Source organism: Geodermatophilus chilensis (assembly GCF_002802985.1).
Classification (GTDB): Bacteria; Actinomycetota; Actinomycetes; order Mycobacteriales; family Geodermatophilaceae; genus Geodermatophilus; species Geodermatophilus chilensis.
The window spans coordinates 1-46,881 of sequence record NZ_NVPT01000017.1; the positions used below are offsets into that span (position 1 = coordinate 1).

Here is a 46,881-nt window from a genome sequence, read left to right on the forward strand (position 1 = left end):
TGATTCTTTATACGTGTGAGTATAGATGGTACTGCATCTAAGGTGTTGTGCTTTGTGTTAACTACTATAGATCACTCCTTTATTTACTTGTTGAACGCGGCGACCACCGCAGTCTCCACGTAAGGAACCGGCGCCAGCGTCAGATCGAGGCGACCCGGAGAACGATCATGGACCTGCGGTGGCGACGCGCCGTCCATCGTGGGTGTGTCGCCACCGCAGCTCCATGATCATCTCCGGGTGCCGGGCACAGCTGGACGCGCCCGGCCCGGTCGGGTCAGCTGCCCGGCGCGGCGTACGGGGTGAGCAGCTGGTCGACCGGCGCGTGGTCGTCGGTGAGCACCTCGGCGTCCCCGACGAACGCCGCCAGCTCCGCGCCGGAGGCCACCCGCCAGTCGAGGTGCTGCTCACCCAGCGCGGTGCCGACCGCGTCGAGCGGCAGCGGCTGCTGCGAGGCCAGGACGACGACGTTGCCGCCGTCCTCCCCGGCCAGGACGGCGTCCCGGGCGAGCAGCGCGACGTGCGGGAAGACCGCCTGCAGCGTGGCGAGCTCGGCGCGCACGAAGCCCAGCGGCGGGTGGTCGATGAGGTTGGCGACGTAGACGCCGTCGTCGGTGAGCGCGCGGTCGACCAGGCCCATCGCCTCCACCGTGGTCAGCTGCCAGGGCACCGAGAGCCCGCCGAACGCGTCGCCGACGACGAGGTCGCGCTCCCCCGGCGGCTCCTGCTCCAGGCCGACGCGGGCGTCAGCGACCTCGACGCGCAGCCCGTCGGTCTCGGTCAGCCCGAGCTGCTCGCGGTCCATCGCGACCACTCCCGGGTCCACCTCGACCACCAGGCTCTCGGTGCCCGGGCGGACGGCGGCGAGGTAGCGCGGCACGGTCGCCCCGCCGCCGCCGAGGTGCAGCGCCGAGAGCGGCTCACCCGCCGGCGCCATCGCGTCGGTGACCGCGGCGATCGCCCGGACGTACTCGAACTCCAGGTACGTGGGGTCGGCCAGGTCGACGTAGGAGTGCCGCAGCGTGTCGAGGACCAGCACCCGGCCGCTGTCCCGCTCGGGGTCGGCGACCACCCGCGCGCAGTGGTAGGCGGTCTCGGCCTGGCAGCGGCTGGGCGCGACCGCGGCGAGCAGCGAGCCCACCACGGCCAGCAGGAGCAGCGCCACGGGCACCCGTCCGGCGACACCGGCGGTCCGCCGCCGCAGCAGCACGCCGACCGCGATCCCCGTCAGCACGGTGACCAGGCCGGTGCCGACGAGGATGCCGCTGGTCGGGAAGACCGCGACCAGCAGGAAGCCGGTGAGGAAGGTCGCGGCGATCCCGCCGAGGGTGCCGATGCCCGACAGCCGGCCGACCACCGACCCGGTCTCGGCGAGGCTGGCCAGCTGCAGCTTGACCACCATCGGCGGCACCGCCGACAGCAGCGCCGCGGGGACGACGACGGCGACCGCGGCCAGCAGCAGCACGCTGCCGGCGTCGGCGCCCGTGAGCACCGACCCGGCGAAGCGCACCAGCGGCAGGACGGCGACCACGAGCGCGCCGCCGGCGACCAGCAGTGGCGCGATCAGCCGGTGCGGATCGGTGCGGTCGGCCAGCGCGCCGCCCATCCACGCCCCGACCGCGATGGCGGCCAGCGCGAAGCCGATGACCGCGGTGTTGGTCTGCAGGGTGATCCCGACGTAGGGCGCGATCAGCCGCAGCCCGGCGATCTCCAGCACCAGCACGGCGCCGGAGGACAGGAAGGTGACGGCAGCGGCCACCCAGTCCGGCAGCGCGTCCGGACGGGTGCGCTCCGCAGCCTCGGGCAGGGCCTCCTCGGTGCCGGCCACCTCAGAAGAGCGCGGGCTGGTCGGCCGGGGCGGCGACCGACTCGACGCGGGCGGTCAGCTCGACGCCGTTGTGCTTGACGCTGTTGACCGCGGGGCTGACCGGGCGCAGCTCCAGCCCCTCCACCAGCTCCGGCGGGGTCGGCTCGGCCACCTCCGCGACGTCCTCCCGCGCCGGGTCGAGCCAGTCGGCCCAGCGCTCCCGCGGGAGCACCAGCGGCATCCGGTCGTGGATCTCGGTGAGCGCGCCGACGGCGGGCGCGGTGACCACGGTGCAGGTGTAGAGCCGGTCGTCGCCCTCGCCCCAGACCTCCCAGAGGCCGGCGAAGGCGAGCGCGGAGCCGTCCCGCGGGGTCATGTAGTACGGCTGCTTGCCGGGCCCGTCCAGCTTCTTGGCCCACTCGTACCAGCCGTCGGCCGGCACCAGGCAGCGGCGGGAGCGGGCCGCGCGGCGGAAGGCCGGCTTCTCGGTGAGCGACTCGACGCGGGCGTTGAGCATCCGGTTGCCCACCGACACGTCCTTGGCCCACGAGGGCACCAGGCCCCAGCGGACGGCGCGCAGCTCCCGGTGCGTGGCCCCGGTGGGCGCGCCCTCCGGGTCGCGCTCCTTCTTGGTGCGCACGACGTAGACGTCCTTGGTCGGGGCGACGTTGTAGTCGGCCGGCAGCGGGGGCTGCCCCTCGGCGGGGACGGCCTCGAACTCCAGGACGAGGTCCTCGGGACGGCGGCTGGCGGCGTAGCGGCCACACACGGTGGTACCTCCCGGTCGAGGGCCGGCTGATGCGGTCCCCTGCGACTCTAGGCCGGGTCGGGGACGGTTCCCGGCGGTGGGAGACGGGCAGGCAGGGTCGACGTCCCGACTCCCGAGAGACGAGGATCACGCCCGTGACCGCGACCCAGAACCCACCCACAGAGCACCCGAAGACCGCCAGCGAGTCCGGCGAGCGCCGCTACGCGACGGTCAACCCCTTCACCGGCCAGACGGAGCAGGAGTTCGACTTCACGCCCACCGAGGCGATCGACGGCATCATCGAGCGCGCGCACGCCGCCTACCAGGAGTGGCGGCAGCGGTCGGTCGAGGACCGCGCCACCGTCGTCCGGCGCGCCGCGGAACTCATGGACGAGCGCCGCGAGGACCTCGCGAAGCTCATCACCACCGAGATGGGCAAGCGGCACGACGAGGCCACGGGCGAGCTCTACCTGTGCTCGATGATCCTCAAGTACTACGCCGACAACGGCCCGGGCTTCCTCGAGCCCCAGCCGATCCAGCCGCTGATGGGCAAGGGTGAGGCGGTCGTCGAGACCCGGCCGATCGGCGTCCTGCTGGCCATCGAGCCGTGGAACTACCCCTTCTACCAGGTGGTCCGCGTGGCCGGCCCGAACCTGGTGCTGGGGAACACCGTCATCCTCAAGCACGCCGAGATCACGCCGCAGTGCGCGGTGGCCATCGAGCAGCTGTTCACCGACGCCGGCGCCCCCGAGGGGGTCTTCACCAACACCTTCCTGCGCATCGCCGACGTCGAGCAGGTCATCGCCGACCCGCGCATCCAGGGCGTGACGCTGACCGGCAGCGAGCGTGCGGGCAGCGCCGTCGGCGCCCTGGCCGGGAAGTACCTGAAGAAGTCGGTGCTCGAGCTGGGCGGCAGTGACCCGTTCATCGTGCTCGACGCCGAGGACATGGCCGCCACGGTCAAGGCCGCGACCATGGGCCGGATGCAGAACACCGGTCAGGCCTGCACCGCGTCCAAGCGGCTGATCGTCCCCGAGGAGCTCTACGAGCCCTTCGTGGAGGGCCTCGAGCAGGCGTTCTCCACCTTCTCCCCCGGCGACCCGGCCGACCCGTCGACGACGCTGGCCCCGCTGTCGAGTGAGCGCGCGGCGCAGGACCTGCACGCGCAGATCCAGGACGCGATCGACAAGGGCGCCACCGTGGTCACCGGCGGGAAGCGCCCCGAGCACGACGGCGCCTTCGTCGAGGCCACGATCCTCACCGACGTCACCCCGGAGATGCGGGCCTACCGCGAGGAGCTGTTCGGCCCCGCGGCCGTCGTCTACAAGGTCAAGGACGCCGAGGAGGCCATCGCGCTGGCCAACGACAGCGACTTCGGCCTGGGCGCCACGGTCATGAGCAGCGACCTCGACCGGGCACGGGCGGTGGCCGAGCGGCTCGAGGCCGGCATGGTGTGGATCAACCAGCCCACCGGCTCCTCCCCCGAGCTGCCCTTCGGCGGGATCAAGCGGTCCGGCTACGGCCGCGAGCTCTCCGAGCTGGCGGTGTTCGAGTTCGCCAACCGGCGACTGGTGCGCACGGTGCCGGCGAAGAAGGCCGCCAAGCCGGTCGGCGGCTGAGCGTGCGCGGTGCGGTGTCCCCGACCGGGCAAGATGGGCGCATGAGCCAGGTCTGGGCGACGCCGCACCGCGCCTCGCCGGTGGACGCCGTCGTGGCCCTGCCCGGGTCGAAGTCGCTGACGGCCCGGGCGCTGGTCCTGGCCGCGCTCGCCGACGGCCCGGGCCGGCTGGTCCGCCCGCTGCGCGCCCGCGACACCGACCTGATGGCTGCGGCACTGCGGGCCCTCGGCGTGCGGGTCGACGACGACGGCGAGGACTGGCTCGTCACCCCCGGCCCGCTGCGCGGCCCGGCCGAGGTGGACGCCGGCCTGGCCGGCACCGTGCTGCGCTTCCTGCCGCCGGTGGCCGCGCTCGCCGACGGCCCGGTGCGGGTGGACGGCGACCCGCGGCTGCGCGAGCGCCCCAACGCCGGGCTGATCGCGGCGCTGCGCGACCTCGGCGTGCAGGTGGACGACGGCGGCCGCGGCCGGGCGCCGTTCACCGTGCACGGCACCGGCCGGGTGCGCGGCGGCGCGGTGACCGTCGACGCGAGCGAGTCCTCGCAGATCGTCTCCGGGCTGCTGCTGGCCGCGGCCCGCTTCGACGAGGGCGTCGACCTGGCGCTCGCCGGCGGGGTGCCGTCGATGCCGCACGTGGAGATGACCGTGGAGTCGCTGCGCGAGCGCGGCGTCGACGTCGTCCGCACCGGGCGCGGGTGGCGGGTGGCCCCCGGCCCCGTCGCCGCGCGCGACGAGGTGCTCGAGCCCGACCTGTCCAACGCGGCCCCCTTCCTCGCGGCCGCGCTGGTGACCGGCGGGCGCGTGACGGTCCGCGACTGGCCCCCGCAGACCACCCAGCCCGGCGGCCGGCTGGGCGAGCTGCTCGGTGCGATGGGTGCCGACGTCGAGCGCACCGACGAGGGCCTCCGGGTCACCGGCACCGGGACGGTCCGGCCGCTGGTCGCCGACCTCGGCGAGGTCGGCGAGCTGACGCCGGTGCTGGCCGCGCTCTGCGCCCTGGCCGACGGGACCTCCCGGCTGACCGGCGTCGGGCACCTGCGCGGCCACGAGACCGACCGGCTGCAGGCGCTTGACGAGGTCCTCACGGCCGTCGGCGCCCGCGTCCAGCAGCTGCCCGACGGCCTGGTGATCGAGCCGGGGCCGCACCGGGCGGCGCGCCTGGACAGCTACGCCGACCACCGGATGGTGCACGCCGCGGCCGTCCTCGGGCTCGCCGTCGAGGGGGTCGAGGTCCGCGACCCGGGCGCCGTGAGCAAGACGCTGCCGGACTTCGTGGACCGGTGGAACGCGATGCTGGGGGGCGAGCGCTGAGTCCCCGCAGGCACGACTCCCGGTCGGACGAGGACGACGTCCGGGTCCGGCCCAGCCGGCGTGGCTCGCGGCCGCGCACCCGCACCCGGCCGACCCACTCCGACGCCGTCCCGGGGCTGGTGGTGGCCGTCGACCGGGGCCGGATGACGGTGCGGGTCGAGGGCCCCGACGGCGGGCCGGTCGAGGTGACCGCGATGCGCGCCCGCGAGCTCGGCCGGCACGGCGTCGTCGTCGGCGACTGGGTGCGGCTGGTCGGCGACACCACCGGCCGGCCGGACACCCTCGCCCGCATCGTCGTCATCGAGGACCGGACGACGTCGCTGCGTCGCACCGCCGACGACACCGACCCCACCGAGCGGGTCGTGGTCGCCAACGCCGACCAGCTGGTCATCGTCACCGCGGTGGCCGACCCCGACCCGGCGCTGGGCTTCCTCGACCGCTGCGTGGTCGCCGCCTACGCCGGGGGGCTGGAGCCGCTGCTCTGCCTCACCAAGACCGACCTGGCCAGCCCCCAGCCGCTGCTCGACCGCTACGCGGGCCTGGACGTCGACGCCGTCCCGATGTCGCGGGAGGCGCCGCTGGAGCCGCTGCTGGAGCGGCTGGACGCGCGCATGAGCGTGCTGGTCGGCCAGTCCGGCGTCGGCAAGTCCACCCTGGTCAACCGGCTGGTGCCCGATGCCTACCGGGCCACCGGCGACGTGAGCAAGGTGGGCAAGGGCCGGCACACGTCGTCCTCCGCGGTGCTGCTCGACCTGCCCGGCGGCGGCACCGTCATCGACACCCCCGGCATCCGCTCGTTCGGCCTGGCGCACGTGACCGCCGAGGACGTCGTCGCGGCGTTCGACGACGTCGCCGAGGCCGCGGTCGACTGCCCGCCGGGCTGCGGACACACCGCCGAGGACCCCGACTGCGCCCTGGACGCCTGGGCCGACGCCGGCCCGCCCGCCCGCCGGGAGCGGCTCGAGAGCCTGCGCCGCCTGCTCGACGCCGTCGGCCAGCTCGGCCCCGGCTACTAGAAGGACCCCGTCCTCCCCACCCTTCGCAGACTCAGGGCGGGGCCCGGGACGGGGCCAGTGGGACCCTGCAGAAGGGCCGCCGTCCTCCCCACCCTTCGCAGGCTCAGGGCGGGGCCCGGGACGGGGCCGGTGGGACCCTGCAGAAGGGCCGCCGTCCTCCCCACCCTTCGCAGACTCAGGGCGGGGCCCCGGACGGGGCCGGTGCGACCCTGCAAAGGGCCGACTGTCCCGCTCTCCGGAGGCGACCGATGGACCAGCAGGTCCACTTCACCACCCTGGCCACCGCCGACCTCGACGCCGCCCGGCGCTTCTACGTCGACGGGCTCGGCTGGCACCCGCTGGTCGACGTCCCCGGCGAGATCGTCTTCTTCCAGATCGCGCCGGGCACGGTGCTGGCGTTCTTCGAGGCGGGGAAGTTCGCCCAGGACCTCGGCCGCGGTCCCGCGCGGCCCGAGGTCTCCGGGGTGACGCTGGCGCACAACGTGGCCGACCGGGACGCCGTCCATGCGGTCGTCGACGCCATGACCGCCGCAGGGGGCACGGTGCTCACCGCGCCGGAGGAGGGCGCCTTCGGCGGGGTCTTCCACGCGCTGGTCGCCGACCCGAACGGCGTCGTCTGGGAGGTCGCGCACAACCCGGGCTGGTCGGTCGACCCCGACGGCACCGTCCGCCTCGGCTAGCGCCCACCCCGACCCCGGTCACCGAGATGCGGACGGTGGCTGTCTCCGGCCCCGTCGAGACGACCGTCGTCGGCATCTCGGCGCTACACCCGGCCGTCGACGAAGAGTGCGTCGTCCATCGGTTCGTCGACCGCCTCGATCCGCAGGTCGTGACCGGTCCCCAGCGCCTCCGGGTCGTCGGCGAGCACGCAGACCCCCGTCTGCACGTCGAGCCGGACCCGCTGCACCTCGGGGTACGGCCCGCGGGTCGACCCGTACTCGGCCTCGTCCACCTCACGGGAACGCAGCAGCGGGCAGCAGCCGCACCGGGGCTCGTAGCGCGGCGTCGTGCGGACGTACGCCTCCCACGCCGGCCGCCCGCCGTGCGAGACCTCGGCGACCGTGTCGACGACGAGCGGGGGCCCGGCCGGCTCGCCCGGTCCGGGGCCGCGGCCGTCGGCGAGTTCGGCCGGGTCGAGCATCGCCACCCAGTGGTAGCTCTGGTACATCGGGTCGTCGTAGCAGCTGTTCCCCGGCCACGGACGCTCGGCGACGAGCCCGTCCGGGCGCCACACCGGCCGGCGGGCGAGTCGATCGGCCGGCGTCTCCAGCCGCAGGCTGTACCCGCCGTCCACCCCGGAGACGCCGACCCGGACGGGCCGTTCGCGAACGACCTGGAGCAGGTCGCCGTCGAGGGTCTCGACCCGCAGCACGTCCGGCCGGCGCAGCCACGCACGCACCGGCTGCTCCCGCCACGGGCCCTCGGCCCAGCGCACGGTGAAACGCAGGGTCGTCCAGCGCCACGGCGAGGACCGGGCGAGGGCACGGAAGACGTCGGCGTCGATCACCGGCCGAGTGTGGGACGTGGCCGCGGCGCGGACCACCGAGTTCTCGGCGGCCCCGCTGCGGGCACCGAATGGCGACCTGTCGTGGTCACAGCGGCCGGGAGACCACGGGAACTCGCCACTCGGCGTGGGGAGCGCGGTCCTCAGACGTCGACCCAGCCGCCGCTGCGCCAGTAGAGGCCGGCCTCGCGGGTCAGCAGCCCCTCGTCGACCAGGTAGCGGCGCAGCGCGGCGGTGTCGGGGTGCCACACCGCCAGCAGCGCGTTGACCTCGCGCTCGGGGTAGCGGACGCCGACGTCGAAGACGCGGACCAGGTGCTCGAGGACGATCCGCCGCTTGCTCTGCTGCGCCGGGATGCACACCAGCCGCCCGTCGCGCACGAACGCCGACAGGACGGCGTCCTCGGCGGGGTCGTCCGACAGCGGCTCGGGCGGCGGAGCGGCCTCGGCGGCGGCGCGGGCCGCGGCGCCGAACTGCTCGGTCAGCAGCTCCAGCTGGTGCCGGTCACGGCGGACGAGACCGGCCCGGCCCAGCCGGCGGGCGGCCAGGACGACGTCCCTGAGCGGCAGCCCGGCCGCCTCCGCGACCTCCTCCAGCGTGCCGGCGCCCAGGGCGAGGGCCGCGACGACCTTGAGCCGGGTGGGGTCGGCCAGCAGCCCGGCGATCGTCGCGGCACGCACTCCCCGACGGTATCCGCGCATCGCCCGTGGTGGACGGGGGTAGCCCGGAGTCATGGTGAGCCCCATCGACATCCAGAAGGCCCTCAAGGGCATGGACTACCCGGCCACGAAGGAGCAGATCCTCGACCACGCCAAGGGCGGCGACAAGGAGGTGCTCGACGCGCTGCAGAAGATCGACGACCGGGAGTACGAGGGCCCCAGCGGGGTCAGTGCCGCGGTCTTCGACTGAGCGCCCGCTAGGTTCGGTGCCCATGACACCGGGCCGGGACTACACGGGGGACATGCACCTGGCGCACGTGCTGGCCGACCAGGCGGACTCGATCAGCCTGGACCGCTTCCGCGCGCTGGACCTGCAGGTCGACACCAAGCCGGACCTCACGCCGGTCACCGACGCCGACCGGGCCGTGGAGGAGCAGCTGCGCATCACGCTCGCCCGCGCCCGCACCCGCGACGCGGTGCTGGGCGAGGAGATGGGCATGACCGGCCACGGCCCACGGCGGTGGGTGCTCGACCCGATCGACGGGACAAAGAACTTCGTACGGGGCGTGCCCGTGTGGGCCACGCTCATCGCGCTGTTCGACGGTGACGAGCCGGTCGTCGGCCTGGTCTCCGCGCCGGCGCTCAACCGTCGGTGGTGGGCGGCCAAAGGCGTCGGCGCCTGGACCGGCCGGCGGCTGGAGTCCGCCACCCGCTGCACGGTCTCGGGGGTCGGCCGGCTGTCCGACGCGAGCCTGTCCTACTCGAGCCTCTCCGGCTGGGAGGAGCGCGGGCTGCTCGACGGCTTCCTCGACCTGACCCGGTCGGTGTGGCGCACCCGCGCCTACGGGGACTTCTGGAGCTACGTGCTGCTGGCCGAGGGGGCGGTGGACGTCGCCTGCGAGCCCGAGGTCTCGGTGTGGGACCTCGCCGCCCTCGACGTCATCGTGCGCGAGGCCGGCGGGACGTTCACCGACCTCTCCGGCGTCCCGGGCCCGGCCGGCGGCAGCGCGCTGGCCACCAACGGCCAGTTGCACGACGCCGCGCTGGGGCTGCTGCGCCGGCCCGACCCGGCCGCCTGAGACCGGACGGACCGGGGGATCGCCTCCCGCGCGCGGAAGGTGATCCCCCGGTCCGGGTGGTCAGCGGCCGCGGCCGCCCTGGAAGCGACGGCGGGCATCGTCGATCTTCGCCCGGGTCTTCGGGTCCTTGGCCAGCTGCTGGGCCTTCTCGGTGGCCTGTGCGATGACCTGCCGGCCCTTCGGCGTGTTCGCGAACTGGGTCAGCTTGCTGAACAGCGACGCCATCCCTGGTCCTCCTCCGCGTCCTCCGGGCGGCCGTTCCGCCCTCCTGTGCCGCTCAACGCGGCACCCGCGGTCCCCGTTCCGCACGCCACCGGTTCCGCGCGGCCGCCAGCTCCGGTACCGGCCGGGGCTCCACCGGCCGGCCCGGCTGCTGCCCCGTGGCGACCTCCGTGCCGGTGCCCCGGGCGGCGAGCAGGGCCGCACCGACCGCCGAGGCGCTGCGGATGGGCAGGAACCGCACGGGGACGGCGAGGACGTCGGCGAGCAACTGCTGGACGACGGCCGCGCGCCCGCCGCCGCCGGTAAGGACGACCGGCCCCTCCCCGCCGAGCAGCTCCGCGGCGGCCGCGACCGCGAACACCACGCCTTCGACCGCGGCACGGGCCAGCTCGGCGCGGGTCGTGCCCGCGGACAACCCCGTCCACCCGCCGCGGTCGGCCGGCCCCGCGACGCCGCCGCGCTCGCCGGTGAGGAACGGGCGGAAGACCACTCCCCCGGCGCCGGGCCGGACCGCCGCCGCGGCGTCGAACAGCTCGGCGGGGGTCAGGCCGAGCACGCCGCACACCCAGGTCCACGCCAGGCCGCCGTTCTGCAGCGCGGCCATCGCGTACCAGCCGCCCTCGACGTCGGCGTAGCCGTGCACCGGCGGGTCGTCGGCGGGCGCCGGCGTCCACCCGGGGAGCAGGACCTGCGCGCCGGTGCCCAGGTTGACCTGCCGGCCGGCGCGCGTGCCCGCGGCCAGCAGGGCCAGGGGGGTGTCTCCGCCGCCGACGACCACGGGCACCTCGCCGACCGGGAGCGCGGTGCAGCCCACGACCTCCGCCGAGGGACGCACCCGCGGCAGCAGCCCCGGGTCGATGCCGGCGGCCGCGGTGGCCCCGGGCGACCAGCCGTCGGCGACGACGTCCCACAGCAGGGTGGCCGAGGCGTCGCTGCGGTCGGTCACCCGCGGGTCGGCGTCCGGCACGAGCGCGGCGCGCAGCGCGTCCTTGGGCAGCAGCACGGTGGCCGCCCGCTCCAGCAGCCCGGGCTCGTGCGCGGCCAGCCAGGCCAGCACGGGGCCGGTCATCCCCGGCACCAGCGGGTTGGCCAGCGCGGCGCGGACGGCGGCCGGCAGGGCGCGCCAGCGGTCCACCTCGGCGGCGGCCCGGCCGTCCGGCCAGAGCACCGCGGGCGCCAGCGGAGCGCCCGCGGCGTCGACGAGCACGGTGCCGTGCATCTGCCCGGACAGGCCGAGCCCGGCGACCCGGCGGCCGGCCAGCGCCGGTGCCACCTGCGCCAGCGCGTCGTCGAGGGCGGCCCGCCACACGGCCGGGTCGGTCTGCGCCCAGCCCGGCCGGGGCCGGTCGACGTCGTAGCCGCACTCCCCCTCGGCGAGGACCGTCCCGGCCCCGTCGAGCGCGAGCAGCTTCAGTCCGCTGGTGCCGACGTCGGCACCGAGCAGGACGTCGCTCACCGCGGGCGGTGCGCGAACCCGCCGCTGCGGCCGTTGCGGTCGGCCAGCAGCCCGGCGAGCGTGCTCAGCGCGATCTCGGCCGGGGTCCGGGAGCCGATGTCCAGCCCGATCGGCCGGTGCACCCGCGCGACCTCCTCCGGCGGCACCCCGAGCGCGGCCAGCGCCGCGACGTGCGGGCCCTCGTGCCGCGGGTTGCCCATCACGCCGATCCAGCGCACCGGCCGGGCGAGCGCGTCGCGCAGCACCTCGCCGAGCTCGGGGCGGTGGTGGTCGGTGACGACGACGGCGGCGTCCGAGAGGTCCTCGACGAGGTCCGCGAGGTCGACCACGCCGGCGCCCCGGGCCGGGTCGGGGTCGAGCAGCACCGTGCGGAAACCCAGCTCCGGGCCCCAGCGCAGCAGCACCTCGGCCACCGGCGAGGCGAAGACGGCGACCAGCACCCGCCCGGTGACCTCGGGGCCCGGGGCGCCGTGCGCGACCCCGCAGGCCGGGTCCGCGGCGGTCACGCCACCTTCTCCGGGCTGTCGCCGTACGCGTAGGAGCTGTCGACGTACCGGCCGCCCTGCGCCACCCCGGGCGGGGCGATCTGCGACAGCCGCGCGAGGTCGTCGTCCGACAGCTCGACGGCGGCGGTCGCGACGTTCTCCTCGAGGTAGCTCCGCCGCTTGGTGCCGGGGATCGGCACGACGTCGTCCCCCTGCGCGAGGACCCACGCCAGCGCCAGCTGACCGGGCGTGACCCCCTCGTCGGCCGCCATCTCCTTCACCGCCTCGACGAGCCGCAGGTTCGCCTGGAAGGCCTCGCCCGTGAACCGCGGGTGGCCGCGGCGGAAGTCGCCCTCGCCGAAGTCCTCCGGGCTGCGGATCGCGCCGGTCAGGAAGCCGCGGCCCAGCGGGCTGAACGGCACGATCCCGATGCCGTGCTCCCGCGCGACGGCGAGCACCTCCGACTCGAGGTCGCGGGTCCACAGCGACCACTCGCTCTGCAGGGCCGCGATGGGGTGGACGGCGACGGCGCGGCGGCTCGACGTGGCCGAGGCCTCCGACAGCCCGAGGTGCCGGACCTTGCCCTGCTGCACGAGCTCGGCCATCGCGCCGACGGTGTCCTCGATCGGCACCTCCGGGTCCACCCGGTGCTGGTAGTAGAGGTCGATCACGTCGACCCGCAGCCGGCGCAAGCTGGCCTCGGCGCAGGCCCGCACGTTCTCCGGTCGGCCGTCGATCCGCCGTCCGGCGTGCGACAGCGAGAACTTGGTCGCCAGCTGGACCTCGTCGCGCCGCCCGGCGATCGCCTCGCCGACGAGCTCCTCGTTGTGCCCGTCGCCGTAGACGTCGGAGGTGTCGAGGAAGGTGACGCCGAGGTCGAGCGCCCGGTGGATCGTCGCGACCGACTCGTCGCGGTCGGCGGCGCCGTACGACTGGCTCATGCCCATGCAGCCGAGGCCCAGGGCGGAGACGACCAGGCCGTCGCGGCCGAGCGTGCGGGTACCGACAGGAGAGGGAGAGGTCACCCCGGCATCCTCACCCCCGGGCTCAGACCTGCGCCAGGCCGTCGATGCGGGCGACCTCGTCGTCGGTGAGCGAGAACCCGCCGATCTCCAGGTTGGCCCGGATCCGCTCCGGGGTGGCCGACTTGGGGATGACGACGACGCCGTGCTCGAGGTGCCAGCGCAGCACCACCTGCGCGGGGGTGACGCCGTGGGCGTCGGCGACCTCGCGCAGCACCGGGTCGCCGAGGTCGGTGTTCTTGAACGGGCTGTAGCCCTCGAGGACGACGCCGCGCTCCCGGTGCCCTGCCTCGACGGCGGGGTCGTACCGCGACGGGGCCCAGCTGACCTGGTTGACCTGCGGGGTCACGCCGGTCGCCGCGGTCAGCTGGTCGACCTGCTCCAGCGAGTAGTTGCTGACGCCGATCGCCCGCGCCCGGCCGGCCTCCCGGGCGGCGACGAAGCGCTCCCAGACGTCCGGCCGCGCGCCGCCGGGTGGCCAGTGGACCAGCCACAGGTCGACGGCGTCGACGCCCAGCGCCTCCAGGGACGCCGTCAGCACCTCGTCGGCCCGGTCCGCGCGGGGCGGCGGCAGCTTGGTGGTCACGAACACCTCGTCGCGGTCGACGCCGGAGTCGCGCAGGGCCCGCCCGACCTCGGGCTCGTTGCGGTAGATCGCCGCCGTGTCGAGGTGCCGGTAGCCGGCGTCCAGGGCGGTGCGGACGGCCTCGTAGCACTCGGCGCCGGTCATCAGCCAGGTGCCGAACCCGAGCAGCGGCATGCTGGGCCCGCCGTCGAGCGGCGCGGTGGGGACGGTCTCGGTCATACCGCATGGTCCCGTCGGGCCGGGAGGGCCGACAACACCCGGCGGAGCCGCCTCCGGTCTGGTGGGATGGCCGTGACGGACGGCGAACGGCCGACCGCCGAGGAGGGCCTGCCGTGCAGTACGCCGAGCACGTCATCGAACTGGTCGGGAACACCCCGCTGGTCCGGCTGACGTCCGTGACCCGCGACCTGGGGCCGGACGCGCCCCTCGTCCTGGCCAAGGTGGAGTACCTCAACCCCGGCGGCTCGGTGAAGGACCGCATCGCCGTCCGGATGGTCGACGAGGCCGAGGCCAGCGGCGCGCTGCGGCCGGGCGGGACGATCGTCGAGCCGACCAGCGGGAACACCGGCATCGGCCTGGCGCTGGTCGCCCAGCAGCGCGGTTACCGGTGCGTCTTCGTCTGCCCCGACAAGGTGGGCAAGGAGAAGATCGACGTGCTCAGGGCCTACGGCGCCGAGGTGCACGTCTGCCCGACCGCCGTCGACCCGGCCGACCCGCGCTCCTACTACTCCGTCTCCGACCGGCTGGCCCGCGAGACCCCCGGCGGCTGGAAGCCCGACCAGTACGCCAACCCGGCCAACCCGCGGTCGCACTACGAGTCGACCGGTCCGGAGATCTGGGCGCAGACCGACGGTCGGGTCACCTGCTTCGTCACCGGCGTCGGCACCGGCGGCACGATCAGCGGCACCGGCCGCTACCTCAAGGAGGTCTCCGGCGGCGGGGTGCGCGTCGTCGGCGTCGACCCGGAGGGCTCGGTCTACTCCGGTGGCACCGGGCGGCCCTACCTGGTCGAGGGCGTCGGTGAGGACTTCTGGCCCGACGCCTACGACCGCACGATCGCCGACGAGATCGTCGCCGTCAGCGACGGCGACTCCTTCGCGATGACCCGGCGGCTGGCCCGCGAGGAGGGCCTGCTGGTCGGCGGCTCGTGCGGCATGGCGGTGGCCGGCGCGCTCCGCGCCGCCGAGCGCCTGACGAAGGACGACGTCCTGGTGGTGCTGCTGCCCGACGGCGGGCGCGGCTACCTCGGGAAGATCTACAACGACGAGTGGATGGCCGACTACGGCTTCCTCGAGCAGGCCACCCAGGGCACCGTCGGCGAGCTGCTCGCCGAGAAGGGCGGGGCGACGCCCGAGCTGGTGCACACCCACCCGAACGAGACGGTGCGCGACGCCATCGACATCCTGCGCGAGTACGGCGTCAGCCAGCTACCGGTGGTGCGTGCCGAGCCCCCGGTGACCGCGGGCGAGGTCGTCGGGTCGGTGGAGGAGAAGACGCTGCTCGACGCGCTCTTCGCCGGGCGGGCCAACCTCTCCGACCGCGTGGAGCGGCACATGTCCCCGCCGCTGCCGATCATCGGCTCCGGCGAGCCGGTCAGCGCCGCGGTCGCGGCCCTGGGGACGGCGGATGCGCTGCTGGTGCACGAGGAGGGCAAGCCCGCGGGCGTCGTCACCCGGCAGGACGTCCTCGGCCACCTCGCGGGCCTGGCTCCTACGGTCGAGGCATGAACGGCTCCCCGGGCTTCAACACCCGCGCCATCCACGCCGGGCAGGACCCGGACCCGGCCACCGGCGACGTCGTCGTCCCGCTGCACCTGGCCACCACCTTCAAGCAGGACGGCGTCGGCGGGCTGCGCGGCGGCTACGAGTACGCGCGCAGCGCCAACCCCACCCGGACGGCGTTGCAGGAGGCGCTGGCCGCCCTCGAGCAGGGCCGCACCGGCCTCGCCTTCGCGTCCGGGCTGGCCGCCGAGGACACCCTGCTGCGGACGGTCTGCGAGCCCGGCAGCCACGTCGTCCTCGGCGGGGACGCCTACGGCGGCACCTTCCGGCTCATCTCGAAGGTCGCGTCGCGCTGGGGCGTCGAGCACACGCCGGCCGACCTCAACGACGTGGACGCGCTGCGCGCGGCGATCCGGCCGAGCACGCGGGTGATCTGGTGCGAGACGCCGACCAACCCGCTGCTCAACATCGCCGACATCGCGCTGCTCGCCGAGGTGGCGCACGACGTCGGGGCGCTGCTGGTCGTCGACAACACCTTCGCCTCGCCCTACCTCCAGCGGCCGCTGACGCTGGGCGCCGACGTCGTCGTCCACTCGACGACGAAGTACCTGGGCGGGCACTCCGACGTCGTCGGGGGCGCGCTGGTGGTCGGGGACGACGACGAGCTGGCCGAGCGCCTGGCGTTCCACCAGAACGCGATGGGGGCGGTGTCCGGCCCGCTCGCCGACTGGCTGGTGCTGCGCGGCATCAAGACCCTCGGCGTCCGGATGGACCGGCACCAGGCCAACGCCGCCGGGGTCGCGGAGTTCCTGCTCGGCCACCCGGCGGTGGCGTCCGTGCGCTACCCGGGCCTGCCCGACCACCCGGGGCACGACATCGCCGCCAAGCAGATGTCCGGCTTCGGCGGGATGCTGTCGTTCCGGCTCGCCGACGGGGAGGACGCCGCGCTGCGGGTGTGCGAGCGGGCGCAGGTGTTCACCCTCGCGGAGTCCCTGGGCGGGGTGGAGTCGCTCATCGAGCACCCCGCGCGGATGACCCACGCCAGCGCGGCCGGCTCGCCCCTGGAGGTGCCGGCCGACCTGGTGCGCCTCTCGGTCGGCATCGAGGATGCCGAAGACCTGATCGCCGACCTCGACCAGGCCCTCGCCTGACCCCGTGAGCGAGTGGGAAGGCAAGCTGACCGCGAGCTACCGAGAACTGGTTGCCGAGCTCGAGGCGCTGCTGTACCGGCACGACCCCATCGGCATCGCGTTCGGCGACAACCCGGACGAGTACGCACCTGAGGCGGGCACGATCGCCGCGCGCCTCCAGGACGTCCGTACGGTCGACGACGTCCGGGCAGTCGTGCACGCGGAGTTCATCCGCTGGTTCGACGAGGACACCGCCGGACCTGCAGAGCGGTACCGATCACTGGCCGAGGAGATCTGGACGCTGCTCGGCCGACAGTGATCGCCGCCCTCGCGCCGCAGTCGCGAGGTCGGTCAGCGCGGCGCGGTCAGGATTCGGGGGCCGTCGTCGGTGACCGCCACCGTGTGCTCGACGTGCGCCGCGCGGCTGCCGTCGGCGCTGTACAGCGTCCAGCCGTCGGCGGCGACCCGGTAGTCGTCGCTGCCACCGGCCAGGAACCAGGGCTCGATCGCGATCACCAGACCGGGGCGCGCGGCAGCCCCCGGCCGGGGCGGCCCTCGTTCGGGACGGACGGCGGCTCGTGCATGCTCCGGCCCACGCCGTGGCCGCCCTGGTCGGTGTTGATGCCACAGCCCCCGGCCCTGCCCACGGCGCCGATCGCGGCCGAGATGTCGCCCACCCGGTTGCCGACGACGGCCGCGGCGATCCCGGCGGCCAGCGCGCGCTCGGTGGTCGCGACCAGCTCCAGGTCCTCCGGGCGCGGCGTGCCCACCGGGAAGGTGACGGCTGCGTCGCCCACCCAGCCGTCGAGGGTGGCGCCGGCGTCGACGCTGAGCAGGTCGCCGTCCTCCAGCTCCTGCGGGGTCGGGATGCCGTGCAGCGCGACGTCGTTGACCGACAGGCAGACGACGCCCGGGAACGGCGGCGTGGTCGACAGCGGCGCGTACCCGAGGAACGGCGAGGAGGCGCCGGCGTCGGCGAGGACGGCGCGGGCCACCTCGTCCAGCTGGGTCAGCCGGACGCCCGGGGCCGCGGCCGCACGGACGGCGGCCAGCATGTCCGCCACGACGGCCCCGGCGGCGCGCATCGCGTCCAGCTCGCCGGGGGTGCGGAGCTCGATCACCGGTCCTCCTCGGGCGGCGAGATCGGATGGCCCCCTCCAGGGCGTCCCGGAGCCTCGGATGGCCCCCTCCAGGGCGTCCCCGAGCCTGCGAGGGGACCGAGGAGGGGGTCCTTCTGCCAGGAGGGGGTCCTTCTCCAGTCGGCCATCTGCTCCTCGAACCAGGCCCGCGCCCGGGCGGTGCCCGCCCGGCCGCGCTCCCCCGCCGCGCGCACCCGCTCGGCCAGCTCACCGGACAGGCAGCGCGCCAGGGCGGCGTCGAGCGCCTCGGCGCCGATCTCCTCGGCGGGGACGACGAGCGGCCACTCCAGCGCCGCGGCCTGGCTGGTGACCTTGGCGCCGCCGGCGATCGGGTCGCAGGCGACGACCGGCCGGCCGTGCTTGAGGCCGAGCACCAGCGCGTGCAGCCGCATGCTGACGACGACGTCGGCCCGGCACACCAGCGCCTCGACCTGCGCCGGACGGCGCGCGTGCGGCTTCTCGTAGAGGTCCATGTCGAGCTCGAACCAGGGCAGCGCGCGGTCGGCGAGCCACTCCTCGATGGCACCGCGGACCCGCTCGGCCTGGCTGCGCTCCCCGTACTCCCCCTGCACCGGCGTGAACGCGACCGCGAGCACCGGCACCTGCGGCTCCGGCCCCTCGACGGCCAGGTCCGGACGGGCCAGCCCCGGGGCGTCGCGTTCCCACACGCGGTCGAACAGCGCCCGTGCGGACTCCTGCACCACCGACACGTTGACCGCCCAGCGCTGCACGCCGGCGAAGGCCTCGGTGAGCTCGCGCAGCAGCGGCCGGTCGGCCAGCGGGCCGCTGACGAAGACCAGGTGCGTGTAGGCGGCCGGGTCGACGTCCCGCCAGTCGACGCCGCGCTCCAGGTACGGCGCCCAGGCGACGTCGTGGTCGATGCCCAGGTCGGTGAGCCACCGGGCCACCACGTCGGCACCCAGTTCGTCGCCGACGGTGGCGATCACCTCGTCGAAGGAGAACCACCCGGCGAGCAGGACACGCATGGCCGCCAGCCTCGCACCCACGGGTGACCGGGATCCGTCGGGGGAACGAGATCCTGGTCGCAGCGGTTGTGCCGACCGTCGGCCGACCCCGAGGAGACCCACCGTGAGCGACACCGCCAGCGACCTGGACCTGTCCGCCATCGAGCAGGAGCGCACCCGGATCCGGGAGACGTACCTCAAGCCCTCGGGCGAGCGGCCCCCGTCCACCGCCCGCGGCCTGCACCACACCGCGCTGATCAGCAGCGACGTCGAGCGGACCGTCCGCTTCTACCAGGCCGTGCTCGGCTTCCCGCTGACCGAGCTGATCGAGAACCGCGACTACCCCGGCTCCTCGCACTTCTTCTTCGACATCGGCAACGGCAACCTCGTCGCCTTCTTCGACTTCCCCGGCCTGGACGTCGGCCCCTACGCCGAGGTGCTCGGCGGGCTGCACCACATGGCCATCAGCGTCGACCCCGAGCGCTGGCAGGAGCTGGTGCAGCGGCTGACCGACGCCGGCGTCGAGCACGAGGTGCACAGCGGCGTCTCGGTGTACTTCCGCGACCCCGACGGCGCGCGCATCGAGCTGATCGCCGACCCGCTGGGCGAGATGTACGGCCACCACGTCCTCTGAAGGACCCCGTCCTCCCCACCTTTCGCAGGCTCAGGGCGGGCCCGGGACGGGGCCGTTTCGGACGCGGCTTCAGCCCTGCTGGTCGACCAGGTCGGCGTAGTCGGGGTGCCGCTCGACCCAGCCGCGGACGAACGAGCACAGCGGCACCACCCGCAGCCCGTGCGCACGGACGTCGTCGAGGGCGCCGCCGACCAGCGTGCTGCCCACGCCGCTGCCCTCGGCGTCGGGGTCGACCTCGGTGTGGGTGAAGACCACCCGGTCGCCCCGCCGCTGGTAGGCGGCCAGGCCCAGCACCCGGTCGCCGGCACGGGCCTCGTAGCGGCCGGCCTCGGGGACGTCGGTGACGGTGAGCTCCATGCCGGCGCCAACCCCGCGGGGGACGACGGTGTTCCGTCAGTCGGCGAGCCCCAGCGCCCCGGTCGGACACTGGGCGGCGGCGTCCCGGACGGCGCCCTCGTCGGCCTGCCCGGGCTGCAGCACGCGGACGACGCCGTCCCCCCCCACCTCGAAGACGTCCGGCGCCAGGAGCTCGCAGGTGCCCGAGCCGACGCAGAGGTCGCGATCGACCTCGACGCGCATCAGCGCACCCCGCCCAGCCGGGCCGGCAGCCGCTTGACGCCGTTGACGAACGACGACCGCAGCCGGTTCGGCTCGCCGGTGACCTCGAGGTCGGGCAGCTGGTCGAACAGCGCCCGGAAGGTGACCGCCAGCTCGCGGCGGGCCAGGTGCGCGCCCAGGCAGAAGTGCGGCCCCTTCGACCCGAACCCGACATGCGGGTTGGGGTCCCGGGCCAGGTCGAGGACCTCCGGGTCCCGGAACACGGCGGGGTCGCGGTTGGCGGCGGCGTAGAGGAGCAGGAACTTGTCGCCGGCCCGGAACCGGTGGCCGTTCACCTCGCCGTCCCGCGTGGCGGTGCGCCGCATCCAGGTGACCGGGCTGGTCCAGCGCACGAGCTCCTCGACGGCCGTGCGGTCCAGGCCTGGGTCGGCCGCCCACCGCGCCCGCTGGTCGGGGTGCTCGTGCAGCGCCAGCACGCCCTGGGAGATGGCGTTCCGGGTGGTCTCGTTGCCGGCGATCAGCAGCAGGATGAAGAACGAGGCGATCTCCTGGGAGGACAGCCGCTCGCCGTCGACCTCGGTGGTGACCAACGCGGTGGTGAGATCCGCCTGCGGGTGTGCCAGCCGCTCGGCGGCCAGCCGCTCCATGAGCCCGGCCAGCTCCATCCCGGCCAGCAGGAAGGCGCTGACCGGGTCGTTCTCGTCCTCGATGAGCTCGGGGTCCCCGCCGGAGAGGATGACGGTCGACTGCGCGAGGACGCCGGCGCGAGCGTCCTCCGGGACGCCCATCATGTCGCAGATGACCCGCAGCGGGATCGGCGCGGCGATGTCGGTGACGACGTCGATGACGCCGTCCTGCGCCTCCGCCGTCCGGCGGGCCCGCGCCAGGACGTCGTCGACGACCGCCCGGACCTGGTCGAGCAGCACGCGCGGGGTGAACGCCTTCGACACGATCCGCCGGATCTTGGCGTGCCGGGGGTCGTCCATGCTGATCAGCGAGCCGTAGAACTCGTTGAGGTCGGCCGGGACGTCGGGGATGGACACCGCGCCGCGGCCCGAGCAGAACAGCGCCGGCTGGGAGCTGATGGCGTCGAGGTCGGCGTAGCGGGTGACGGCCCAGCAGCCCGGCCCGACCGGGATCCCGGGCAGCTCGGGTTCGGCGAAGAAGGCGAAGGGCCGCTCCCGGCGCAGTGCCGCGAAGGCCGCGTACCGGACCGACGGTGGCCCGGCCCACCAGTCCCGGTCCGAGAGGTCGAGCGCGTCCAGGTCGACGGGTGCGGGTGAGGCGGCCTCGACGGTCACGGTTGCCCTCCCTGGCGAGCGGAGCGTCGGTGACCACGACGCTAGGGAGCCGGCCGGTGACGCACAACACCCCACGCAGCCGGTGGCACGACGACGAGGGGCCCGGTCACCGTGGTGACCGGGCCCCTCGTGCGTGGTAGCGGGGACAGGATTCGAACCTGTGACCTCTGGGTTATGAGCCCAGCGAGCTACCGAGCTGCTCCACCCCGCGTCGGTGACACCACCATACACGCCCCGCCCCGCCCTCCGACGGGACCGGTGCCGACGGCCCGCTCGACGACCTGTGCCGGCCGGACGTTCCGCCGCATGCTCTCCTACCGGAGGAGCTCGAAGGCCTGCTCCTCGGTGACGTGCAACCGCTCGATCAGGATGCCGATCGCCATGCCGATGCGGCGGTTGCTCGCCAGCGCCCGCTCGGGGACGTCGGTCCGGTTCTCGGCCGCCTCCGCCCGGGTGTGCAGCTCGGCCAGGGGCGGACCGGCGGTCGGCTGCTCCACCCGGGACGAAATCTCCAGGTACTGCCGCCGCCGCTCCTCCGACTGCGCCCTCAGCCGGACGGCGCGGGCCCGCGCCTCCCACTTCAAGGCCCGCTTGGCGCCGACGTCCACGGCCGCGGGACCGGCACCGGGTGGCGCTGTCGGGCACTCGGTGGTGTCGATGGTCAGTCCCCCCTCTCGCGGGACGGTTCCGTTCGACACGATGGTGCACCACCGAGCGGAGCGCCTCCGTGTGGCGGCGGCCAGCTGCTCTCGACCTCCCCGTCAGCTGGTCGTGCGGGCCGGCTCGCCGGGCCGGGGAGCCGGCACCCCCGCCTCCTCGCGAGGCGGCGTCCGGCGGATGCGGGGGCGCAGACGCGACAGGGCCGTGGGGTGCCCGAACGCCGCCGTCAGCCGGTCGAGGAAGACCGCCAGCAGGACGACGGCGAGCCCACCCTCGAACCCGGAGCCGACGTCGAGCTGGGTCACCGCCCGCACCACCACCGCGCCGAGCCCGGCGGCGCCGAGCAGGCCGGCCGTGACGACCATCGACAGCGCCAGCATGATCACCTGGTTGACGCCGGCCATGATCGACGGCAGCGCGAGCGGCAGCTGGACCTCCCGCAGCACCTGCCCGGGCCGGGCGCCGAAGGCCTGCGCGGCCTCCACCACCTCCCGGTCGACCTGGCGGATGCCGAGCTCGGTCAACCGGACGCCCGGCGGGATGGCGAACAGGATCGTCGCCACGACGCCCGGTACGACCCCGACCCCGAAGAAGAAGACGGCCGGGATCAGGTAGACGAAGACCGGTGTCGTCTGCATGAAGTCCAGCACCGGGCGGACGACGACGCTGACCGCCCGGTTCCGGGCCGCCAGGATCCCGATCGGCACCGCGACCGCCGTGGCGACGACCGCCGCCACGAGGACCAGCGCGAGGGTCTGCATCGTCTCGACCCACAGCTCCAGCGACACCACCAGCAGGAACGCCAGGACCGTGTAGAGCGCCAGCCAGGCTCCTGCGCCCGGTCTCCGGGTGGACGCGGACGACCGGGTGCTCGACCGGGACGAGGGCGCGGATCTCCTCCCGCTCCCACCGGGTTCGCTCCTCGCGCTGGGACGGCGTCAGGCCGGACGGAGCGCCCGCGCACCGCAGCAGGTCGACGTGCCGGCGCTCCACGAGCGCGAACCGCACGATCCCGGCCAGCTGCACAGAAATTGCCGTAGTGGCTGTCCCCGCTCCCTCGTCGGAGGGTCACCCCGTGGCCGCGCCGGCTCGTCCCTGCCGAAGGTGGCCGGACACCTGCGCTCCCCGTCTTGGACCCGTGCGGCAAGTCGCCCGTCGCCGCGCGGGGAGCGGTCAGGCCCTGAGGGCCGCGGGCCGCGTGGCACTTCCTGCCCACGGGGCCGAGGGGGCACCGCGAGAGGAGCAGGTGCGGCTGCACGCACGCCGGGCGGCAGCCGCTGACCGGGCCCCTACGACGAGAGAGGCCCGGCGCACACTGCGCCGGGCCTCTCTCCTGTGGTAGCGGGGGCAGGATTCGAACCTGCGACCTCTGGGTTATGAGCCCAGCGAGCTACCGAGCTGCTCCACCCCGCGTCGGTGAGACCACCATACCCCGCTGCTCCCGCCACGTGCAGCGGGGGCCGGCGTGGGCCCCACCACAGCGGGTGGGGCCCACGCCGGCGCGGCCTCAGCCACCCGGCGTCGCCGCCGGCTGCGCGGCCTGGACCTGCGCGGTCTGGTAGGCGGTGACGGCGGCCTGCAGGTCCTCGAGGGCCTGCCCCTGCCCGGCGAAGTCGCCGTTGCGCTGCGCGGTCTCCAGCGCCGCCAGGGCGTCGTTGATCGCCTCGACCGCCTGCTGCATCTCCGGCGTGCTCGGGGTGTCCGTCCCGCCGTCGGCCGGCGGGACCGGGGTCGCCGGAGCGTCCGGCTGGTCGGCCGGCTCGGAGGCGTCCTCGGTGAGGTCGTCGCTGTCGACGGCGGCCTCCCCCGCCCCGGCGCCGAACACCTGGTCCAGGGCCTCGGCGAGCGTGTCGGCGTAGCCGACCCGGTCGCCGTAGTTGACCAGCACCTTCTGCAGCAGCGGGAAGGAGTTCTCCCCCGTGCCCTCGACGTACAGCGGCTCGACGTAGAGCAGGCCGTTGTCGCCGATCGGCAGGGTGAGCAGGTTGCCGAACACCGCTCGCGACTCGGCGCTGTTGAACAGCGTGAGGTCCGGTCGCACCTGGTTGTTGGTGATGAACGACTGCTGCACCTGCTGCGGACCGCGGAAGGGCGTGTTGCCCGGCAGCGTCAGCACCTGGATCTGCCCGTAGGTCTCCGGTGCGCTGGACGCCGACACGAACGCCGACAGGTTCTCCCGGCGGAACGCGTTGAGCGCGCTGGTCAGCTGGAAGCTCGCCTGCGGGTCACCCGGCCGCTGGGCCAGGATGTAGTACGGCGGCTGCGGCTCCTGGGTGTCCTGCGTCGGGTCGGCCGGGACCGCCCAGCGGTCGTTCTGGCTGTAGAAGTCGCCCGGGTCGCTGACGTGGTAGCGGGTCAGGATGTCCCGCTGCACCTTGAACAGGTCCTCCGGGTAGCGCACGTGGCCCTCCAGCTCCGTCGGCATCGCGTCGCGCGGCTCCACCAGGTCCGGGAAGGCCTTCATGTAGGTCTGCAGGACCGGGTCCCGCTCGTCCCACTCGTAGAGCGTGACCGTGCCGTCGTAGGCGTCGACGGTGGCCTTCACCGAGTTGCGGATGTAGTTGAAGGTCTCGTTCGGCAGCGCCGTCGTCCCCGTGCCGGTCAGCGCGTCGGTGGCCGCCTCGCCCAACTCCATCTGCTCGGAGTAGGGGTAGGAGCCCGAGGTGGTGTAGCCGTCGAGGATCCACACGACGCGGCCGTCGATGACCGCCGGGTACGGGTCGCCGTCCACCGTGAGGAAGGGCGCGGCCTTCTCCACGCGGTCCATCGGGTCGCGGACGTACAGCACCTTGGAGGCCTCGTTGACGGCGCTGGAGAGCAGGAAGTTCCGCTCCCGGTAGAAGATCGCGAAGGTCAGCTGCCGGAAGAAGCTGCCGATCTCGACGCCGCCCTGGCCGCCGTAGGTGTTGTTGATCTGGCCCTCGCCGTCGCTGCCCTCGGGCAGGTCGAACTCGCGCGGCTCGGCACCCTCCGGCGCACCGACGACCGAGTAGTCCTGCATCAGCTCGCCGTAGTAGATGCGCGGCTGCTCGACCTCGATGTCGCCGACCGTCGGCAGGTCCCGGGTGGTGAAGCGCGGCTCGCCACCCTCCTGGCCGGCGACGACCTCGTTGGCCGGCGCGGCCACGAACCCGTTGCCGTGGGTGTAGACGGTGTGCCGGTTGATCCAGGTGTCCTGGTTCTCGCTGAGCCCCTCGCTGTTGAGCTCGCGGACGGCCACCACGTAGTCCTGCGTCTCGCCGCCGATCCTGTAGCGGTCGATGTCGAGCTTCTCGGGGAAGCCGTAGACGTTGCGGATCTGCTGGCGCGCGGTGAACGTGGCCGACAGGACGTTGGGGTCCAGCAGCCGGGCGTTGGGGATCGTCTCGGTGTCGTTGCGCAGCTCGGCCAGGGCCGCGGCCGGGTCGACCTGCTCGCCGGTCTCCTGCTGGGCGTACTGGACGTACTCCACGTCGGTCAGGTCGTAGGCCTCGCGGGTCGACTCGATCGCTCGGGCGATGTAGTCGGCCTCGCGCTGGTCGGCGCTGGGCCGGACGACGAACTGCTGCACGATCGCCGGGTAGGCCACGCCGATCACCAGGCTGGAGATGAGCAGCAGCACCAGCGCCGCGGCCGGCAGCCGGAAGTTGCGGACGACGACGTTGGCGAAGAACGCGACCGCGCAGACGGCCGCGGCGAAGACCAGGATCGTCTTGGCCGGCATTAGCGCGTTGACGTCGGTGTAGCTGGCGCCGGTGAACAGCCCGCCGCGGTCGGAGTAGACCAGCGCGTAGCGGTCCAGCCAGTAGGCGACCGCCTTGAGCGCGACGAACAGCCCGAGCAGCACCGACAGCTGCACCATCGCCGCGCTGGTCAGCTTCTGCCCCGGGGTCTGCAGCCGCAGGCCGCCGAAGACGTAGTGGGTCAGCAGCGAGCCGATCAGCGCGAGGATCACGATCGCGAAGCCGAAGCTCAGCAGCAGCCGGTAGAAGGGGTAGTCGAAGACGAAGAACGAGATGTCCAGGCCGAACTGCGGGTCGGTCTGCCCGAAGTCGGTGCTGTTGCGGAACTGCAGCCAGGTCTCCCAGCTGCCCTGCGCAGTGAAACCGGCGAACAGGCCCAGCACGACGGCGACCGAGGTGAGCACCAGGGTGCGGCGCGGCTCGAACGACTGCCGGTAGCGCTCGAGGTTCTGCTGCTCCAGCGACATCGGCCGGAACGTGGGGCGGAACCGGTAGGCCAGGTAGATCGCCAGCGCGGTGAGCCCGCCGGTGGCCACCCCGGCCACGGCGAAGAGCAGCGCGCGGGTCTGCAGCTCGGTCCAGAAGACCTCGGTGAAGCCGGTCTCGTCGAACCACAGGTAGTCGACGTAGACGTTGGTGAGGGTCCCGATAGCCGTGAACAGCACCAGCAGGACGGCGATGGCCCCGATGACCACCTTCGCGCGCCGCGACAGGGTCGGCACGGACACGGGGGGCCGCATGGCCACGAGGGTCTCCTTCAGTCGCGGTCGTGACGCCAGCGCCACGGACGGTGTCGGCCACGGACGGTCGGGCCGACCCGGCTCGGGCCCCTGGGCACCGATCCGGTCGCCCAGACCAACGATCGGGACCGTGCCGGGTTCCCCGGACGCCCGCTCCGGCCGACAGCTTCCCCCAACCGGCGACGCTCGTGTCGCCGCGGCGACGTCAGCAGGACTGCGGGGTCCGTCCGGCGCGGAGGTCCTCGAGCGCGGCGAGCGCGTCGCCGAGGTCCGACACCCGGGCGAGGGCGAGGCCCGGTTGCGGGGCGGCGAGGGCGTCGGCGCAGTTGTCGGCCGGGACGAGGAAGAGCTCGGCGCCGATCTCCTCCGCCGCGATCATCTTCAGCTGGATGCCGCCGATCGGGCCGACCTGGCCGTTGGCGTCGATTGTCCCGGTACCGGCCACCGTGGCCCCGCCGGTCAGGTCGGTGTCGCCGACCAGGTCGAGGATGCCGAGGGACAGCATCAGCCCGGCCGAGGGGCCGCCGACGTCCTCGACGGCGATGTCGATGTCGAAGGGTGCCGCGGGCTGCTCGCGGACCAGCACGCCGAGCAGCGAGCCCTCCCCGTCCTCCGCGGCCCGCGTGGTGACCGTCGCCGTCCCCTGCTGTCCCAGGCGCGTGTACGCGACCGGCACGGTCGTGCCGCCGGGGACCGAGGCCAGGACGGCGTCCAGCGTGGCGAGGTCGGGCGTCGGGCGGCCGTCGACGCTCTCGATCGCGTCGCCCTCCTGCAGCTGCCCCTCGGCCGGCGAGTCCTCGGAGAGCCCGCGCACGACCACCTTCACCGGGTAGCCGAGCTCGGCCAGCGCCGCGGCCTCCGCCGCCTCCTCGGAGGTGAGGAAGGCCTGCCGGTTGGCGTCGCGGGTCTCCTGCTCGGTGCGCCCCGGCGGGTACACGGTCTCGGTGGGGACGACGCTGACCTCGCTGTCGAACCAGCCCTGCACCGCCTCGACCAGGCTGAGCCCGGCCCGGCTGACGCCGACGGTGGTGAGGGTCAGCTCCCCCTCGGTCTCGTTCCGCTCCCTGCCCTCGACGCTGATGATCGGCTCGCCGTCGATCTCGCCCAGCGTGTTGAAGGTGGGCCCGGGGACCTGCGCGACGTACGGCACCGGCACCGCCGCGCCGAGCACGCCGAAGACCACCAGCAGCACCACACCGACGCTGAGGACGGCCATCCGACGGGTCACGACCGGCGAGCTTAGGAGAAGGACCCCCTGCCCCCCGCCGCTCGCAGGCTCGCGGCGGGGCCCTGCCGGGGACCGCCCGTCCGCTCCCGGCGGCGGGACCCTGCAGGGGGCCGCCCGTCCGCTCCCGGCGGACGAGGGGTCCACGGGGAGATCACGCGTCTACCGTGGGGGCATGAGCGATGTCCCGTTCGGCTTCGGCCTCCCCGACCGCGACCCCGAGCGTCGCGACCAGTCCGGGTCAGGCGCCGGGAACGACCCCTTCGGGCTCGGCGCCCTCTTCGGCGGCGCCGGTGGCGCGGGTGCCGGTACGCCGGAGGAGCTGCTCGCCAAGATGCCGCTGTTCGCCGAGCTGCAGAAGCTGATGACCTGGTCCGGCGGGCCGGTCAACTGGGACCTCGCACGGCAGGGCGCGATCAGCTCGCTGGCCGCCGGGTCGCAGCCGACCTCCGACGCCGAGCGCGCCGCCGTCGCCGACGCCCTGCGCCTGGCCGACCTGTGGCTGGACCAGGTCACCGAACTGCCCTCCGGCGTGGACCGGCCGCTGGCCTGGTCCCGCGTGGAGTGGGTGGAGCAGACGCTGCCCGCCTGGAGCACCCTCATCGACCCGCTCGCCGAGCGCGTCGTCGGCGCGATGACCAGCGCGCTGCCCGCCGAGGCGGCCGCGATGGCCGGCCCGCTGGCCGGGATCATGGGCCGGATGGGCGGCATGATGTTCGGGGCCCAGGTCGGCCAGGCCCTCGGCCGGCTCTCCGGCGAGGTCCTCACCAGCAGCGAGATCGGCATCCCGCTGGCCCCGGCCGGCGCCGGCGTCCTGCTGCCGCAGAACGTCGCCGAGTTCGCCGCCGGCCTCGACCGCCCGGCCGATGAGGTGCGGCTGTTCCTGGCACTGCGCGAGGCGGCCTCCCAGCGGTTGTTCGTGCACGTGCCGTGGCTGCGCCAGCAGCTGCACGACGCCGTGCACGCCTACGCGCGCGGCATCCACGTCGACCGGGAGGCGATCGAGCGCGGCCTCAACGAGGCGATGAGCTCGATGGGCGGGATCGACCCGACCAACCCCGAGGGCATCCAGGCGCTGCTGGGCAGCGGCCTGCTCGAGCCCGAGGAGACCCCCGAGCAGCAGGCGGCCCTGCGCCGGCTGGAGACGCTGCTGGCCCTGGTCGAGGGCTGGGTCGACAGCGTGGTGGCCCAGGCCGCCGGCGACCGGCTGCCCGGGCACGGGGCGCTGGCCGAGACGATGCGCCGCCGTCGGGCCTCCGGCGGTCCGGCCGAGCAGACCTTCGCCACCCTGGTGGGCCTGGAGCTGCGGCCGCGGCGGCTGCGCGACGCGGCGACCGTGTGGGGCGCGATGGCGCAGCGGCACGGCAACGCCGAGCGCGACCGGCTGTGGTCGCACCCCGACCTGCTGCCCACGTCGGACGACCTCGACGAGCCGCTGGACTTCGTCGCCCGCCAGGGTGCCGACGACGAGCTGCGCGCCCTCACCGCCGACGACGCCGAGAAGAAGCCGACGGACGAGGACGACAGCCGGGACGACGACCCGCGCTGAAACCGATCCCGTCCGGCGACTTCGGGGAATTGGCGCTCCGACGCGGCTGTCCGGCCGCATCTTCCCCGGAGTAGCCGGGTGCCGCGGTGGCGTCCGGAGGACGCCGATGTGATCCCTCAGTCGACGAGGTCGTCGGCGTCGGTGCCCGTCGGCGCACCGCTGCTCGCGGCACCCAGCTCGACGCCCTCGAGGAAGCCGCGGGCCCGCTCGGCGCGCGGGTAGCGGGCCACCAGCGACCAGAAGTGCGCGTCGTGACTCGGCTCCACCAGGTGCGCCAGCTCGTGCACCAGCACGTAGTCGACGACGTACGCCGGCATCGCGCGCAGCCGGCTGGACAGCCGGATGGTGCGGTCGGCGGGGGTGCACGACCCCCAGCGGCGGTTCTGGTTGTCCACCCACCGGACGCTGGCCGGCTGCGGCACCCCGTCGAGGTGCGCCGCCGACAGCGCCCGCGCGCGAGCCATCAGCTCGTCGTCCCCACCGAGGGACCGGCGTCGCCGCTCCTCACGGGTCTGCAGCTTGGCGACCATCTGCGCCACCCAGCGCTGCTCCTCGGCCGGGCTGAACGCCGCCGGGATCAGCACGACCGTGCGCCCGGACTCCCGGTAGGCGGTCACCGTCCGCCGGCGCCGGCTGCTGCGCCGCACCTCGACGTCCCCCTCCGCGCCCGCCGTCCGCACCGACCGGCCGGCAGGGACGGCACGGGTGCCCCGCACGTCCGCTCGCGCTGAGGGGTCGGGGTGACGCTGGGTGTCGGGAGGCGTTCCGGGCACGGGGGAACCGTAGTCACCCCCACCCCGGCGCGCTCCGGCAGCCGCACCGACGCGGACGCATGTCGCACGGACGGTGGACACCGGGCCGCCCGGTCCGGGGACGGGCCCGGCGGGTCGTCGTCCACAGGAGCGCAACGGGCGTTCCCGCAGGTGGGAGGGCGCGTCGCCGGGCACCTCCGGGAGGCCGTCCGGAGCGTCGTCCCCCGACCGCGCACAGCGACACGCCGCCGGGTCCCCACGCGCTCCACAGGTCTGTCCACAGGCTGTGGGAAGTGCGCGGGACCGCGGCCGCCGTCCCGCGGGGAACCGCGGTGCGCCCCGGTAGCGTTCGGCAGGACGGCACCCCGCGCGGGGACGCCGAGCGGACCGGAGACGAGGAGGCACCGTGGCGGAGAGCTACAACGGCTACTGCGTGAAGTGCAAGGAGAAGCGCGACTTCGACGGCGAGGTCAAGGTCAGCGAGTCCGGCCGTCGCATGGCGCAGGGCACCTGCCCCGTCTGCGGCACCAAGATGAACCGGATCCTCGGCAAGGCCTGAGAGAGGTCCCTGTCCTCTCCACCCCTCGCCAGCTCGGGGCGGGACCCGGCGAGGGGCCGCGGACGGCGGTGCCCGCACAGCGGGCGCCGCCGTCCGTCGTCTCCGGCGCCTGTGGACGGACGGAGCGCGCCGGGCCCGTGCGCTGGCACCCTGCGCCGGTGGCCGACACCGCACACCCCCTGCTGCCCCCGAGCGTCCCGCTGCTGCGCCTGGCCGGGCCGGACGGCGCCGAGGACGTCCAGATCGGCGGCGCCGACTCCACCGACGGACTGCGCGTCTCCCCCGGCACCGCCGCGCTCACCACCCTGTTGCGCGGCCTCGACGGCCGCCGCACGCAACGCGCCGTCCTCGCCGAGGCGGCAGGCGCCGGCCACGACCCCGCGGCGCTGAGCGCGGTCCTCGACGGCCTGCGGGCCACCGGGCTGCTGGTCGACCTGCACCCCGGCGACCTGCTGGCCTCCGTCGCCGGGCCGGCCGCCGCCGCCCGCGCGCAGACCGAACTTCCCACCGCCACGGACCGGGACTCCGGCTCCCGCTGGCGGACCCGGCGGGCCGCGACGGTCGTCGTCGACGGCGCGACGCGGGTCGGCGTGCCGCTCGCCGCCGTGCTGGCCGCGAGCGGCGTGGGCCGGGTGAGCGTCCGGGACGACGGACTGGTCACGGCCGGGGACGCCGTCGTCGGTGGGCTCGGCGCCGACGACGAGGGCCGCCCGCGCGCGCTGGCCGCCGCCGACGCCGTGCGCCGCGCCAGCCCGCTCACCGACCTGCGCCCCCTCCCGGCCGGCGCACCGGCCGACCTGGTGGTGCTCACCCGGCCCTGGGCGGCGTCCGACCCGCTCGCGGCCGACCTGCAGCGGCGCGGGGTGCCGCACCTGGTGGCGACGGTGCGCGGGGAGACCGGCGTGGTGGGGCCCCTGGTCGTGCCCGGCGCGACCGGCTGCCTGCGCTGCGCGGACCTGCACCGCCGGGACGTCGACCCGCGCTGGCCGGCGCTGGCCGCCCAGCTCACCGCCGGCGAGGCCCCGCCGGGTGGGGCCACGGTGACCTGCCTGGCGACCGTGGTGACGGCGGCCGTGCAGGTCCTGGCGCTGCTCGACGGCACCGGTGCGCCGCTCACCCTCGGGACGACGCTGGAGCTCAGCCCGCCGGACCTGCTCCCCCGCACCCGTCGCTGGCCGGCCCACCCCGACTGCGGGTGCCTGCCGGAGAGCGGTGACGGGGTCTCCTGATCGCTCCCTCGGCGGCACCGCCGCCGATCGGGGGACAATGGTCCGCGAGTGCGCCTCCGGGCCCGGACGGGGCCGGTGCCGCCGCGACCGCGGACGACTGAACGCCGAGGAGGAGTACGTGACCGAGCCTGGTCGGGGGATCCCACGAGGCTCGGTCTCACGGACCGCACGCCTGGCCTCGCTGCCGCTGGGGGCGGCCGGCCGGGCCACCCTGGGCATCGGCAAGCGGTTGTCCGGTCGCCCCGCCGACGCGGTGAACGCGGAGCTGCAGCAGCGCACCGCCGAGCAGCTGTTCGCCGTCCTGGGCCAGCTCAAGGGCGGGGCGATGAAGCTCGGGCAGACCCTCTCGGTGTTCGAGGCGGCCGTGCCCGAGGAGGTCGCCGCCCCGTACCGCGAGGCGCTGGTCAAGCTGCAGGAGGAGGCGCCGCCGATGCCGGCGCGCACCGTCCACGCGGTGCTGGCCCAGCAGCTCGGCGGCACCTGGCGCACCCGCTTCAAGGAGTTCGACGACGCGCCGGCGGCCGCGGCCAGCATCGGGCAGGTGCACCGCGCGACCTGGCGGGACGGCCGGGACGTCGCCGTGAAGATCCAGTACCCGGGTGCGGCCACCGCGTTGATGGCCGACCTCAACCAGCTGGCCCGCTTCGCCCGGCTGTTCGCCGCGCTGTTCCCCGGCATGGACGTCAAGCCGCTGATCACCGAGCTCAAGGCCCGCGTGGTCGAGGAGCTGGACTACGGCCTGGAGGCCGACGCGCAGCGGACCTTCGCCGCCGCCTACGCCGACGACCCGCAGATCGTCGTCCCCCGGGTGGTGGCCAGCGCGCCCAAGGTGATCGTCTCCGAGTGGCTCGAGGGGACGCCGCTGTCGAAGGTGATCGCCTCGGGCAGCCGCGAGGAGCGCGACCGGGCCGGGCATCTGCTCGCCGTGCTGCACTTCTCCGGGCCGCAGCGGGCCGGGCTGCTGCACGCCGACCCCCACCCGGGCAACTTCCGGCTGACCCCCGACGGGCGCTTCGGGGTCATCGACTTCGGCGCCACCGCCCGGCTGCCCGACGGACACCCCGAGCCGATCGGCCGGCTGGTGCGCTGGGCCCTGGAGGGCCGGGCCGAGGACGTGCTGGCCGACCTGCGCACCGAGGGGTTCGTCCGCCCCGGCGTGGAGGTCGACGCGCAGGGGGTGCTCGACTACCTGCGACCGCTGCTGGCCCCCATCGAGAGCCACCACTTCCACTTCACCCGGGCGTGGATGCAGGAGCAGGCCACCCGGATCGCCGATCCCCGGACCGAGGCCAACCGGCTCGGCCGGATGCTCAACCTGCCGCCGGCCTACCTGCTCATCCACCGGGTGACCATCGGGTCGATCGGCGTGCTCTGCCAGCTCGACGCGGCCGACGACTACCGCAGCGTGCTCGAGGAGTGGCTCCCCGGCTTCACCACCTGAGACGGCAGGAGGCCGGGTCCGGACGCACCGGGAGCGTCCGGACCCGGCCTCGGCCGGGCGGCGGCGCGGTCACGCCGCCGCAGGAGGTGCCGTCAGCGGACGGCGGCGCTGGCCCGAGCCGCACGCCGCGCGGCGTACTCGGCGCGGCGGGCCCAGCGGCGGGCGGCACGCAATCGGCGGGCGCGTGCCGCGGCGTCGGCCTCGGCGCGCAGGTCGCGCAACCGGTCGACGGCCAGGTCGTACTCGAAGCTGTACATGTCAGGTCCTCACGTCGTCGTGGGCGGTCTACTCACCGGCGGCCTGTTGCCGGCGACTCGCTCGGCTCGGCCGGCTCCCTGCAGGGGGTCCTTCTCCTTGCGGGGGCGACCGCGCGGGCGCTTGCGCGGGATGACCACACCCCGCTCGAAGATCTCCCCGCCCCAGACGCCCCACGGCTCGCCGCGGCGCAGCGCACCGGCCAGGCAGGCGTCACGCACCGGGCACTCCGCGCAGCGGACCTTGGCCTCCTCCAGCCCGGCCGGGGTCTCGGCGAACCACAGGTCCGGGTCGGTTCGGCACGGCAGGGGGCGCCGCACCGGCGCCGGCGCCGGCGGGGGCGCCGGCCGTCGGGGAAGGGAGCCGCCGGTCCGGGGGAGCCCGGTTCGGCGGTGGGACGTCGGACGGTCGGCCGTCGACTGCACTGCCGCTCCTCCTCGTACTCGTCGTCTGCGACCGGCGGGGGCCCGCCGACCGGGAGTCGGGGCGGGTGCCGCGGCGGAGATGAGAGAGGCCGCGGAACCCGGTTCGGGTTCCGCGGCCTCGAGGAGGTCCTGTCGAGCGCTAGCTCGAGGGTCTGCCCGAGGAGTGGATCCCGAGAGTGGTGCCGTTGTGCTCGGTGGTGCGCTTGGCGGTCTGCCCCGCGTAGCCCGCGGTGCCGAAGAGGCCGGCGGTGCCGAAGACGCCGATCGCCGGGGCGACGGAGACGCCGGTGCCGATCAGGTCGAGACCGGGGACACGGGTGCCGGGACGCTGGGCGACGGGGGTCGCCGGGACGGCGCGCAGGCGCGCGGCGACGGGCGACTCGACGCAGGCAGCCGTGCGCACGGCGAGACCCACCGGGCCACGGGCCCCGGCGGGGGCGAGGGTCCACATCGTGCTGATCACGTCGCCCACCTCCTCCGGGGGTCGGACCGCGGCCGTGCGGCCGGTCTCAGGTCTGGCGCGCTCGAGGTGTCTCCCGAGCGCGATCAGGACAGTAGGGGGCCGCCGCGGAGGCGGTCAACGCAATTAGCCGACCCGGGTCGCGGCGACCTGCAGCGGCCGACCGCCGTGACGCACCGGAACGGCTCAGGAGCCGAGGGTGCTCAGCACGTCCTCGCCGTAGAGCTCCAGCTTGCGGGCACCGATGCCCGGCAGGGCGGCCAGCTCGCGCAGCGAGCCCGGCCGGGTCTCCGCGATGGCCTGCAGCGTCGCGTCGGTGAAGACGACGTAGGCAGGGATCGACGCCGACGCGGCCGTCTCGCTGCGCCAGGCCCGCAGTCGCTCGAACAGCTCGCCCGCCTCCCCCTCGAGCACGACCTTGGCGCGCTTCTGCCGCCGCTGCGGGGGCGCTGCCGTCGGCGTGGACCCGGGGACCAGCCCGTCGAGGAAGCGGCTGCGTGGCCGGGTCCGGCGTCCGCCGGGGTTGCGCGCCAGCGACCACGACAGCGTCAGCTGCTCGCGGGCGCGGGTGACGGCGACGTAGAGCAGCCGCCGCTCCTCCTCCACCGCGTCCGGCCGGGACAGCGACTGGGAGATCGGCAGCACGCCGTCGACCAGCCCGACGACGAAGACGGCGTCCCACTCCAGGCCCTTGGCCGCGTGCATCGAGGCCAGCGTGACCCCCTGCACGGTGGGGGCGTGCTGGGCGTCGGCGCGGGCGGCCAGGTGCTGCACGAAACCGGCGAGGTCCATCGTGGGGTCCTCGGCGACCAGGTCGACGGCGAGGTCGACCAGCGCGGTGAGGGACTGCCAGCGGTCCCGGGCCGCTCCCCCGGGCGGCGGGCGGTGCTCCACCCAGCCGGTGGAGGCGAGCACGTCGCGCACCGTGGGCACCAGCGCGCCGGGGTCGGTGCCGCCGGCCGCGGCGCCGCGCAGCAACAGGATCGCCTCGCGCACCTCCGGCCGCTCGAAGAACCGCTCGCCGCCGCGCAGCACGTAGGGCACGCCCACGGCGGCCAGCGCGTTCTCGTAGACCTCGGACTGCGCGTTGATCCGGAAGAGGACGGCGATCTCCGCGGCCGGCGTCCCTGCCTCCACCAGGGCGCGGCAGGCCTGGGCGACCGCCGCGGCCTCGGTGGGCTCGTCGGGGTGCTCGAAGAAGCGGGGCGCGGGGCCCTCGGCGCGCTGGCCCAGCAGCCGGAGCCCGGGCAGCCCCTTGCGCGGCGGCGCCTGCCCGATCAGCTTGTTGGCCAGAGCCACGACCTGCGGCGTGGAGCGGTAGTCGCGCTCCAGCTTGACCACCTCGGCGTCCGGGTAGCGGTCGGCGAAGCCGAGCAGGTAGTCGGGGTCGGCACCGGTGAACGAGTAGATGGTCTGGTTCGGGTCCCCGACCACGCAGACGTCGGCGCGGCCCCCGAGCCAGGCGTCGAGCAGCCGCTGCTGCAGCGGGTTGACGTCCTGGTACTCGTCGACCACGAAGTGCCGGTACTGCCCGCGCACCTGACGGGCGACGTCCGGGTGCTCCTCGAGGGCGAAGGCGGTGACCAGCAGCAGGTCCTCGAAGTCCAGCGCGCCGTCGCGCTGCTTGGCCGACTCGTAGCCGGCGTAGACCCGCGCCACCACCGCGGGCTCGAACGGCGGCTCGCGGCCGGCGGCCTGGGCACGGGCCGGGTAGTCGTCGGGCGTGGCCAGCGTGGTCTTGGCCCACTCGATCTCGCTGGCGAGGTCGCGCAGGCTGGTGCGGTCGGTGGACAGCCGCGACCGGGAGGCGGCGGCCGCCACCAGACGCAGCTTGTTCTCGACCAGCTGGGGCATCGGCCCGCCGAGCACCCGGGGCGCGAAGTAGCGCAGCTGGCGCATGGCCGCGGCGTGGAAGGTGCGGGCCTGGACGCCGCCCACCCCGAGCCCGGCCAGCCGGGTCCGCAGCTCGCCGGCGGCGCGGGCGGTGAAGGTGACGGCGAGGACCTGTTCGGGCGCGAACGCCCCGGTGTGCACGCCGTAGGCGATCCGGTGGGTGATGGTGCGCGTCTTGCCGGTGCCCGCACCGGCGAGGATGCAGACCGGCCCGGACACCGCCTGGGCCGCGGCGCGCTGCTCGTCGTCCAGCTGCGCGAGCACCGCCTCGGCGCCCTGCACCCGGACGTCCCCGGGCGCACCGGCGATCTGCGACATCGGCCTCCCCGTCTCCCGTCGATGGCCGGGACCCATTCTCCCAGCCACCACCGACAGACGGGGGAAGCATCCCCGGGGGCGCGGCGTTGTCGCCCCGTGACGGCCGGGCACGCGTGCCCGGACCCCGGACCAACCAGGAGGAACGCCTCGATGACCGCCGCTCCCGCCGCCGTGACCATGTACACCACCACCTGGTGCGGGTACTGCGCGCGGCTCAAGAAGCTGATGCAGCGCGAGGGCATCGAGTACGCCGAGGTCGACATCGAGCAGGAGCCGGCCGCGGCCGACCTGGTCATGCAGGCGAACGGGGGCAACCGCACCGTCCCCACGCTGCTCTTCCCCGACGGCAGCGCCCTGACCAACCCCAGCATCGACCAGGTGAAGGCCCAGCTGGCGCAGTCCACCGGGGCATGACGGCGGGTGATGCCTCCGCGTCGTTGCGCGAGGGGGCATAGTCGTCCAGGACGACCAGTCCCGTCGCCGTCCCGACCCGGCTGCCCGCCGGGCCCAGCCCCTCGCGGAGGCCGCCCAGTGAGTGAGCGCAGCACGCCAGCGGAGTGCCCGCCGACGTCGGCGTCGTCCGGTCCCGAGGACGCCTCGTGAGTGCCGGACTGGAGCAGGGGACGGCGGCGGACGACTCCTCCGGCTCGGAACAGCCCACCGTCGTGGTGGCCCGGACCGGCCGCGGCTGGTCGGTGTTCGCTCCCGGGCGGGCCGAGGACGTCGACGACCTCGTGGAGGGCATGACCCTCGCCGACCTGGTCAGCGAGGAGCTGGGTGCGCAGGTCGAACCCGACCGCGGCACCCGCCGGGCCGCCCGTGGCGCCACCGGGGACGCCGACCCGGACGCCGATCCGCGCGACGTCCGGCTGGCCGCGCTCGAGCGCACCGTCGCCCAGCTCGAGCACGCGCTGGCCGCCCGGGTCTCCACCGAACGCGCCATCGGCGTCCTCGCCGAACGACACGGCACCACACCCCAGGCCGCGTTCGAGCAGCTGCGGCGGGACGCCCGATCGCAGGGCCGGCCGGTGCCCGAGCTCGCCCGCGAGGTGCTCGACGGCCTGGGCCGGTCCGTCCCGGTGGAGGCCGAGGTCACGGCTGCGCTGACACCGGCCCCGCGGATGGCGGTGCGGGACGCCGGCCGGGCACCCCGCACGCGGACCCGGGCCGGACGCGGCCCCGCGGAGGGCCGGTCCTGACCCGACCGGAACCGCTGACCCCCGAGGCGCTGGCCGACCGGCTGGCCGCACTGCTCGCCGGAACCGACCCCGAGCCCGGGGCGGCCGCCCTGCGCGTGGCCGTGGACGGGCCCGACATCGCCGCCCCCACCGAGCTGGCGGCCGCGGTCGCCGAACGGCTGCCGCCGCTGGGGCGCCCTGCCGAGGTCGTCCCGGCCGGCGGGTTCCTGCGCCCGGCGTCCCTCCGGTTCGAGCACGGCCGCACCGATCCCGACGCCCGCTACACCGACTGGCTGGACTCCGGCGCGCTGGCCCGCGAGGTGCTCGCCCCCCTCGGTCCCGGCGGCTCGGGGCAGTACCTGCCGGTGCTCTGGGACGTCGACCGCAACCGGGCCGCCCGCGCCGTCCCCCGGCCGATGCCGCCCCGCGGGGTGCTGCTCGCCCCGGGCGCGCTGCTGCAGGGGATCGGGCTGGCCTTCGACGTCGTCGTCCACCTGCGGGTGGCCCCGGCGGCCCGCCGGCGGCGTACGCCCGCGGAGCAGGCGTGGGAGCTGCCGGCGTTCGACCGCTACGACGACGAGGTGGACCCGCTGTCCCTGGCCGACGCCGTGGTACTGGCCGACTCCCCCGACCACCCGGCGCTGGTGCTGCAGGGCCGCTGGGCCTGAAGCCGGATCCCCTGCCACTCGCCTCGTGGTAGGGCCTCGTCCGCATCCCGATCCCGTTCGCCGACGATCATGGGGTCCGGGTGGCGACACGCCATGTGCATCCGGCGTGTCGCCACCACAGCTCCATGATCATCCGGAGGTGCGGCCGGAGGTGGGGAATGAGCACCCGGGCCCGGGAGGGGGCCGAGGGCTCGGGGAGGGTGTCCTCCTACAGCTCCCCGTCGACCCAGCGGTCGATGATGTGCCGGGCGATGGAGACCGCCGGGGGCAGTGCCCGCGGGCCGGCGCCGGAGCGCAGCTCGTCGCGGGTGAACCAGCGGGCCTCCTCGATCTCGGTGGGGTCCAGCCGCAGCGTCGGGTCGCCCTCGACGCGGGCGGTGTAGCCGAGCATCAGCGACTGCGGGAACGGCCACGGCTGGCTGCCCACGTACCGGATGTCGGTGACCTGCAGCCCGACCTCCTCGGCCACCTCCCGTGCAACGGCGCCCTCCGCGGACTCCCCCGGCTCGACGAAGCCGGCGAGGATGGAGAAGCGCCCCGGCGGCCACACCGCCTGGCGACCCAGCACGCAGCGGTCCCCGCCGTCGTGGACCAGCATGATCACGGCCGGGTCGGTGCGCGGGAACAGCTCCGCACCGGTCTCCGGGTCGCGCCGCACCCAGCCGGCCCGCTCGACCGTCGTCGGTGCGCCGGACAGCGGGCTGAACCGGTGCCGCGCGTGCCACTCCACCATGGCGACCGCCTCGGCGAGCAGGCCGGCGTCGAGGTCGTCGAGGTCCGCGCCGAGGTCACGGAGGCCGGCCCAGGTGTCGACCGGACGGCCACCGATGGTCAGCCGCCGGTCGCCGCGGACGGCGGCGTAGGGCACGCCGTCGGCCTCGCCGAGGTAGATGGCGCCCTCGGGCAGCCCGGCCCGTTCCTCCCACACCAGCCGCGGCCGGCCGTCGGCCTCGTCGACCGGCACGGTGCGCCGCTCGTCGACCGTGAGCACCCGCACCGGACGGCCGCCGGTCGGGTCGGGCAGCGACCGGGCCAGGTGGCTGCGGTCGTGCGCCGAGCGGGACAGCACCGGCACCGCCCCGGCCCGCGAGGGGCTGCTCTCCGGCCAGCGGACGCCGTCGCCGGACGGCGGCGGGTTGTCCGCCGGGGTGCTGCCGCCGTCGGGGACGCTCATGCCGGGTCCGCCGGCGCGACCTCGACCGGGCCGAACGCGCGCAGGGGGTCGGCGACCTGACCGGCGTCGCCGACGACGACGGCGGCGAGCCCACCCGGCTGCAGGAACCGGCGGGCGGCCTCCTGCACCTCCTCGACGGTGACCCGGGCCAGCGCCTGCTGGTGCTCGGCCAGCCACTGCGGCGGCAGGCCCGAGCCCGTGAGCGCCGACAGCGTGCTGGCCAGCCCCGCGTGGGTGGCGGTGGACAGCGCCATGCTGCCGAGCACGTAGCGGCGGGCGGCGTCGAGCTCCTCCACTGTGACCGGCGTGAGCGCCATGCGGCCCAGCTCGTACCAGGTCTCCAGGAACGCCGGCCCGGTGACCTCGGTCGCGACGTCGGCCTCGACGAGGAAGGAGGAGGCAGCCGCCAGGTGGTCCACCGAGCTGCGCGGGCTGTAGCTGTAGCCCCGCCGCTCGCGGATGTTCTCCACCAGCCGGGAGGAGAAGTAGCCGCCGTAGACCATGTTGGCCAGCCGGACCGCGGGCAGGTCCGGGTCGGTGCGGCTCGGCGCGGGGCCGCCCAGGCGCAGGTTCGACTGCACCGCGCCGGGCCGGTCGACCACCTGCAGCGCCCCGGGTGCCAGCTGCGGCACCGGCGGAGCGGCGACCGCCGTCCCCTCGCCGGTCCAGCCGGCCAGCGCGGTGCCGACGGTGTCGACGGCGGCGGCCGGGTCGAGGTCGCCGACCAGCACCAGCGTGCTGCCGGCGGGCAGCACCCGCTCGCGGTGCAGCTTGCGCAGCGCCTGGCTGCGGACGGCGGTCACCAGCTCGGCCGCGGGCAGCTGCTCGGCGTACGGGTGGGCGCCGTAGCGGCGGGCCGCCAGCGCGGTGCGCGCGATGATGCCGGGCTGGGAGCGGGCGATGGAGATCCGCTCGGCGACGCGCGCCCGCTCGGCCTCCACCCGGTCGGCCGGGTAGGTGGCGTCGGTGAGCACCTCGGCGAGCACGCCCAGCACCGGGGCGAGCCCCTCGGCGAGCAGCGTGGTGGCGAACAGCAGCCGGTCGGGATCGGTGGAGACCGCCAGCTCCCCGCCGTGGGCCTGCAGGGCCTCGGCGATGCCGGTGGCGTCGTGCGTCCCGGTGCCGAGCAGGACGGCGCCGGAAAGCACCGAGGCGCGGGCGGTGTGCTGGGCGGCGGCCCGCGCCGTCGCCGCGGCGAACGGCACCCGCAGGCGCAGCTCGACCAGCGGGACGCCGGGCCGCGGGACGACGACCAGCCGCAGGCCGTTCGGCAGCGTCTCCTCGGTGACGGCCAGCTCGGGCTGGGGCCGGGGCTCGCCCAGCGGCGGGATCAGCACGGGGGCGGTCACCGACGTCCTCCCGTGGCCCGCAGCTCGAGGACCGCGACGGTGCCGGGGTCCAGGCCCCGGGCGGCGCTCCGCACCTGCTCGGGGGGAACGGCGGCCAGCCGGGCGGCGAGCTCGCCGGCCAGCTCGGCGCGGCCGTGGACGAGCTCGGCGGTGGCGAAGGCCAGCGTGCGGCCGAGCACCGAGTCCGCCTGGCGCAGCAGCTGGGCCTCGGTGCGCGCCTGCACGCGGGCCAGCTCGTCGGCGCCGACGCCGTCCTCGGCGATCCGGCCGATCTCCTCGTGCACCGCGGTGACCACCTTCTCCGTCGGGACCGACGGCGGGTGGTGCACCTGCGTGGTCAGCAGCGTGGCGTCCCGGACGTCGAAGGGGTCGCCGAACAGGCCCACGTAGCTGCTCTGCGCGATGGCGAGCTGGTCGTCGTGGACCAGCCGGCGCTCGAGCCGCGAGGCGTCGCCCTCGCTGAGCAGCTCGGCGAGCAGCACCGTGCCGAGGTAGGTGTCGAGGTCGCCGACCGGGTCGGGCACCCGCCAGCCGAGGGCCACCGCGGGCGCGGGGGCGAGCGGGTCCTCGACCACGCCGGAGCGGACGGTGGTCGGCGAGGGCTCGCCGGTGGGCGGGGTCGGTGGCACCTCGCGGGCGGCGATGGGGCCGAACCAGCGGCGCACCAGCTCCTCGGTCTGCTCGACGGCGAGGTCGCCCCCGAGGCACAGGACGGCGTTGCCGGGCGCGTAGTAGCGGTGGAAGAAGTCCGCGGCGTCGTCGACGGTCGAGGACTCCAGGTCGACGAAGGAGCCGTAGCCGTCGTGGGTGTTGGCGAAGCTCTCGAAGGCGATCGCGGGCAGCTGCAGCCACGGGAAGGCGCCGTAGGGGCGGTTGAGCACGTTGACCCGGATCTCCTCCTTCACCACGTCGATCTGGTTGCGGAGGTTCTCCTCGGTGATGGCCGGCGCTGCCATGCGGTCGGCCTCGAGGAAGAGGGCGCGTTCGAGGGCCTCGGCGGGGAGTGCCTCGTAGTAGTTCGTGTAGTCCTGGTGGGTCGAGCCGTTGAAGGTGCCGCCCGCGGCCTGGACCAGGCGGGCGTGCTCCATCTTCGGGACGTTGGCCGAGCCCTGGAACATCAGGTGCTCGAAGAGGTGGGCGAAGCCGGTGCGGCCCTGGGGCTCGTTGCGCATCCCGACGCCGTAGGAGACGGTCACGGCGACGACGGGGACGCTGCGGTCGGGCGCCAGCACGACGCGCAGCCCGTTCTCGAGTCGGAAGCGCTCCACCGGGTGCCGGAGGGTGAGGTCGGCCCCAGCTGCAGTCACGTGCCCGACCCTAGCCGCGCCCGGGGACGCCGCGCCGGGCGACGGCGGAGGGTGCGACGGCCGTCACCCGCGGCTCCCCTGGCCGAGTGCGCAGTTGCGGTCGCCGACACGCGCGCACACGCCGCGCCGACCGACCCCAACTGCCCACTCGACGCAGGAAGCGGTCCGGAGGACCGCCATGTCACAGCACGTCGACGCCGTCGATGACCCGGTCGATGACGCCGTACAGCTCGGCGTGGGTGTTGGGGATCGAGAGGTAGAGCAGCGCCGGGGCGGGCCGGCCGACGTCGACCAGCAGCAGCGCGGCCCGCTCCCCCGTCGCGTCGTAGCCCTCGACGTCCCAGGAGAGGTCGAACTCCAGCAGGTGTGCGGGGGCGCCGTCCACGGTGCGCGCCTCGTCGCGCAGCACCTCCTGCTCGTGGGGGCTCGGGTAGTAGTTCAGCCGCACGCTGTCGGCGACCTGGGCGAGGGTCGGCTGCAGGCCGGCCGCGGGGTCGAACAGCGGCGACAGCGGCCCGGAGGTGCACTGGGCGATGAACGGCCCGCCGTCGGGCGTCACCTCCTGGGTGACCAGGTACTGCCCGGCCACCGAGGTCGTCTCGACGACGTCCTGCAGGTCGTACTCGAGCCAGCCCTGGCCGAGGTACGGGTAGGCGATGCCGGCGGCCTCGTCGACGATGCGCAGCGTGCCGGGTGGGAAGGCCGACCCGCTGGGCAGCGGGAGCGCGGTCGGGCCCGCGTCGTCGTCCACGCCGGTGGGCCGGCCGACGAGGAAGCCGATGAGGACGACGAGCACCAGCCCGAGCACCGACAGCCCGACCACCCACCCGGTGCGCCGCGGCGGCCGTCCCGGGCCCGGCGGCGGGGTGGGCGCGGGCGCGGACGTCGACTCGGCGGCGGGCGCCTGCACCGCCACACCGGGGCCGACGGGGGTGGTGACGTCGGACCAGCCGGCGCCGTTCCACCAGCGCACCATCCCGGGGGCGCCGTCGGGGTCGGGGTACCACCCCGGCGGCGCACTCGACGTACCGGTCACGGCGCCACCCTAGGTGCGCCGGCTGGGAGCCCCGGTCAGCGACGGTCGGCCGCGTCGTCCCACCACGAGACGAGCTCCCGCAGGCCGTCGTCCCCGCCGCCGCGCACCTCGGCGACGGCGAGGGTGCCCGTGTCGTCCCAGGTCCAGCGCAGCTGCGCGTCGCCCTCGGCGTCGACGGAGCAGGCCAGCCGGCCGACCACGCGGTCGTCGTCGCGCAGCTGCAGCCAGCCCTCCGGGTCCTCGCCGTTGCCGCACTCGTACTCGCTGTCGAGCAGGCGCAGCCCCTCCGCCTCCACGTGCGCGGCGAGGGCGGTGGTCGCGCCGTCCCCGGCGTAGAGCGTGTGGGTGCTCGCCAGGGCGCCGTCCTCGTCGGGGTCCCCGGCCGGGCAGTCGAGCCGTCCCAGCGTCCCGCCGTCCGCCGGTCCGGCCGTGCAGTCGGCGGGGTCGACCTCCTCGGGCAGGCTCACGGCGAGCAGCCGCTCGGCGACGCCGGAGACGTCGTCGGCGGCCGCGTCGGCCCGGCGGTCGGCGGTGACGAACAGCCCGGCGAGCACCAGCGCCGCGACGGTCGCGGCCGCGGCGAGCACCCACGGCAGCCAGCCGAGCCGGCGCCGGGACCGGCCGGCAGGCGTCGCGCCGACGAGGGTGGGCGCGGACGGCGTCGGGGCGGCGGTCGGCACCTGCCGGGTGGTCGATCGGCCGCCGTCGGCCGGGAGGGGCCCGATCGCCGTCGGGGCGTCGTCCCGCGGGGGCACCGGGACGCCGCTGCCGGTCAGCGCCGCCCGCGCGGCCTCGGCCAGGTCGCCGGCGCGCTGCCAGCGCCGGTCGGGGTGCTTGGCCAGGCCGCGCAGCACCACCTCGTCGAGGGCCGCGGGCAGCCCCGGGCGCAGGGACGACGGCGCCGGCGGGGGCTCGTGCAGGTGCGCGGCCATCACCCGCGCCGGGTCGCCCGGGGCGAACGGACGGCGGCCGGTGAGCAGCTCGAAGAGCAGGCAGGCCAGCGAGTAGACGTCGGCGCGGGCGTCCGGTGGCGTCGGGCCGAACCGCTCGGGGGCCATGTACTCGGTGCTGCCGACCGCGGTGCCGACGGCGGTCAGCGCCGGTCCGGGGCCGTCGTCGGCACCGCGGGCGACACCGAAGTCGGCGAGGTAGGCGAAGTCCTCCCCGGCGGCCGAGGTGGCCAGGTCCCACCCGTCGGCGCGGCCGACCAGCAGCACGTTCGACGGCTTGACGTCGCGGTGCACCAGTCCCCCGGCGTGGGCGGCGTCCAGGGCGCGGGCGACCTGGCCGACCAGGTCGACGGCGCGGGCGGGGTCCAGCGGCCCGGTGCGCCGCAGCAGCGAGTCGAGGTCCTCGCCGTCCACCAGCCGCATGTCGAGGAAGAGCTGGCCGTCGATCTCCCCGTACCGGTGGATGGGGATGACGTGCGGCTCGGTGAGGCGCGCGGCGATGCGGGCCTCGCGCCGGAAGCGGTCGCGGTACCCCTCGTCCTGGGCCCACTGCGGGTGCAGCACCTTGAGGGCGACGTCCCGCTGGTGGTCGTCGTCGTGGGCCCGCAGCACCTGCCCCATACCGCCGCGGCCGAGCACGCCGAGGACCCGGTAGGGGCCGAAGCGCCCGCCGTCCTGCTGCCCGGTCACTGTGCGCGCAGCGGCACGGTCGCGAGCTCCCGCCACAGGTGCGCGGCGGCCTCGGCGCCGCGGTACAGCATGGGCAGCAGCACCCGTTCGTTCGGCGAGTGGATGCGGTCGGTGGGCAGCCCGGCGCCGAGGAAGACCAGCGGCGCGCCCAGGACGTCGACCAGGTCGGCCTCCGGGCCGCTGCCGCCCTCGCGGGTGAACAGGACGTCGGCGGGGTCGCGGTCGAACGCCTGCCCGATGGCGGCGAGCAGCGCGGCCATCGCCGGGGAGTCCAGGTCGCTGGAGCACGGAGAGACGCCGCCGGCCGGGACGTGCACGTCGGCCTGGATCCCCGCCGGCAGGTTGGCGGCCACCCAGCCGCGCACCTGCTCGGCCAGGTCGGCGGGGCGCTGGTCGGCGACCAGCCGGAAGGTGATCTTGGCATGCGCCTCGGCGGGGATGATCGTCTTGTGGCCGGGGTCGGTGTAGCCGCCCCACATCCCGTTGACCTCCGCGGTCGGCCGCGCGCCGATCCGCTCGAGGGTGCTGAAGCCCTCCTCGCCGGTGGCGACGCGGGAGGCGGCGGGCCCGGCCAGCCAGGCGGCCTCGTCGAACGGCACGCGGGCCATGAGCTCGCGCTCGCGGTCGGTCAGCGGCCGGACCTTGTCGTAGAAGCCGGGCAGGGTGACCCGCCCGTGCTGGTCGTGCAGGCTCGCCAGCAGGGTCGCCATCGCGTGCAGCGGGTTGGGGACGCCGCCGCCGAACGAGCCCGAGTGCAGGTCGACGGCCGGGCCGCGCAGCGTGATCTCGGCGTCGGCCAGCCCGCGCATGGCGACCACGGCACTGGGGACGTCGGGGGCGGCCATCCCGGTGTCGCTGACCACCACGACGTCGCACCGCAGCCGGTCGGCGCGCTCGCGCAGCAGCGCGGCGAAGTGCGGCGAACCGGACTCCTCCTCGCCCTCCACCAGGACCTTGACGGTGACCGCCGGGGTGTCGCGGCCGGTGGCGACCAGGTGCGCGCGCATGCCGAGCAGGTGCATCGCGACGTTGCCCTTGTCGTCGATGGCGCCGCGGGCGTGCAGCTCCGGGCCGTCGGCGCCCTCGACGCGGGTCGGCTCGAACGGGGGGTGCTCCCACAGCCCCAGCGGGTCGACCGGTTGCACGTCGTGGTGGCCGTAGACGAGGGCGACCGGCGCACCGTCGTCGGCCGAGGGCCACTCGGCGTAGACGGCGGGGGCGCCGGGGGTCTCCCAGACCTCCACGACGGGGAAGCCGGTGCGGCGCAGCGCGGCGGCCAGCCACTCGGCGCTGGCAGCGACGTCGGGGGCGTGCGCGGGGTCGGCGGAGATCGAGGGAATCCGCAACCACGCGTCGAGGTCGGCGTGCAGGTCGTCGAGGTGCGCGCGGACGAAGTCGCGTTCCGGGCTGCTCACGACTCCCGACGGTAGCGTCGCGACCATGGCCGGACAGCTGCTGCGGGTGGACGTCGGCGACCTCACGTTCGACGTCCGGGCCGACGGGCCGGACGACGGCCGCCCGGTGCTGCTGCTGCACGGCTTCCCGGAGACCTCGGCGTCGTGGGCCGCGGTGACCCCGCAGCTGACCGCGGCGGGGCTGCGCACCTACGCCGTCGACCAGCTGGGCTACTCCCCCGGCGCCCGCCCGCTGGACGTCGACTCCTACGCGCTGACCAACCTCGCCCAGGTCACCGCCGACCTGATGACGGCGATGGACGTGCCCGTGGCCGACGTCGTCGGGCACGACTGGGGCGCCAACGTCGCCTGGGCCCTGGCCGCGTGGCACGAGGACCGGGTGCGCTCGCTGACCGCCGTCTCGGTGCCGCACCCCACGGCGTTCACCACCGCCTTCCGCTCCGACCCGGAGCAGAGGGAGCGGTCGGCCTACATCCAGCTGTTCTGGCAGGAGGGCAAGGCCGAGGAGGTGCTGCTGGCCGACGACGCCCGGCGGCTGCGGCGGATGTTCGGGGACGCCGTCCCGGCCGAGGCCGTCGACGAGTACGTGGCCGTGCTGTCGGCTCCGGGCGCGCTGACCGCCGCGCTCAACTGGTACCGGGCGATGAGCTCGGCCACGCCGGTGGACGACGTGACCGTGCCGACCACCTACGTCTGGAGCGACGACGACGTCGCGATCGGACGGCGGGCCGCGGAGGGCTGCGCCGAGCACGTCGCCGGCGACTACCGCTTCGTCGAGCTGGCCGGGGTCTCGCACTGGATCCCCGAGCAGGCCCCGGAGCAGCTGGCGGTCGCGATCCTGGACCGCATCGCCTCCACCTGAGAGAGGCCCCCCTGCCCCCCGCCACTCGTAGAACTGTCTCTTATACACATACCCGAGCCCACGCGA

General features: G+C 75.2%; 48 protein-coding genes and 2 tRNA genes. 18 read left to right on the forward strand and 32 right to left on the reverse strand.

Features of this window, described 5'->3' with window-relative positions:
* Nucleotides 1–274: 274 nt before the first annotated feature.
* Nucleotides 275–1,825 (reverse strand): fused MFS/spermidine synthase, encoded by a 1,551-nt coding sequence (locus tag CNO22_RS04550; protein ID WP_100498166.1) that lies wholly within the window; start codon nucleotides 1,823–1,825, stop codon nucleotides 275–277.
* 1 nt (nucleotide 1,826) lies between these two features.
* Nucleotides 1,827–2,573 carry an SOS response-associated peptidase gene (locus tag CNO22_RS04555; RefSeq protein WP_100498167.1) on the reverse strand — a complete coding sequence of 249 codons (747 nt, stop codon included), beginning with the start codon at nucleotides 2,571–2,573 and terminating at the stop codon, nucleotides 1,827–1,829.
* Nucleotides 2,574–2,707: 134 nt separating this feature from the next.
* Between CNO22_RS04555 and CNO22_RS04560 the strand changes: the two genes are divergently transcribed.
* The 4 genes from CNO22_RS04560 (at nucleotide 2,708) to CNO22_RS04575 (ending at nucleotide 7,177) form a co-directional block, all read left to right on the forward strand.
* Nucleotides 2,708–4,171: an NAD-dependent succinate-semialdehyde dehydrogenase gene (locus CNO22_RS04560; RefSeq protein WP_100498168.1), complete on the forward strand. Its 1,464-nt coding sequence runs from the start codon at nucleotides 2,708–2,710 to the stop codon at nucleotides 4,169–4,171.
* Nucleotides 4,172–4,212: 41 nt separating this feature from the next.
* Entirely contained in the window at nucleotides 4,213–5,481 is a 1,269-nt protein-coding gene (gene aroA, locus CNO22_RS04565) for a 3-phosphoshikimate 1-carboxyvinyltransferase (RefSeq protein ID WP_100498169.1), read from the forward strand.
* Nucleotides 5,451–6,497 (forward strand): ribosome small subunit-dependent GTPase A, encoded by a 1,047-nt coding sequence (gene rsgA, locus CNO22_RS04570; protein WP_100498170.1) that lies wholly within the window; start codon nucleotides 5,451–5,453, stop codon nucleotides 6,495–6,497. The genes aroA and rsgA overlap by 31 nt, the downstream gene beginning before the upstream one ends.
* Before the next feature lie 248 nt (nucleotides 6,498–6,745).
* Nucleotides 6,746–7,177 (forward strand): VOC family protein, encoded by a 432-nt coding sequence (locus tag CNO22_RS04575; protein WP_100498171.1) that lies wholly within the window; start codon nucleotides 6,746–6,748, stop codon nucleotides 7,175–7,177.
* 83 nt (nucleotides 7,178–7,260) lie between these two features.
* Here the strand turns inward: CNO22_RS04575 and CNO22_RS04580 are convergent, their stop codons facing one another.
* Together CNO22_RS04580 and CNO22_RS04585 are read right to left on the reverse strand one after the other, a co-directional pair.
* Nucleotides 7,261–8,004, reverse strand: coding sequence for a hypothetical protein (locus CNO22_RS04580; protein WP_157936806.1), 744 nt, complete (start codon nucleotides 8,002–8,004; stop codon nucleotides 7,261–7,263).
* Between the two features lie 140 nt (nucleotides 8,005–8,144).
* A complete protein-coding gene (locus tag CNO22_RS04585) occupies nucleotides 8,145–8,681 on the reverse strand; it encodes a DUF2087 domain-containing protein (RefSeq protein ID WP_100498173.1) in 537 nt (178 codons plus the stop codon).
* A gap of 52 nt (nucleotides 8,682–8,733) precedes the next feature.
* Here CNO22_RS04585 and CNO22_RS04590 point away from each other — a divergent pair, with 52 nt between their 5' ends.
* Both CNO22_RS04590 and hisN read left to right on the forward strand, forming a co-directional pair.
* Complete coding sequence (locus CNO22_RS04590) at nucleotides 8,734–8,910, forward strand: DUF2795 domain-containing protein (protein ID WP_100498174.1); 177 nt, start codon at nucleotides 8,734–8,736, stop codon at nucleotides 8,908–8,910.
* A 22-nt stretch (nucleotides 8,911–8,932) separates the two neighbouring features.
* Nucleotides 8,933–9,739, forward strand: coding sequence for a histidinol-phosphatase (hisN, locus tag CNO22_RS04595; protein ID WP_100498175.1), 807 nt, complete (start codon nucleotides 8,933–8,935; stop codon nucleotides 9,737–9,739).
* A 60-nt stretch (nucleotides 9,740–9,799) separates the two neighbouring features.
* Here hisN and CNO22_RS28120 read toward each other — a convergent pair whose 3' ends face one another.
* The 5 genes from CNO22_RS28120 to CNO22_RS04615 are packed head-to-tail and all read right to left on the reverse strand — an operon-like array spanning nucleotide 9,800 to nucleotide 13,729.
* Nucleotides 9,800–9,964, reverse strand: a complete 165-nt coding sequence (locus CNO22_RS28120) for a hypothetical protein (protein WP_198588103.1) — start codon at nucleotides 9,962–9,964, stop codon at nucleotides 9,800–9,802.
* A 52-nt stretch (nucleotides 9,965–10,016) separates the two neighbouring features.
* A complete protein-coding gene (locus CNO22_RS04600; protein WP_100498176.1) occupies nucleotides 10,017–11,417 on the reverse strand; it encodes an FGGY family carbohydrate kinase in 1,401 nt (466 codons plus the stop codon).
* Nucleotides 11,414–11,923 (reverse strand): XdhC family protein, encoded by a 510-nt coding sequence (locus CNO22_RS04605; protein ID WP_100498177.1) that lies wholly within the window; start codon nucleotides 11,921–11,923, stop codon nucleotides 11,414–11,416. Before CNO22_RS04605 ends, CNO22_RS04600 begins: the two co-directional genes overlap by 4 nt.
* A complete protein-coding gene (locus tag CNO22_RS04610) occupies nucleotides 11,920–12,927 on the reverse strand; it encodes an aldo/keto reductase (protein ID WP_100498178.1) in 1,008 nt (335 codons plus the stop codon). The genes CNO22_RS04605 and CNO22_RS04610 overlap by 4 nt, the downstream gene beginning before the upstream one ends.
* A gap of 22 nt (nucleotides 12,928–12,949) precedes the next feature.
* The gene (locus CNO22_RS04615) at nucleotides 12,950–13,729 is read right to left on the reverse strand and encodes an aldo/keto reductase (protein WP_100498179.1); all 780 of its coding nucleotides are present in this window, start codon (nucleotides 13,727–13,729) and stop codon (nucleotides 12,950–12,952) included.
* A gap of 113 nt (nucleotides 13,730–13,842) precedes the next feature.
* Here CNO22_RS04615 and CNO22_RS04620 point away from each other — a divergent pair, with 113 nt between their 5' ends.
* Genes CNO22_RS04620 through CNO22_RS04630 form a run of 3 tightly spaced genes read left to right on the forward strand, consistent with a single transcriptional unit; the run spans nucleotide 13,843 to nucleotide 16,680 of the window.
* Nucleotides 13,843–15,237 carry a cystathionine beta-synthase gene (locus CNO22_RS04620; protein WP_100498180.1) on the forward strand — a complete coding sequence of 465 codons (1,395 nt, stop codon included), beginning with the start codon at nucleotides 13,843–13,845 and terminating at the stop codon, nucleotides 15,235–15,237.
* A complete protein-coding gene (locus CNO22_RS04625) occupies nucleotides 15,234–16,382 on the forward strand; it encodes a cystathionine gamma-synthase (RefSeq protein ID WP_100498181.1) in 1,149 nt (382 codons plus the stop codon). Before CNO22_RS04620 ends, CNO22_RS04625 begins: the two co-directional genes overlap by 4 nt.
* Nucleotides 16,383–16,386: 4 nt before the next feature.
* Nucleotides 16,387–16,680: a hypothetical protein gene (locus CNO22_RS04630; protein WP_232806787.1), complete on the forward strand. Its 294-nt coding sequence runs from the start codon at nucleotides 16,387–16,389 to the stop codon at nucleotides 16,678–16,680.
* Between the two features lie 32 nt (nucleotides 16,681–16,712).
* On the opposite strand, the gene CNO22_RS28840 is transcribed toward CNO22_RS04630, so the two are convergent.
* Genes CNO22_RS28840 through CNO22_RS04640 form a run of 3 tightly spaced genes read right to left on the reverse strand, consistent with a single transcriptional unit; the run spans nucleotide 16,713 to nucleotide 18,486 of the window.
* The gene (locus tag CNO22_RS28840) at nucleotides 16,713–16,877 is read right to left on the reverse strand and encodes a M24 family metallopeptidase (RefSeq protein WP_232806788.1); all 165 of its coding nucleotides are present in this window, start codon (nucleotides 16,875–16,877) and stop codon (nucleotides 16,713–16,715) included.
* Complete coding sequence (locus CNO22_RS04635) at nucleotides 16,874–17,482, reverse strand: M24 family metallopeptidase (protein WP_232806789.1); 609 nt, start codon at nucleotides 17,480–17,482, stop codon at nucleotides 16,874–16,876. The genes CNO22_RS28840 and CNO22_RS04635 overlap by 4 nt, the downstream gene beginning before the upstream one ends.
* A complete protein-coding gene (locus tag CNO22_RS04640; protein WP_232806790.1) occupies nucleotides 17,479–18,486 on the reverse strand; it encodes a polysaccharide pyruvyl transferase family protein in 1,008 nt (335 codons plus the stop codon). The genes CNO22_RS04635 and CNO22_RS04640 overlap by 4 nt, the downstream gene beginning before the upstream one ends.
* Nucleotides 18,487–18,589: 103 nt before the next feature.
* Here CNO22_RS04640 and CNO22_RS04645 point away from each other — a divergent pair, with 103 nt between their 5' ends.
* A complete protein-coding gene (locus tag CNO22_RS04645; protein ID WP_100498182.1) occupies nucleotides 18,590–19,099 on the forward strand; it encodes a VOC family protein in 510 nt (169 codons plus the stop codon).
* A 69-nt stretch (nucleotides 19,100–19,168) separates the two neighbouring features.
* Here the strand turns inward: CNO22_RS04645 and CNO22_RS04650 are convergent, their stop codons facing one another.
* The 9 genes from CNO22_RS04650 to CNO22_RS04690 all read right to left on the reverse strand — a co-directional run bounded on the left by CNO22_RS04650 (nucleotide 19,169) and on the right by CNO22_RS04690 (nucleotide 27,308).
* Nucleotides 19,169–19,456 (reverse strand): GNAT family N-acetyltransferase, encoded by a 288-nt coding sequence (locus CNO22_RS04650; RefSeq protein ID WP_100498183.1) that lies wholly within the window; start codon nucleotides 19,454–19,456, stop codon nucleotides 19,169–19,171.
* Nucleotides 19,457–19,492: 36 nt separating this feature from the next.
* On the reverse strand, nucleotides 19,493–19,678 hold the full coding sequence (locus CNO22_RS04655; protein ID WP_100498184.1) for a ferredoxin: 186 nt from the start codon (nucleotides 19,676–19,678) through the stop codon (nucleotides 19,493–19,495).
* On the reverse strand, nucleotides 19,678–20,958 hold the full coding sequence (locus CNO22_RS04660) for a cytochrome P450 (protein WP_100498185.1): 1,281 nt from the start codon (nucleotides 20,956–20,958) through the stop codon (nucleotides 19,678–19,680). The genes CNO22_RS04655 and CNO22_RS04660 overlap by 1 nt, the downstream gene beginning before the upstream one ends.
* A 134-nt stretch (nucleotides 20,959–21,092) precedes the next feature.
* Nucleotides 21,093–21,169 (reverse strand) — tRNA-Met (locus tag CNO22_RS04665).
* A 103-nt stretch (nucleotides 21,170–21,272) separates the two neighbouring features.
* Nucleotides 21,273–21,656 carry an ANTAR domain-containing protein gene (locus tag CNO22_RS04670; protein ID WP_198588104.1) on the reverse strand — a complete coding sequence of 128 codons (384 nt, stop codon included), beginning with the start codon at nucleotides 21,654–21,656 and terminating at the stop codon, nucleotides 21,273–21,275.
* 63 nt (nucleotides 21,657–21,719) lie between these two features.
* Nucleotides 21,720–22,409, reverse strand: a complete 690-nt coding sequence (locus tag CNO22_RS04675; protein ID WP_232806791.1) for an ABC transporter permease — start codon at nucleotides 22,407–22,409, stop codon at nucleotides 21,720–21,722.
* A 545-nt stretch (nucleotides 22,410–22,954) separates the two neighbouring features.
* Nucleotides 22,955–23,031 (reverse strand) — tRNA-Met (locus CNO22_RS04680).
* 94 nt (nucleotides 23,032–23,125) lie between these two features.
* A complete protein-coding gene (locus CNO22_RS04685; RefSeq protein WP_232806792.1) occupies nucleotides 23,126–26,068 on the reverse strand; it encodes a UPF0182 family membrane protein in 2,943 nt (980 codons plus the stop codon).
* 217 nt (nucleotides 26,069–26,285) lie between these two features.
* Nucleotides 26,286–27,308 (reverse strand): YlbL family protein, encoded by a 1,023-nt coding sequence (locus CNO22_RS04690; protein WP_232806793.1) that lies wholly within the window; start codon nucleotides 27,306–27,308, stop codon nucleotides 26,286–26,288.
* A 172-nt stretch (nucleotides 27,309–27,480) separates the two neighbouring features.
* On the opposite strand from CNO22_RS04690, the gene CNO22_RS04695 reads away from it, so the two are divergent.
* Nucleotides 27,481–28,854: a zinc-dependent metalloprotease gene (locus CNO22_RS04695; protein ID WP_100498189.1), complete on the forward strand. Its 1,374-nt coding sequence runs from the start codon at nucleotides 27,481–27,483 to the stop codon at nucleotides 28,852–28,854.
* 116 nt (nucleotides 28,855–28,970) lie between these two features.
* Here the strand turns inward: CNO22_RS04695 and CNO22_RS04700 are convergent, their stop codons facing one another.
* Entirely contained in the window at nucleotides 28,971–29,570 is a 600-nt protein-coding gene (locus CNO22_RS04700) for a M48 metallopeptidase family protein (RefSeq protein ID WP_232806794.1), read from the reverse strand.
* A gap of 442 nt (nucleotides 29,571–30,012) precedes the next feature.
* On the opposite strand from CNO22_RS04700, the gene CNO22_RS28125 reads away from it, so the two are divergent.
* From CNO22_RS28125 to CNO22_RS04710, 3 genes are all read left to right on the forward strand, one after another.
* The gene (locus CNO22_RS28125; RefSeq protein ID WP_012950213.1) at nucleotides 30,013–30,165 is read left to right on the forward strand and encodes a DUF5679 domain-containing protein; all 153 of its coding nucleotides are present in this window, start codon (nucleotides 30,013–30,015) and stop codon (nucleotides 30,163–30,165) included.
* A 158-nt stretch (nucleotides 30,166–30,323) separates the two neighbouring features.
* On the forward strand, nucleotides 30,324–31,394 hold the full coding sequence (locus CNO22_RS04705; protein WP_100498204.1) for a ThiF family adenylyltransferase: 1,071 nt from the start codon (nucleotides 30,324–30,326) through the stop codon (nucleotides 31,392–31,394).
* Between the two features lie 118 nt (nucleotides 31,395–31,512).
* Complete coding sequence (locus CNO22_RS04710) at nucleotides 31,513–32,835, forward strand: ABC1 kinase family protein (protein ID WP_100498190.1); 1,323 nt, start codon at nucleotides 31,513–31,515, stop codon at nucleotides 32,833–32,835.
* A 92-nt stretch (nucleotides 32,836–32,927) separates the two neighbouring features.
* On the opposite strand, the gene CNO22_RS28130 is transcribed toward CNO22_RS04710, so the two are convergent.
* The 4 genes from CNO22_RS28130 to CNO22_RS04725 form a co-directional block, all read right to left on the reverse strand.
* Nucleotides 32,928–33,092 carry a hypothetical protein gene (locus tag CNO22_RS28130; RefSeq protein WP_198588105.1) on the reverse strand — a complete coding sequence of 55 codons (165 nt, stop codon included), beginning with the start codon at nucleotides 33,090–33,092 and terminating at the stop codon, nucleotides 32,928–32,930.
* A gap of 9 nt (nucleotides 33,093–33,101) precedes the next feature.
* Nucleotides 33,102–33,410: a WhiB family transcriptional regulator gene (locus CNO22_RS04715; RefSeq protein ID WP_269799567.1), complete on the reverse strand. Its 309-nt coding sequence runs from the start codon at nucleotides 33,408–33,410 to the stop codon at nucleotides 33,102–33,104.
* A gap of 244 nt (nucleotides 33,411–33,654) precedes the next feature.
* The gene (locus CNO22_RS04720; protein ID WP_157936807.1) at nucleotides 33,655–33,978 is read right to left on the reverse strand and encodes a hypothetical protein; all 324 of its coding nucleotides are present in this window, start codon (nucleotides 33,976–33,978) and stop codon (nucleotides 33,655–33,657) included.
* Between the two features lie 183 nt (nucleotides 33,979–34,161).
* Nucleotides 34,162–36,186 (reverse strand): ATP-dependent helicase, encoded by a 2,025-nt coding sequence (locus CNO22_RS04725; protein WP_100498192.1) that lies wholly within the window; start codon nucleotides 36,184–36,186, stop codon nucleotides 34,162–34,164.
* 150 nt (nucleotides 36,187–36,336) lie between these two features.
* On the opposite strand from CNO22_RS04725, the gene CNO22_RS04730 reads away from it, so the two are divergent.
* The 3 genes from CNO22_RS04730 (at nucleotide 36,337) to CNO22_RS04740 (ending at nucleotide 38,032) form a co-directional block, all read left to right on the forward strand.
* Nucleotides 36,337–36,600: a mycoredoxin gene (locus CNO22_RS04730; protein WP_100498193.1), complete on the forward strand. Its 264-nt coding sequence runs from the start codon at nucleotides 36,337–36,339 to the stop codon at nucleotides 36,598–36,600.
* Nucleotides 36,601–36,785: 185 nt separating this feature from the next.
* A complete protein-coding gene (locus tag CNO22_RS04735; protein ID WP_100498194.1) occupies nucleotides 36,786–37,385 on the forward strand; it encodes an ANTAR domain-containing protein in 600 nt (199 codons plus the stop codon).
* Between the two features lie 101 nt (nucleotides 37,386–37,486).
* A complete protein-coding gene (locus tag CNO22_RS04740) occupies nucleotides 37,487–38,032 on the forward strand; it encodes a nucleoside/nucleotide kinase family protein (RefSeq protein ID WP_232806795.1) in 546 nt (181 codons plus the stop codon).
* A gap of 208 nt (nucleotides 38,033–38,240) precedes the next feature.
* Here the strand turns inward: CNO22_RS04740 and nudC are convergent, their stop codons facing one another.
* The 6 genes from nudC to CNO22_RS04775 all read right to left on the reverse strand — a co-directional run bounded on the left by nudC (nucleotide 38,241) and on the right by CNO22_RS04775 (nucleotide 45,953).
* On the reverse strand, nucleotides 38,241–39,206 hold the full coding sequence (nudC, locus tag CNO22_RS04750; RefSeq protein ID WP_100498196.1) for an NAD(+) diphosphatase: 966 nt from the start codon (nucleotides 39,204–39,206) through the stop codon (nucleotides 38,241–38,243).
* Nucleotides 39,203–40,555 (reverse strand): M16 family metallopeptidase, encoded by a 1,353-nt coding sequence (locus CNO22_RS04755; protein ID WP_100498197.1) that lies wholly within the window; start codon nucleotides 40,553–40,555, stop codon nucleotides 39,203–39,205. The genes nudC and CNO22_RS04755 overlap by 4 nt, the downstream gene beginning before the upstream one ends.
* Nucleotides 40,552–41,862, reverse strand: a complete 1,311-nt coding sequence (locus tag CNO22_RS04760) for a M16 family metallopeptidase (RefSeq protein ID WP_100498198.1) — start codon at nucleotides 41,860–41,862, stop codon at nucleotides 40,552–40,554. The genes CNO22_RS04755 and CNO22_RS04760 overlap by 4 nt, the downstream gene beginning before the upstream one ends.
* 181 nt (nucleotides 41,863–42,043) lie before the next feature.
* Nucleotides 42,044–42,898 carry a DUF2510 domain-containing protein gene (locus CNO22_RS04765; RefSeq protein ID WP_100498199.1) on the reverse strand — a complete coding sequence of 285 codons (855 nt, stop codon included), beginning with the start codon at nucleotides 42,896–42,898 and terminating at the stop codon, nucleotides 42,044–42,046.
* Between the two features lie 35 nt (nucleotides 42,899–42,933).
* Nucleotides 42,934–44,538 (reverse strand): serine/threonine-protein kinase, encoded by a 1,605-nt coding sequence (locus tag CNO22_RS28135; RefSeq protein WP_198588106.1) that lies wholly within the window; start codon nucleotides 44,536–44,538, stop codon nucleotides 42,934–42,936.
* Nucleotides 44,535–45,953: a M20/M25/M40 family metallo-hydrolase gene (locus tag CNO22_RS04775; RefSeq protein WP_232806796.1), complete on the reverse strand. Its 1,419-nt coding sequence runs from the start codon at nucleotides 45,951–45,953 to the stop codon at nucleotides 44,535–44,537. The genes CNO22_RS28135 and CNO22_RS04775 overlap by 4 nt, the downstream gene beginning before the upstream one ends.
* A gap of 25 nt (nucleotides 45,954–45,978) precedes the next feature.
* Here CNO22_RS04775 and CNO22_RS04780 point away from each other — a divergent pair, with 25 nt between their 5' ends.
* Nucleotides 45,979–46,815 (forward strand): alpha/beta fold hydrolase, encoded by an 837-nt coding sequence (locus CNO22_RS04780; RefSeq protein ID WP_100498201.1) that lies wholly within the window; start codon nucleotides 45,979–45,981, stop codon nucleotides 46,813–46,815.
* Nucleotides 46,816–46,881 lie beyond the last annotated feature (66 nt).

What these genes read in the sequence shown, in the direction of transcription:
- aroA (WP_100498169.1), top strand. Translation starts at nt 4,213, where the DNA reads ATGAGCCAGGTCTGGGCGACGCCGCACCGCGCCTCGCCGGTGGACGCC.
- CNO22_RS04575 (WP_100498171.1), top strand. Translation starts at nt 6,746, where the DNA reads ATGGACCAGCAGGTCCACTTCACCACCCTGGCCACCGCCGACCTCGAC.
- CNO22_RS04590 (WP_100498174.1), top strand. Translation starts at nt 8,734, where the DNA reads ATGGTGAGCCCCATCGACATCCAGAAGGCCCTCAAGGGCATGGACTAC.
- hisN (WP_100498175.1), top strand. Translation starts at nt 8,933, where the DNA reads ATGACACCGGGCCGGGACTACACGGGGGACATGCACCTGGCGCACGTG.
- CNO22_RS28120 (WP_198588103.1), bottom strand. Translation starts at nt 9,964, where the DNA reads ATGGCGTCGCTGTTCAGCAAGCTGACCCAGTTCGCGAACACGCCGAAG.
- CNO22_RS04615 (WP_100498179.1), bottom strand. Translation starts at nt 13,729, where the DNA reads ATGACCGAGACCGTCCCCACCGCGCCGCTCGACGGCGGGCCCAGCATG.
- CNO22_RS04625 (WP_100498181.1), top strand. Translation starts at nt 15,234, where the DNA reads ATGAACGGCTCCCCGGGCTTCAACACCCGCGCCATCCACGCCGGGCAG.
- CNO22_RS04640 (WP_232806790.1), bottom strand. Translation starts at nt 18,486, where the DNA reads ATGCGTGTCCTGCTCGCCGGGTGGTTCTCCTTCGACGAGGTGATCGCC.
- CNO22_RS04650 (WP_100498183.1), bottom strand. Translation starts at nt 19,456, where the DNA reads ATGGAGCTCACCGTCACCGACGTCCCCGAGGCCGGCCGCTACGAGGCC.
- CNO22_RS04655 (WP_100498184.1), bottom strand. Translation starts at nt 19,678, where the DNA reads ATGCGCGTCGAGGTCGATCGCGACCTCTGCGTCGGCTCGGGCACCTGC.
- CNO22_RS04695 (WP_100498189.1), top strand. Translation starts at nt 27,481, where the DNA reads ATGAGCGATGTCCCGTTCGGCTTCGGCCTCCCCGACCGCGACCCCGAG.
- CNO22_RS28130 (WP_198588105.1), bottom strand. Translation starts at nt 33,092, where the DNA reads ATGTACAGCTTCGAGTACGACCTGGCCGTCGACCGGTTGCGCGACCTG.
- CNO22_RS04725 (WP_100498192.1), bottom strand. Translation starts at nt 36,186, where the DNA reads ATGTCGCAGATCGCCGGTGCGCCCGGGGACGTCCGGGTGCAGGGCGCC.
- CNO22_RS04730 (WP_100498193.1), top strand. Translation starts at nt 36,337, where the DNA reads ATGACCGCCGCTCCCGCCGCCGTGACCATGTACACCACCACCTGGTGC.
- nudC (WP_100498196.1), bottom strand. Translation starts at nt 39,206, where the DNA reads ATGAGCGTCCCCGACGGCGGCAGCACCCCGGCGGACAACCCGCCGCCG.
- CNO22_RS04780 (WP_100498201.1), top strand. Translation starts at nt 45,979, where the DNA reads ATGGCCGGACAGCTGCTGCGGGTGGACGTCGGCGACCTCACGTTCGAC.